General features: G+C 58.1%; 43 protein-coding genes and 1 other RNA gene (1 of these 44 running past the window's edge). 16 read left to right on the top strand and 28 right to left on the bottom strand.

Annotation, left to right across the window (positions count from 1 at the left end):
• The 6 genes from VEH04_00750 to der all read right to left on the bottom strand — a co-directional run.
• Positions 1 to 386 carry the 5' end (the start) of a DegQ family serine endoprotease gene (locus VEH04_00750; protein HYG21279.1) on the bottom strand. The gene continues 1,177 nt to the left of window position 1, outside the view, so 386 of the gene's 1,563 nt are visible here — the first part of the coding sequence; the start codon lies at positions 384 to 386; its stop codon lies off the left edge, out of view.
• A gap of 321 nt (positions 387 to 707) precedes the next feature.
• On the bottom strand, positions 708 to 2,399 hold the full coding sequence (locus VEH04_00745; protein ID HYG21278.1) for an ATP-binding protein: 1,692 nt from the start codon (positions 2,397 to 2,399) through the stop codon (positions 708 to 710).
• Positions 2,400 to 2,403: 4 nt separating this feature from the next.
• Positions 2,404 to 8,811 carry a HAMP domain-containing protein gene (locus VEH04_00740; GenBank protein ID HYG21277.1) on the bottom strand — a complete coding sequence of 2,136 codons (6,408 nt, stop codon included), beginning with the start codon at positions 8,809 to 8,811 and terminating at the stop codon, positions 2,404 to 2,406.
• A 195-nt stretch (positions 8,812 to 9,006) separates the two neighbouring features.
• Complete coding sequence (locus VEH04_00735; protein ID HYG21276.1) at positions 9,007 to 10,104, bottom strand: HRDC domain-containing protein; 1,098 nt, start codon at positions 10,102 to 10,104, stop codon at positions 9,007 to 9,009.
• A 484-nt stretch (positions 10,105 to 10,588) separates the two neighbouring features.
• Complete coding sequence (locus VEH04_00730; protein HYG21275.1) at positions 10,589 to 13,681, bottom strand: vitamin B12-dependent ribonucleotide reductase; 3,093 nt, start codon at positions 13,679 to 13,681, stop codon at positions 10,589 to 10,591.
• Positions 13,682 to 14,017: 336 nt separating this feature from the next.
• Complete coding sequence (der, locus tag VEH04_00725; GenBank protein ID HYG21274.1) at positions 14,018 to 15,601, bottom strand: ribosome biogenesis GTPase Der; 1,584 nt, start codon at positions 15,599 to 15,601, stop codon at positions 14,018 to 14,020.
• Positions 15,602 to 15,770: 169 nt separating this feature from the next.
• On the opposite strand from der, the gene VEH04_00720 reads away from it, so the two are divergent.
• Positions 15,771 to 17,384, top strand: coding sequence for an FAD-dependent oxidoreductase (locus VEH04_00720; GenBank protein HYG21273.1), 1,614 nt, complete (start codon positions 15,771 to 15,773; stop codon positions 17,382 to 17,384).
• 27 nt (positions 17,385 to 17,411) lie between these two features.
• Here VEH04_00720 and VEH04_00715 read toward each other — a convergent pair whose 3' ends face one another.
• The 6 genes from VEH04_00715 to VEH04_00690 form a co-directional block, all read right to left on the bottom strand.
• Positions 17,412 to 17,726 (bottom strand): DUF2249 domain-containing protein, encoded by a 315-nt coding sequence (locus VEH04_00715; GenBank protein ID HYG21272.1) that lies wholly within the window; start codon positions 17,724 to 17,726, stop codon positions 17,412 to 17,414.
• 16 nt (positions 17,727 to 17,742) lie between these two features.
• The gene (locus tag VEH04_00710) at positions 17,743 to 18,060 is read right to left on the bottom strand and encodes a metal-sulfur cluster assembly factor (GenBank protein ID HYG21271.1); all 318 of its coding nucleotides are present in this window, start codon (positions 18,058 to 18,060) and stop codon (positions 17,743 to 17,745) included.
• Positions 18,057 to 19,475 (bottom strand): hypothetical protein, encoded by a 1,419-nt coding sequence (locus VEH04_00705; protein HYG21270.1) that lies wholly within the window; start codon positions 19,473 to 19,475, stop codon positions 18,057 to 18,059. Before VEH04_00705 ends, VEH04_00710 begins: the two co-directional genes overlap by 4 nt.
• Positions 19,441 to 19,944 (bottom strand): DUF2249 domain-containing protein, encoded by a 504-nt coding sequence (locus VEH04_00700; GenBank protein ID HYG21269.1) that lies wholly within the window; start codon positions 19,942 to 19,944, stop codon positions 19,441 to 19,443. The genes VEH04_00705 and VEH04_00700 overlap by 35 nt, the downstream gene beginning before the upstream one ends.
• Positions 19,941 to 20,333: a cupin domain-containing protein gene (locus tag VEH04_00695; GenBank protein ID HYG21268.1), complete on the bottom strand. Its 393-nt coding sequence runs from the start codon at positions 20,331 to 20,333 to the stop codon at positions 19,941 to 19,943. Before VEH04_00695 ends, VEH04_00700 begins: the two co-directional genes overlap by 4 nt.
• A 112-nt stretch (positions 20,334 to 20,445) precedes the next feature.
• Positions 20,446 to 22,500: a UvrD-helicase domain-containing protein gene (locus tag VEH04_00690; GenBank protein HYG21267.1), complete on the bottom strand. Its 2,055-nt coding sequence runs from the start codon at positions 22,498 to 22,500 to the stop codon at positions 20,446 to 20,448.
• A 324-nt stretch (positions 22,501 to 22,824) separates the two neighbouring features.
• Between VEH04_00690 and VEH04_00685 the strand changes: the two genes are divergently transcribed.
• Complete coding sequence (locus tag VEH04_00685) at positions 22,825 to 23,124, top strand: HPr family phosphocarrier protein (protein ID HYG21266.1); 300 nt, start codon at positions 22,825 to 22,827, stop codon at positions 23,122 to 23,124.
• Positions 23,125 to 23,225: 101 nt separating this feature from the next.
• On the opposite strand, the gene VEH04_00680 is transcribed toward VEH04_00685, so the two are convergent.
• The 4 genes from VEH04_00680 to VEH04_00665 form a co-directional block, all read right to left on the bottom strand.
• Positions 23,226 to 24,842: a methyl-accepting chemotaxis protein gene (locus VEH04_00680; GenBank protein ID HYG21265.1), complete on the bottom strand. Its 1,617-nt coding sequence runs from the start codon at positions 24,840 to 24,842 to the stop codon at positions 23,226 to 23,228.
• Positions 24,843 to 24,880: 38 nt separating this feature from the next.
• On the bottom strand, positions 24,881 to 25,351 hold the full coding sequence (locus VEH04_00675; protein ID HYG21264.1) for a chemotaxis protein CheW: 471 nt from the start codon (positions 25,349 to 25,351) through the stop codon (positions 24,881 to 24,883).
• A 182-nt stretch (positions 25,352 to 25,533) separates the two neighbouring features.
• Positions 25,534 to 26,322, bottom strand: a complete 789-nt coding sequence (locus VEH04_00670; GenBank protein ID HYG21263.1) for a response regulator — start codon at positions 26,320 to 26,322, stop codon at positions 25,534 to 25,536.
• Between the two features lie 2 nt (positions 26,323 to 26,324).
• Positions 26,325 to 29,042 carry a PAS domain S-box protein gene (locus tag VEH04_00665; GenBank protein ID HYG21262.1) on the bottom strand — a complete coding sequence of 906 codons (2,718 nt, stop codon included), beginning with the start codon at positions 29,040 to 29,042 and terminating at the stop codon, positions 26,325 to 26,327.
• Positions 29,043 to 29,227: 185 nt separating this feature from the next.
• Between VEH04_00665 and VEH04_00660 the strand changes: the two genes are divergently transcribed.
• Positions 29,228 to 29,524: a hypothetical protein gene (locus VEH04_00660; GenBank protein HYG21261.1), complete on the top strand. Its 297-nt coding sequence runs from the start codon at positions 29,228 to 29,230 to the stop codon at positions 29,522 to 29,524.
• Between the two features lie 2 nt (positions 29,525 to 29,526).
• Here VEH04_00660 and fusA read toward each other — a convergent pair whose 3' ends face one another.
• Complete coding sequence (gene fusA / locus VEH04_00655; protein HYG21260.1) at positions 29,527 to 31,623, bottom strand: elongation factor G; 2,097 nt, start codon at positions 31,621 to 31,623, stop codon at positions 29,527 to 29,529.
• Between the two features lie 286 nt (positions 31,624 to 31,909).
• Between fusA and VEH04_00650 the strand changes: the two genes are divergently transcribed.
• From VEH04_00650 to VEH04_00640, 3 genes are all read left to right on the top strand, one after another.
• Positions 31,910 to 33,085, top strand: a complete 1,176-nt coding sequence (locus VEH04_00650) for a pyridoxal phosphate-dependent aminotransferase (GenBank protein ID HYG21259.1) — start codon at positions 31,910 to 31,912, stop codon at positions 33,083 to 33,085.
• Positions 33,086 to 33,144: 59 nt separating this feature from the next.
• On the top strand, positions 33,145 to 34,134 hold the full coding sequence (locus VEH04_00645; GenBank protein HYG21258.1) for a TlpA disulfide reductase family protein: 990 nt from the start codon (positions 33,145 to 33,147) through the stop codon (positions 34,132 to 34,134).
• A 310-nt stretch (positions 34,135 to 34,444) separates the two neighbouring features.
• A complete protein-coding gene (locus VEH04_00640; protein ID HYG21257.1) occupies positions 34,445 to 34,750 on the top strand; it encodes a hypothetical protein in 306 nt (101 codons plus the stop codon).
• Here the strand turns inward: VEH04_00640 and VEH04_00635 are convergent.
• Entirely contained in the window at positions 34,747 to 35,709 is a 963-nt protein-coding gene (locus tag VEH04_00635; GenBank protein ID HYG21256.1) for a 2-dehydropantoate 2-reductase, read from the bottom strand. The two genes, VEH04_00640 and VEH04_00635, sit on opposite strands and share 4 nt — an antisense overlap.
• An 82-nt stretch (positions 35,710 to 35,791) precedes the next feature.
• On the bottom strand, positions 35,792 to 36,079 hold the full coding sequence (locus tag VEH04_00630) for an HU family DNA-binding protein (GenBank protein HYG21255.1): 288 nt from the start codon (positions 36,077 to 36,079) through the stop codon (positions 35,792 to 35,794).
• 194 nt (positions 36,080 to 36,273) lie between these two features.
• Here VEH04_00630 and VEH04_00625 point away from each other — a divergent pair, with 194 nt between their 5' ends.
• The 4 genes from VEH04_00625 (at position 36,274) to VEH04_00610 (ending at position 40,748) form a co-directional block, all read left to right on the top strand.
• The gene (locus VEH04_00625; protein HYG21254.1) at positions 36,274 to 37,278 is read left to right on the top strand and encodes a serine/threonine-protein kinase; all 1,005 of its coding nucleotides are present in this window, start codon (positions 36,274 to 36,276) and stop codon (positions 37,276 to 37,278) included.
• Between the two features lies 1 nt (position 37,279).
• Positions 37,280 to 38,182, top strand: a complete 903-nt coding sequence (locus VEH04_00620) for a carbon-nitrogen hydrolase (protein HYG21253.1) — start codon at positions 37,280 to 37,282, stop codon at positions 38,180 to 38,182.
• The gene (locus tag VEH04_00615) at positions 38,175 to 39,047 is read left to right on the top strand and encodes an SDR family oxidoreductase (GenBank protein HYG21252.1); all 873 of its coding nucleotides are present in this window, start codon (positions 38,175 to 38,177) and stop codon (positions 39,045 to 39,047) included. Before VEH04_00620 ends, VEH04_00615 begins: the two co-directional genes overlap by 8 nt.
• Positions 39,048 to 39,359: 312 nt before the next feature.
• Positions 39,360 to 40,748, top strand: coding sequence for a LysM peptidoglycan-binding domain-containing protein (locus VEH04_00610; protein HYG21251.1), 1,389 nt, complete (start codon positions 39,360 to 39,362; stop codon positions 40,746 to 40,748).
• Between the two features lie 12 nt (positions 40,749 to 40,760).
• On the opposite strand, the gene VEH04_00605 is transcribed toward VEH04_00610, so the two are convergent.
• The 4 genes from VEH04_00605 to VEH04_00590 form a co-directional block, all read right to left on the bottom strand.
• Positions 40,761 to 41,513 (bottom strand): nucleoside monophosphate kinase, encoded by a 753-nt coding sequence (locus VEH04_00605; GenBank protein HYG21250.1) that lies wholly within the window; start codon positions 41,511 to 41,513, stop codon positions 40,761 to 40,763.
• A 209-nt stretch (positions 41,514 to 41,722) separates the two neighbouring features.
• A complete protein-coding gene (locus VEH04_00600; protein ID HYG21249.1) occupies positions 41,723 to 42,505 on the bottom strand; it encodes a DUF4142 domain-containing protein in 783 nt (260 codons plus the stop codon).
• A gap of 165 nt (positions 42,506 to 42,670) precedes the next feature.
• Positions 42,671 to 43,099, bottom strand: an RNA gene (gene rnpB / locus VEH04_00595) — RNase P RNA component class A.
• Between the two features lie 64 nt (positions 43,100 to 43,163).
• The gene (locus tag VEH04_00590; GenBank protein HYG21248.1) at positions 43,164 to 43,925 is read right to left on the bottom strand and encodes a C4-type zinc ribbon domain-containing protein; all 762 of its coding nucleotides are present in this window, start codon (positions 43,923 to 43,925) and stop codon (positions 43,164 to 43,166) included.
• 441 nt (positions 43,926 to 44,366) lie between these two features.
• On the opposite strand from VEH04_00590, the gene VEH04_00585 reads away from it, so the two are divergent.
• Genes VEH04_00585 through VEH04_00560 form a run of 6 tightly spaced genes read left to right on the top strand, consistent with a single transcriptional unit; the run spans position 44,367 to position 49,525 of the window.
• Positions 44,367 to 45,146: an ABC transporter permease gene (locus VEH04_00585; GenBank protein ID HYG21247.1), complete on the top strand. Its 780-nt coding sequence runs from the start codon at positions 44,367 to 44,369 to the stop codon at positions 45,144 to 45,146.
• Positions 45,143 to 45,889 (top strand): ABC transporter ATP-binding protein, encoded by a 747-nt coding sequence (locus tag VEH04_00580; GenBank protein HYG21246.1) that lies wholly within the window; start codon positions 45,143 to 45,145, stop codon positions 45,887 to 45,889. The genes VEH04_00585 and VEH04_00580 overlap by 4 nt, the downstream gene beginning before the upstream one ends.
• Position 45,890: 1 nt before the next feature.
• Positions 45,891 to 46,886, top strand: a complete 996-nt coding sequence (locus VEH04_00575; GenBank protein HYG21245.1) for an MlaD family protein — start codon at positions 45,891 to 45,893, stop codon at positions 46,884 to 46,886.
• On the top strand, positions 46,883 to 47,911 hold the full coding sequence (locus VEH04_00570) for a PIN domain-containing protein (GenBank protein HYG21244.1): 1,029 nt from the start codon (positions 46,883 to 46,885) through the stop codon (positions 47,909 to 47,911). Before VEH04_00575 ends, VEH04_00570 begins: the two co-directional genes overlap by 4 nt.
• 10 nt (positions 47,912 to 47,921) lie before the next feature.
• Positions 47,922 to 48,149, top strand: a complete 228-nt coding sequence (locus tag VEH04_00565) for a DUF2007 domain-containing protein (protein HYG21243.1) — start codon at positions 47,922 to 47,924, stop codon at positions 48,147 to 48,149.
• A complete protein-coding gene (locus VEH04_00560) occupies positions 48,146 to 49,525 on the top strand; it encodes an FAD-linked oxidase C-terminal domain-containing protein (GenBank protein ID HYG21242.1) in 1,380 nt (459 codons plus the stop codon). Before VEH04_00565 ends, VEH04_00560 begins: the two co-directional genes overlap by 4 nt.
• Positions 49,526 to 49,548: 23 nt before the next feature.
• Here the strand turns inward: VEH04_00560 and VEH04_00555 are convergent, their stop codons facing one another.
• The 5 genes from VEH04_00555 to VEH04_00535 all read right to left on the bottom strand — a co-directional run.
• Complete coding sequence (locus VEH04_00555; GenBank protein HYG21241.1) at positions 49,549 to 50,376, bottom strand: PRC-barrel domain-containing protein; 828 nt, start codon at positions 50,374 to 50,376, stop codon at positions 49,549 to 49,551.
• Positions 50,377 to 50,441: 65 nt separating this feature from the next.
• Positions 50,442 to 51,779 (bottom strand): PrsW family glutamic-type intramembrane protease, encoded by a 1,338-nt coding sequence (locus VEH04_00550; GenBank protein HYG21240.1) that lies wholly within the window; start codon positions 51,777 to 51,779, stop codon positions 50,442 to 50,444.
• A 129-nt stretch (positions 51,780 to 51,908) separates the two neighbouring features.
• Positions 51,909 to 53,993 carry a TIM-barrel domain-containing protein gene (locus tag VEH04_00545; GenBank protein ID HYG21239.1) on the bottom strand — a complete coding sequence of 695 codons (2,085 nt, stop codon included), beginning with the start codon at positions 53,991 to 53,993 and terminating at the stop codon, positions 51,909 to 51,911.
• A gap of 110 nt (positions 53,994 to 54,103) precedes the next feature.
• Positions 54,104 to 57,460, bottom strand: coding sequence for a discoidin domain-containing protein (locus VEH04_00540; GenBank protein HYG21238.1), 3,357 nt, complete (start codon positions 57,458 to 57,460; stop codon positions 54,104 to 54,106).
• 84 nt (positions 57,461 to 57,544) lie between these two features.
• On the bottom strand, positions 57,545 to 57,671 hold a 127-nt coding region (locus VEH04_00535; protein ID HYG21237.1), incomplete at its 5' end, for a transposase.

The raw sequence follows: 57,671 nt of genomic DNA, 5'->3' as shown, positions 1-57,671 counted from the left end.
CCTTCTGGCGAGACAATGACGCCTGACCCGAGGCTTTGCTCCTGGCGCGGAATGCCCTGCTCACTTGGACGGCCGCGACGGCGCGAATCCGGCACGGGTCCCCATTCTTCTTCGCCGAACGGAAAAAACGGAAATGGCATTCCACGCATCCGCGGCACGCGAACGGTCCGGGTGGAATAAATATTCACGACGCTCGGCGCGGCGCGCTTGATGACCGGGGAATAGCTGGAAACGGCCCCCGATTCACGATTGAGTGGCGCGTCCTGGACAGTTATCCGCGCGGGCACATTATTGGTTTCGCGGCCATTGAGTTGAAGAACCCCAAGCACCACCACCCCGCCCGTTATCGCAGAGATCAATCCAACCATCGGTCTGGAAAATTTCATAAACGAATGTGTTCAGGCCGGATACATGCCGGCTCGTCATCTGTTTTTCTATTGAACCATCCTTCCGCCGCGACTGTTCAAAAAAAAATCCGCCATGCCACGGGGAGGGTTGATGTTCCAAGCTGGCACGCAACCTCCCGTTGTCAAAGGAGGTTATGGCGTGTGTGTTGGGGAATTCCCCGCGTATCCAATGGCGGGATGTGGGGCGCTCTGCGCGTCGGCATATCCGCGCGAACAAACGGATTCCCCGCTCGCGCGGGCGCTCAAGCCGGCGTCGCCTGCGTGACGCGAACGTCGCGGCGCGATGTCCTTAGCCGCCAATCACAGGGAACTCACGGCGACCTTGTTCATCTCGGATGCAAAGTCCAATTGTTCATCGGATCCTTCCTCGGACGCGCGCAGCATGAACCAGAAACGGCTGCCCTTCCCTGTCTCGGATTCCACGCCGAACCGGCCAGCCATGCGTTCCACGCCTTTCTGCACCATGGCGAGCCCGACACCCGTTCCTGGATAGGCGTTGTGCGAATGCAATCGTTGAAACAAGCCGAAGATCTTCTTGTGAAACTGCGGTGGAATTCCGATCCCATTGTCCTGGACGACCACGCGCAAATACCCATCAGTCGAATCCGATCGCACTTCAATTCGCGGCTTCTGCGTGGGTGCCGTGAACTTCAAGGCGTTTGCGACGAGGTTGAACAGAATCTGGCGGATGGTTGCCGGGTGGCCAATCACAAACCCGAGAGGCCGCACCACCTCCACTTCAGCCTGTCTGGCGCGAATTTCCTGGTCGATTGAAAACAGGACGTCGCTGACGGCGCTCTCAAGGCTGACAGGCCCAAGGGTGATTTCAGAACGGCTGAGACGGCTGTAATCCAGCAGGTCCATCAGCAGCTTGTCCATGTATTTGGCCGCGTTCTCAACGCGCATCAGGTAATCCTGCGCCTCCGCCGGCAACACATTGTCGTACTGGGCCAATACCACCTGCGTGAAGCTCGCAATCGAACGCAGCGGAGCCCGCAGGTCATGGGAAATCGAGTAGTTAAAGCTTTCCAGTTCCTTGTTGACCTCGGTGAGATCCCGGATCCTGCGGTTGAGTTCGCGGTTCAATCCCTTGATCTCCTCCTCCGCCGCTTTGCGAGCCGTGATGTCGCGGGCAAAGATGTAGATCAACTGCTCTGACGCAAACGGCGCCGCCGTCCAGGCCAGCCAGCAATAGGAACCATCACGACAAAGATAGCGCCCTTCAAAATAAATCGGTGAATTATCGCGCTTGAGCTTCTCGAAATGAAAAGCCATCGCCTCGCGATCATCAGGATGCGCAAACTCCAGGCCTGACTTCGACTTCAACTCCTCCTCAGAGTAGCCGAGCACCTTCTCCCACGAGGGATTGATCTGCAGAAAGTAGCCGTTGAAATCTGCGATGCCCAGCAGATCGATCGCGAGCGTGAAGAAACGATTCCGCTTCGTCTCCGCCTCCAGGCGATCCGTCGCTTCGGCAAGGGCCCGTTCATGACGGGCCTGTTCGACGCAGCGCAATTGCTCCGACTGCTTGCGAATCAATTCCGTTTTGCGATGCAACTCCACGAACACCGAAACCTTGGAGCGCAGGACTTCAGGAGTGATAGGCGTGATGATGTAATCCACCGCGCCGAGTGAATATCCCTGGACGATGTTGTTCTCCGAATTGCTGATCGACGTGACAAAGATGATCGGGGTGTGCTCCGAGCGCGGCCGCTTCCGGATCAATGACGCGGTCTCAAAACCGTCCATCCCAGGCATTGCCACGTCCAGCAGGATCACCGCGAAATCCTGGCGCAACAGGTGCCGCAACGCCTCCTTCCCGGAACGCGCCTTCACGAGGTTCTGTCCCAGCGGCGCCAGGATCGCCTCCACCGCCAGCATTTTATCAGCCCGATCGTCCACCAGCAGGATGTTCGCCGGGCTGACGGCTGCCTCGATGGCATTACCGTTTGTGGACTGAATGGATGCGGCCTCGTTGAGCGTTGTGTTCATGGCGTCAGCGATGCAACCAAAGGTGCAGCGTCGATCGGAGTTGTTCCGAATCAACGGGCTTGCACAGGTAATCCGAAGCCCCGGCGGCAATGCATTTCTCGCGGTCCCCCTTCATCGCCTTTGCTGTCACTGCAATGATCGGCAGCTCCTTGAATTCCGGCAGCTCGCGGATGGAACGGATCGTTGTATAGCCGTCCATCGTCGGCAGCATGATATCCATGAGAACCACGTCAAAATTGCGATGCTCATTCAGCAGGTCGATGGCGTCCCTGCCGTTCTCCGCAGAAACCACGTCCATCTTGAACCGTTCCAGCACGCTGGTCATCGCGAAGATATTCCGGATGTCGTCGTCCACGACCAGGACCTTCTTGCCTTCGAGGACCCGCTGATGCAGTGACTCCAGCATTCGGCGCTGCTTCTCTGGAAGCTTGGATACGTCGCGATGCAGCCACATTGCGGTTTCATCGAGCAACCGCTCGGGAGAACGCGCGTCCTTGACCACGATCGACTCTGCCAGTTCCTTCAAGTGATCGGATTCGTCGCGGGGCAACTCGCGCGCCGTATGAACGATCACGGGAATTGCAGCGGTGCTGCTTTCCTTGCGAATTTGTTCCAGCAACTCCGCTCCCGACATGTCGGGCAATCCCAGGTCCATGACCACGCAATCGAACTTGTCCGTGTGGATGGCATCAAGCGCCTCGCGGCCGGACCCGACAATCGTTGTCTTCACGTCGCCATTCCCGACCAGTTCGCGAAGATGCATGCTCTGAATCTCGTCGTCTTCAACGACCAGGAGATTCTTGACCGGGCGATCCGTGAATTCCTTCAATTCGTCGAATGCCTTCTCCAGCGAATCCTTCGATTCCGATTTCGTCAGGAACCCGAACGCACCTGCCAGGCGGCTCGAGGTTTCGTCGAGGTCCACGGCAATCACGTGAATCGGTATATGCCGAGTGGCGAGGTCGATCTTCAAACGGTCGAGCACCTTCCAACCGTTCACATCAGGCAGCCGGATGTCGAGCGTGACTGCAGCTGGCTTGAACTCCCGGGCCATCGCCAACGCTGTGGCGCCAGAATGGGCAATGATGCCTTTGAAGCCTTTGTCATGTGCCATTTCGAGAAGGATCCGCGCGTAGTTGGGATCATCTTCCACGATCAACAGCACCTTGTCGGTTGGTAAGATTTTCCCGCGATCATCCTCCACTGATGTGTCGAACGGCCCGGAATCCTGGCCATCGGAAACGTCCTGCGAAAGCAGCGGCGTGGTGATCAGGCGGCCATCCTCGGTCTGCTGCAGCGTGCTTTCCTTGCGCACCGAGCGCATTGGCACGTGGGTCTGCGGCAGGTAGAGCGTAAAGGTGCTTCCCTGGCCGAGAGCGCTCGCCAGCCGGATCTCCCCGCCCAGCAGACGCGCAATTTCGCGGCTGATCGCCAGGCCCAGCCCCGTCCCGCCGTACTTGCGGCTCGTGCTGCCATCCGCCTGCTGGAAGGCTTCAAAGATGATCTGCTGCTTCTCCGGCGCAATCCCAATGCCGGTGTCTGTCACCGAGAACGCTATGACGGAGCGCGCATGGTACAACACCTCGTTCTCCGGATTCCAGCCTTCGGTAACGGCAGCAACCTTCATCAGCACCTGCCCTTTCTCGGTGAACTTGAATGCGTTTGAAAGGAGATTGCGAATCACCTGCTCCAGCCGCTGGGTGTCGGTGAACATGCTCGCCGGCAGCTCCGAATCCACTTCGATTTCGAAGTCCACTCCCTTGGCTTCGGCGACATGACGGAATGTGCGGTCCACATAATCGCGGAGGTCGGAGAAGCGCAGCGCGGCGATGTCCACGGTGACCGTGCCCGATTCGATCTTCGACAGGTCGAGAATGTCATTGATGAGGCTGAGCAGGTCGTTGCCTGAGGCATGGATCGTTCTGGCGAATTCCACCTGCTTGGCCGTGAGGTTGCCCTCGATGTTTTGCGCCAGCTGGTCGGCAAGAATGAGCAGGCTGTTAAGCGGCGTGCGCAATTCGTGCGACATGTTCGCAAGAAACTCGGATTTGTATTTGGACGTAAGCGCGAGCTGCTCCGCCTTTTCTTCGAGTGCCTGGCGCGCCTGCTCGACTTCGCGATTCTTGCGTTCGACTTCCGCGTTCTGCTCGGCCAGCAACTTGGCCTTGTCCTGCAGCTCCTCGTTCGTGTTCTGCAATTCCTCCTGCCGGCTTTGCAGTTCCTTCGCGAGAGATTGTGACTGCTTCAGCAGATCCTCGGTTCGCGTGTTGGCCTCGATCGTGTTCAACACGATGCCGATCGATTCGACCAATTGATCCAGGAAGGCCTGGTGAATGGCACTGAACTTTTCAAAGGAGGAAAGTTCCATTACCGCCTTGACCTGCCCTTCAAACAGGACAGGCAGCACGATGATGTTGGTCGGCGGCGCCTGGCCAAGGCCCGACGTGATCTCCACGTAATCGTCGGGAGCGCTGGTGATCAGGATGCGTTCGCGTTCCAGCGCGGCCTGGCCGACAAGCCCTTCGCCGAGCATGAAGCGATTTCCCATGTTCTTGCGATTCCTGAAAGCGTAACTCGCCAGCAGCTTCAAATACGGTTCGTTGTGTTCCGGCGTTTCGGCGCCTTCGTCCTTGGGCGTCTCCATCACATAGAACACGCCGTGCTGGGCCGAGACCACGGGCGCGAGCTCGGAAAGGATCAGCTTGCCGACCGTGAGCATGTCCTTCTGACCCTGCAACATCCGCGTGAACTTCGTCAGGTTGGTCTTGAGCCAGTCCTGCTCGTTGTTCTTGATGGTTGTGTCCTTCAGGTTGCGGATCATCTCGTTGATGTTGTCCTTCAGCGCGGCCACTTCGCCGCGGGCATCCACCTGAATGAAGCGAGTCAGGTCGCCTTTGGTCACCGCAGTTGCAACGTCCGCAATCGCGCGCACCTGTGTGCTCAGATTGGCCGCGAGTTGATTCACGTTTTCGGTCAGATCCTTCCACGTGCCCGCCGCGCCCGGCACGCTCGCCTGGCCCCCCAGCTTGCCCTCAACACCGACTTCGCGCGCGACCGTCGTGACCTGGTCTGCAAACGTCGCGAGCGTGTCAATCATGCTGTTGATGGTATCAGCCAGCTCGGCAATTTCGCCCTTCGCCTCAACCAGCAGTTTGCGCTTGAGATCGCCATTCGCGACCGCCGTCACAACCTTCGCAATGCCTCGCACCTGATTCGTCAGGTTTGATGCCATGAAATTCACATTGTCTGTGAGATCCTTCCATGTGCCCGACACGCCCTTTACCTGCGCCTGCCCGCCCAGTTTGCCTTCCGTTCCCACTTCGCGGGCGACACGCGTCACTTCGTCGGCGAACGATGACAGCTGGTCCACCATCGTGTTCACCGTGTTCTTCAACTCAAGGATTTCGCCTTTGACATCGACGGTGATTTTCTTTGTGAGATCGCCATTGGCCACGGCCGTGGTCACGGCTGCGATGTTGCGGACCTGCGTCGTGAGGTTCGACGCCATGAAGTTCACATTGTCGGTCAGATCCTTCCATACACCCGCAAGGCCTCGCACGTCCGCCTGCCCGCCCAGCTTGCCTTCCGAGCCCACTTCACGTGCGACACGCGTCACCTCCGATGCGAACGAACGCAACTGATCAACCATCGTGTTGATCGTGTCCTTGAGCTCCAGAATCTCACCTTTGACATCCACCGTGATTTTCTTGGAAAGATCGCCGTTCGCAACCGCCGTGGTCACAGCGGCGATGTTGCGGACCTGCGCAGTCAGATTGCCTGCCATGGAATTCACGGAATCCGTAAGATCCTTCCAGGTGCCCGCGACACCTTTGACTTCAGCCTGTCCGCCCAGTTTGCCTTCCGTTCCCACTTCGCGAGCCACACGCGTGACTTCGGCGGCGAATGACGATAGCTGATCCACCATCGTGTTGATCGTGTTCTTCAGCTCGAGAATTTCGCCTTTGACGTCGACTGTGATTTTCTTGGTCAGGTCGCCGTTTGCAACCGCAGTCGTAACCGCCGCAATGTTGCGGACCTGCGCAGTCAGGTTCGACGCCATGGAATTCACGGAATCCGTGAGATCCTTCCACGTTCCTGCCACGCCCTTCACGTCTGCCTGGCCGCCCAGCTTGCCTTCCGTTCCCACTTCACGCGCCACGCGCGTCACTTCCGCCGCAAACGAACGCAACTGATCCACCATCGTGTTGATGGTGTTCTTCAATTCAAGAATTTCACCTTTGACGTCGACGGTGATCTTCTTGGACAGATCTCCATTGGCCACGGCGGTCGTCACTTCAGCGATATTACGCACCTGTGCAGTCAGGTTGCCCGCCATGGAATTGACGGAATCCGTGAGGTCCTTCCACGTTCCTGCCACCCCTTTAACATCCGCCTGTCCGCCCAGTTTGCCTTCCGTTCCCACTTCACGAGCCACGCGCGTCACCTCCGCGGCGAACGATGAAAGCTGATCGACCATTGTGTTGATCGTGTTTTTCAGCTCGAGGATTTCGCCTTTGACGTCGACCGTGATCTTCTTCGAGAGATCGCCGTTCGCCACAGCAGTTGTCACCGTTGCAATATTGCGAACCTGCGCCGTGAGGTTCGATGCCATGGAATTGACGGAATCCGTGAGATCCTTCCACGTCCCCGCCACGCCTTTCACATCCGCCTGTCCGCCGAGTTTGCCTTCCGTTCCGACTTCGCGCGCGACACGCGTCACTTCCGCAGCAAACGAACGCAACTGATCGACCATCGTGTTGATGGTGTTCTTCAGCTCCAGGATCTCACCTTTGACGTCGACAGTAATTTTCTTCGAGAGATCGCCATTGGCGACAGCGGTGGTTACGGCAGCAATATTACGCACCTGCGCAGTGAGATTTGCGGCCATCAGATTGACGGAATCCGTGAGATCCTTCCACGTTCCCGACACGCCTTTCACCTCCGCCTGGCCGCCAAGCTTGCCTTCCGTTCCCACTTCGCGCGCGACACGCGTCACTTCCGCCGCAAAGGAACGAAGCTGGTCCACCATTGTATTGATGGTGTCTTTGAGCTGCAGGATTTCGCCTTTGACGTCGACGGTGATCTTCTTTGAAAGGTCGCCATTGGCAACCGCCGTCGTGACCTCAGCGATGTTACGCACCTGGGCAGTCAGGTTGCCCGCCATTGAATTGACTGAATCCGTGAGATCTTTCCATGTGCCCGCCACGCCGCGCACCTGCGCCTGGCCGCCGAGCTTGCCTTCAGTTCCGACTTCGCGCGCCACGCGTGTGACTTCCGCAGCAAACGAGGAGAGCTGATCCACCATCGTGTTGATGGTGTTCTTCAACTCGAGGATTTCGCCTTTGACATCGACCGTGATCTTCTTTGAAAGGTCGCCATTGGCAACCGCCGTGGTCACCGCGGCAATATTGCGCACCTGCGCCGTCAGATTGCCTGCCATCGAATTCACCGAATCGGTAAGGTCCTTCCACGTTCCCGAGACACCCTCAACCTTCGCCTGGCCGCCCAGCTTTCCTTCCGTTCCCACTTCGCGCGCCACGCGGGTCACTTCCGATGCAAATGAGCGCAATTGGTCCACCATCGTGTTGATCGTGTCCTTCAGTTCGAGAAATTCGCCGCGGACGTCCACCGTGATCTTCTTGGTAAGGTCGCCATTCGCCACCGCCGTGGTGACTGTCGCGATGTTACGCACCTGAGACGTCAGGTTCGAAGCCATCAGGTTCACGTTATCGGTAAGGTCCTTCCACGTGCCTGCGACGCCCTTGACCTTCGCCTGGCCGCCAAGTTTTCCTTCGGTTCCCACTTCGCGCGCCACGCGGTTTACCTCAGATGCGAACGCGCCGAGCTGGTTGACCATCGTGTTGACCGTTTTTGCGGTTCGAAGAAATTCGCCCTCGAGGCGGTGTCCATCGATTTCCAGCGCCATCGTTTGCGAGAGATCGCCTTTGGCCACAGCGCCGATGACGCGGGCGGTTTCGCTGACGGGATGCGCGAGGCAATCAATGAGCGTATTGACGGAGTGCACGCGTTCAGCCCAGGCGCCCGTGACCAATCCGAGCGAAAGACGTTCCTGGATCTTGCCTTCCTTGCCCACGACGCGGCTGACCCGGCTCAATTCGCTCGTCGAATGTGACATCAATTCCGCCACTTCGTTGAAGCAATCGGCGACTTTGCCACCGACCCCGGTCCACGAGAGGGGCAATCGAACGGTAAAGTCCCCATTCTTGATGGCGACCAGCGCGGAAAGCAGTTCCACCGAGTTCACCTGCCCAGGTTCGCCGCCGTTGCGTGCGTTCGCTTTGCCACTAGCAGTGGTCTTGAGCTTCGGGGTTTTAGGCGTGGATACCCGTGGGAGCGACGCAGGCGTCGGCCTGGCCGTGGTAGTCGTTCTCGAAAGTGGTTTCGTCTTCATATCAACACATGTACTGGACAACACTGCGGCAGACTCAAAAACGAGAACTGTCGCGTTCTAGCGAATCCAGGAACAGGCAGAACCTAGGGAGGTGTTTTAAACGCTCACATGGGGTATTGGCCCCATTTCGGAAAGCTTGCACCCGTAAGCAGCCATCGGGGTCCGTAGAAATTTTTTTTTGACCTCCCGCGGTCGTTAATTCATTCCCATCAATGCGCGTTGCCAGCCCATCAAATCGGCCGCGTGCGCCTTTTCGTCACGTGCCAGATCACTAAGGGTAGCGCGGCTGGCGATCAGTGTGGGATCGATTCCGAGCTCGGTGGCGCGCTGATCCCGCCGCGTTTGCAATTCCAGAAAACGCCGGCGTTCGGCCTCGGTTGGCCGATGGCTCCGATGAACGAGGAGCCGCGGCAGCTTTTCAGAAGTGACGGCCCTGCCCCGCGAGATCGCTTGGAGGATTCCCGAGCGGCGGCGGTCCGAAATGTTCCGGGGCAACAATGTGTGAACCGAATGCTTCAGTCCGCCGGCGTTTGCGAGCGCGACCATGGTCTCGTGGCTCAGCACGAAGAACGGCGGCCGGTTTGCGAGAGTCGCCTCCTCCTCGCGCCACTTCCAAAGCTCCCGCAACACGGCGAGCGCGGGACGGTCCAGCGCATGACTTCCCTTGATGCGCCAGATCGATTCCTCGTCCACCGGCCGGGGCGTGGTGCATTCCTGGATCAGCCGCACGCAGGATTCCTGATGCCATCCCAGACGGCCTTTCGCCTCGAGTTCCGCCCGCAATTTGTCTTCCAGGCTGCGGAGATAGTGGGTGTCGTTCCTCGCATATTTCTCCATTCGCTCGGTTAGTGGCCGTATTGCCCAATTTGCCTTTTGCGGCCCCTTCTCGAGCTTCACCTGCAGGTATCGTTCAACCAGGCTGCTATAGCCGAACTGCCGTTCCCCGAGGAGCCGCGCCGCGAGCATGGTATCGAAAATGGCGGTTGGAACAAATTCGTGGTGCTTCAGCAGAAGTCGCAGATCGTAATCCGCGCCATGCATGATCAGTTCGTGTCCGTTCAACGCCTCGAGGAGCGGATCCAGGCGCATGTCAGCCAGCGGATCCACCAGGAAGTCGCCGTCAGCCGTGCTGATTTGAATAAGGCACACCTTTTCGGGGTAGGCGTGCAGGCTGTCAGCCTCGGTATCGACAGCAATCCACGTCGCGCTTTCCAGCACCTTGAGGAAATCCGCGAGCTTCTGTTCCGTATCAATCACCCGGGGAATATATGTGCCGGCGCGGCAACGTGCCAAGCGTGAGGTGCTTCCCGCAGTGTGCCAATGATACTGACGAATACGGATCAGCAGGAGAAGCGTACAACCACGAATCACCCGAACCAGGCGAAATAAGCAGAAAGTTCCCGAGAATTACCGGAATTCGCGTCAACCCGTTCGGCCGTTCTCGGATTTCGTGTGATTCGCATCCGTGGTTAAACTTCTCTTGAATTCGCGAAAATTCGCGTAATTCGCGTAAACCCGTTTTTTCCCTTTCGCGTTTTGGTTGCGGCTCTGCCGCCGTGTGTGTTTCGTGGTTTTCCGATTCTTCTACTGATTCGTCAGCAACTGGACTTTTGACAGTAGGGCGCAGAGATCGCGGAGAAAAAGGAGAGGGCAAATCTTTTTAAACACGGATTTTCGAGTGTTCCTGTGGCCGGGACGGCCACTCTCCGTTGGCCCAAAAAAAATCGGAGGGTTTGAGGCCCTCCGATTTCGAATGTTGTTGCGCCTCGCCGGGGGACTAACTGCAGCCCAGGCTTTCGCCGCAGTTCAGGCACTTGTAGCAGGCGCCGTTGCGGACGGCGACGTGGCCACAGTTCGGACAGGTCGGCGCATCCTGCTGGAAGTGCGCGACGGAATCGCTCAGCGATCGTACCACACGATCCTTTTGGCCGTTGCCGCTGCTCGTCTTGACGTTCAGAACTTCTGAGTCCTCAGCGATCGCAAGGTCAGGCACCGGGCGATTCACTTTTTTTTTCAGCTCTTCAAGTAATCCAGGCATTGCCAGCTCAGGCTGCTGGCGCACGGCGGAATTCGTTTCGCGATATCCAGGAATGAACTGCAGCGCCATCCAGCGGAACACGTAATCCGTAATCGATGATGCATTGCGGATTTCCGGGTTCTTGGTGAAGCCGGAAGGCTCGAAGCGTTGATGCGCGAATTTCTTGACCAAGGCGTCCAGCGGAACGCCGTATTGAAGCGCCATGCTGGTCAAGGTGCCGATGCCGTCCATCAAGCCGCCGATCGTCGAACCTTCCTTCGCCATCGTGATGAAGAGTTCGCCGGGATTTCCATCCTCGAACAATCCAACCGTGAGGTAACCCTCGTGGCCCGCGATGTCGAATTTGTGGGTGATGGCTGGCCGTGTTTCGGCGAGGCGGCGGCGCAACGGCTTGCCGGAAGCCTCGCGATACTTCGCCACTTCGAGATCGAGTTCCTTGATCCGGCCTTCGAGCGATGCCGTCTCAACAGAGCCGGTGGAAACCTTTTCGCCACCTTCGTTGGTTTTGCGGGTGTTAAGCGGTTGCGAACGCTTGGAGCCGTCGCGATAGATCGCCACGCACTTCAATCCCATCTTCCAGGCTTGAATGTAAGCATCGCGAACGTCGGCGGCCGTGCATTCGGTCGGCATGTTCACGGTCTTGGAAATCGCGCCGCTGATGAACGGCTGCGCCGCGCCCATCATTTTCAGGTGGGCCATGTAATTGATGCTGCGCTTGCCACGATACGCCTTGAACGCGCAATCGAACACCGCGAGATGCTCGGGCTTGAGCCCGCTGCGCACAGTCGCGCCGTTGTCCTCGACATCTTCGATCGTGTCGAACTTCTCCACGTGCGCAATGATCGCCTGGATTTCCGTCTTGTTGTAGCCAAGGCGGTGCAATGCCTGGTCGACGGTGCGGTTCACAATTTTCAACATCCCGCCGCCTGCCAGCAGCTTATATTTCACGAGAGCAATGTCAGGCTCAACACCGGTCGTGTCGCAATCCATCAGGAACGCGATCGTTCCCGTCGGCGCGAGCACCGTCACCTGCGCGTTGCGGTAACCGGCCTTCTGCCCGCGATCAAGAGCACCGTCCCAGCAACGCCGCGCTTCATCCTTCAAGTAACCAAAGTCCTCGCTCGGGTGAATCTCTTCGACGGCATCGCGGTGCAGCTTGATGACATTGAGCATGGATTCGACATTATCCTTCGCGAGCGGCTTGGAAATGTGGGCGCAACGCGCATCGCGATAACCCGGAAAGGCTCCAATGGCGCTCGCAATCTCGGCACTCTGCTCGTAGGCATGGCCCGTCATGATCGCAGTCAAGGCCCCTGCAAGGGCGCGGCCTTCGTTGGAATCGTAGGGCAAACCGTAGCTCATGATGAGCGATCCCAAATTGGCGTAACCGAGGCCCAGCGTGCGGAAGATATGGGAATTCTCCGCAATGTCCTTGGTGGGATAGCTTGCGTTGTCGACGAGGATTTCCTGCGCAGTGATATAAATACGAACCGCCGCCTTGTAGCGATCGACGTCAAATTTTCCATCCTCACGCTTGAACTTCATCAGGTTCAACGACGCCAGGTTGCAGGCGGTGTTGTTGATGAAAACGTATTCAGAGCAGGGATTCGTTGAATGAATTGGCTCCGTGCCCTTGCACGTATGCCATTTCTGAATCGGGCCGTCATACTGCATTCCGGGATCTCCGCAAACCCAGGTGCCTTCAGCGATCTTGTTGAGCAGCGTGTTGGCGTCCTTCTTCTGGAGCGGTTTGCCGCTGCAAACGGAACGGGTCCACCACTCACGGCCTTCCAATGCCGACTGCATGAATTCATCGCTGGCGCGAACGGAGAGATTCTCGTTCTGGTACATCACGCTGCCATAAGCATCGCCATTGTACGAGCCGTCGTAACCCTGCTCGATCAACGCCCATGCCTTCTTCTCTTCCCTCTGCTTGGCGTCGATGAATTCCTCGATGTCACCATGCCAGTCGCGCAGCGTGTTCATCTTTGCAGCGCGGCGGGTCTTGCCGCCGGACTTCACGACATTCGCGACCTGGTCGTACACTTTCAGGAACGACATGGGACCGCTCGGCCGTCCGCCGCCGCTCAGCTTCTCCTTGCTCGAACGAATCGGGGAAAGGTCAGTGCCCGTGCCCGAACCGAACTTGAAAAGCATCGCCTCGCTATAGGCCAGGCGCATGATCGATTCCATGTTGTCGTCGACCGATTGGATGAAGCACGCGCTGGTCTGCGGATATTCGTATTGGGTGAAGGCGCGTTCCGCCTCGCCTGTCTTGCGATTGTAGACCCAGTTGCCCTTGCCCGAATTCTTGCCGACGCCGTATTGATGGAACAGGCCGACGTTGAACCAAACGGGAGAATTGAATGCGCCATATTGGTTGACGCAGAGCCATGTCAGTTCGTCATAAAACACTTCGCCATCCGCCTTGCTGAAATAGCCGTCCTTGATACCCCAATCGGCGATCGTGCGACAGATGCGATGGATGAGCTGGCGAACCGACGTTTCCCGCTCCGGCGTGTTCTGTTCGCCGTAGAAATATTTGGAGACGACGACCTTCGTCGCGAGCACGGACCATGACTTCGGGACCTCGACGCCTTCCTGCTTGAAAATGACCTTGCCCGCGTCGTCCGTAATTTCGGCGATGCGCTTTTCCCACTCGAGTTGATCGAACGGCTTTACTTTGGCGTCACTGAAAGTCCGCGCCACCTTCAACATGCGCCGGCCAGAGCCGTTCGCGGACTTGGGATTGCGCGTGCCAGCGACCTTGGCTGGACGACGGCGATGCTGCCGGGCGGCAGACGGCAAGACTTCCTCGCGAGCGTCGATCATGGTTCGATTTTCCTTTCCTGTTCTTGTCTTCGAGGCGCTCAAAGAAAGAACTGCGGTTTTCAAGCAGATTTTTGGCAAATTCGTTCCTCCGGGGTTCTCTTCCGAGGCCGGAGACACCCCAATTAGTTGGGGAGCGCCGCAACTCTATCACTACACGTGGTGCCGCCAAGCAAATTCTCAAAAAAATTGTTCAAGGCTTGTTCGCTCAAAAAATCGTTAAAATTTGAGCTGAAAAATTGAGGTTTTCCACAGGTTATTCTCAGTGGTGAATAAGTTTTAAAAGCAATAACGCCAAAGGACCTTATCACCCTCCCCTTTCCTGCACAAATGCGGCAGTCAGCGCCCGCGGCGGCGCCCTGGCTGGCGGCGGCCCCTGCCACGATCGGGACGTGCTGCCCGGGTGCCGCGCTCCTCGGAAGAGCTGCGGCTGGCCTTCTTGAACTTCCGAACAGGCTCGATGGTTCGCGGCCGCGCTTTGGGAACCAAGATGAGCGGACAGCCTTCGTACCCGAACGCCACGCGCACTTGGTCTGCCAGATACTTCTTATATTGGTCGGAAAAAAGTTCGTCCCGGTTCACAAACAACAGGAACGTTGGTGGGGCCTGGCGGACCTGGGTGGCATAGAAGAATTTCAAACGATGCCCCGCGGAGCTCACCGGCTGCCGGCGCTCAACCGCGGCCTGCAGCGTGCGATTCAAAATGGCCGTCGGGATCTTTTGCTGCAACTGGGCCGCGACATACCGCACAGCTTCCAGCAGCCGCTCCAATTGGAAACCTGACTTGGCGGACGTAAAAATCACAGGCGCGTAATCCAGGAAAAACAATTTCTCCTGAACCCACTCGCCGAAGTCAGAGAGCGTCGTCATCAATTCCCGCGCGTGATGATCCTTCCGGCGGCGCCGCTCAATCTCCTCCTCACGCGCCTTGCGGACGGGTTCCTCGACGAGATCCCATTTGTTGACCACGACAATGCACGCCTTGCGTTCCTCAACGATGCGGTCGGCCACCTTCTTGTCCTGCTCCAGGATTCCGCTCTCCGCATCGAGCACAAGAATGGCAATATCGCAGCGCGCGATGGAATCTTCGGATCGCTTGACGCTGAAGAACTCGATCGAATCGTTGATGCTGCGGGTTTTGCGAATGCCTGCGGTATCGATGAGGATATATTTCTGACGCTTGCCTTCGGTTTCGATTTCCAGCGGAACATCAACGGCATCACGGGTCGTGCCTGGAATCGGGCTGACGATGACGCGTTCGGACTGTGTGAGCGCGTTGATGATGGACGACTTTCCGACGTTGGGACGGCCAACGATCGCGAGCTTGAGCGGTTCAGTGCGGATGCGGGCTTCGTCGGGGCTGACAGGAATTTCCTCGCCTTCGACAGCTTCAACAGCAGGCGCGACGGCTTCGGGGGGATGCAGGAGTCCCAGCGCTTCAGTCATTACAGCGTCAATTCCCATTCCATGAATGGCGCTGACCGGAAAGATCTTGTCAAAGCCGAGCGCGGAAAATTCATCCGCATTGGCTTCCGCACGGAACTCATCGACCTTGTTGACCATGACGAGCACGGGCTTGTTGCTGCGGCGCAGGTGCTGGGCGACCTCGCGATCGAGCGGCACAATGCCTTCCTGAACATTGACCACGAGCAGGATGACGTTCGCGGCTTCGATCGCGAGATTCACCTGGTCGAGGGCGGCGCGCGTGATGACGTCGGTCGATTTTTCGCGTCGGAGCAGCCCGATGCCGCCAGTATCGATGAGCGTGAACGGGGTGCCTGCCCATTCGACTTCTGCGCTGACGCGGTCGCGGGTAACGCCGGGCTGGTCGTGAACGATGGCGATGCGGCGTCCTGCGATCCGGTTAAACAGCGCAGACTTCCCGACGTTCGGACGTCCGACGATGGCGATCAAATTTGGCACGGGCGTAAGATGAGCCAGTTGTGAATGTGGCGAAAGAGGAAAAAGCCTGACGCCGCGAGCCTGCCGCAAGGAACGCCTGCCTTGAAGGCACGCGATCCGAACCGCAGCGTTCACACCACTTCCGCGTTTCGGCTTTTCGCCTTCGAGGTTTGTTGCTAGATCGAACCGCATGACCCGCAACAACAACGCACGCACTCCTCTCTTCCGTTCGCTTCAACAGCTCTTTGGTGTCGCACGACTCGCCAACCGGCGGAATAGTCCCGCAGCGTCGGAACTGATCGAAATGCCAATTCGCCCCGCAGTCAGCCGCCGCAATTTTCTTAAGACAAGCGCTCTCGCTGCGGCAGCCGTCGGATCGGGATCATGGTTGACCGGCTGTTCCACTCCAAACCCGCGGCACAACACACCAAGGATCGCCATCGTTGGCGGCGGCATTGCCGGGTTGAACGCTGCCTACAAACTCCGAAAACGCGGCCTCGCCGCGGATATCTACGAAGCGAGCCGCCGCACGGGCGGACGGATGTACAGCGCGACAGGATTGCTGAATCCCGGGATCACAACTGAACTCGGCGGCGAGTTTGTGGATTCCAACCACGCCGAGATGTTCGCGCTTGCGCGGGAATTCGACCTCAAATGGCTCGATGTCCAGGGACGCGGCGAAGAATCGCTGAATGCCGAGGCATTTTATTTCGGCAACACACACTACACCGCGGCGCAGGTCGTTGAGGCTTTCCGCCCAGTTGCAACGCTCATTGCGGAGGATTTCGACCGTATGGAGGATGTTGTGGACTTCGAGCATGAAGGCGGCGCGCGCGAATTGGATCGCACGTCCCTCGCCGATTATTTCGACCGCATTGGCGCACGCGGATGGTTGCGGCAGTTGTTGGACGTCGCGTTTGTCACCGAATACGGACTGGAGGCGAACGAGCAATCTGCGTTGAACATGATCTTCATGATTTCAACCGACCTTTCAGCCGGGCGTGTGGAACTATTTGGCGACAGCGATGAACGGTTCAAGGTCATCGGCGGGAACCAGAGGATTGTGGATGAACTCGCGCGCCGGGTGCAGGACCGCATTCAGCTGGAACAGCGGCTGGTCGCAGTGGAATCGCGCGGCGGCGGCTATCGCCTCGTCTTCGACCAGGATGGCACAACACGCGAGGTCGATGCCGACATCGTCCTGCTGACACTGCCGTTTACGATGCTGCGGCAGGTGGAATTGAAGGTGGAACTTCCTGAATGGAAGCGTCGCGCCATTCATGAATTGGGTTATGGCATGAACGCGAAGTTGATGATGGGCACGAACTCTCGCGTATGGCGCACGCGCGGGGAATCGGGAAATGTCTTTTCAGACGAACCATTCCAACTCGCGTGGGACAGTTCGCGCAGGCAGCCGGGAACTGTGGGAAGCCTCAGTTGCTATTCAGGCGGCAAGGCGACGGATGAATTGGGGCGCGGCACTGCGGTCGACCAGGCAAAGCGAATGCTACCATCGCTCGACAAAGTGTTCCCTGGCGTCGCCGCCCAGTTCAACGGACGCGTTGAGCGTTTCCATTGGCCTACGCATCCATTCACCCGGGCCAGCTATGCGTGTTATCGTCCCGGCCAATGGACAACCCTTGGCAACTCAGAGGGGCGCGCCGTTGGCAACCTGTTCTTTGCGGGCGAACACTGCAGCTACGATTACCAGGGATTCATGAATGGCGGCGCAGAGACTGGCAAAGCCGCTGCGCTCGCCATTGCGAAAGCCGTCCAGCAACGTCGCGCGTTTGCGTCAGTCTAGGGACGCGCGGATTGCTGCGGATCAGGCTCAGGGGGTTGCGGACGGGCACGATTTGAGATTCTCGCCGACGCCGGCCAGTGCGGCTGTCTTCGTGATTTTCACGTGAACCTCTTCGGCCAGTTTGAGGAGATGCTGCCACTTGAACGTTCCCGGCCATTCGGCTGAGAACTGATAGTAAAGCGGCACAGGGTCATGGCCGTTCACCAGGATGAAATATTCGCCGACAGCCAGGTCGCGAAAGGTCTGCAGGATCAGGCCATGCTTGATCGAACACGGGATTGCCCGAACGTCGAGCACGCGATCGGCGCCAAGTGCTGGAGCAATTGATGTAGTGTTTTTCATGATTTTTTAGTGTGAGTTAAAAATTAGAAGCGCCAGTCGCCTGGCGGCCGGCGGGAGTCATCATCGATGGATGCCATGGCGGATCCCATACGAGTTCGACCTCCACATCGAGCACGCCTGGCAGGCTCATCAGGACGTTTTTCACGCCCCAACAAATCGTTTCGTGCATTGGGCATCCGGGTGTCGTCAGCGTCATCACCACCGTGACGACGCCATCGCTCATCGCGACGCTATAGACCAGGCCGAGATCCACGATGTTGCAGTTGATCTCAGGATCGATGACCTGTCGGAGATTCTCGAGGATCACGTCGGCGTTGACTTCAATGGTGTTCATGAGGGTTTTACGACAGTGGTGATGCGGAGCGGCGTGAGTTGCGGTCTCAGGAAGTGCCGCAGCATGGCGAGGAAATTGAGGATCAGTGTGAGGACCGCGCCTCCAATCAAAGCGGATCCAAGCCGAACGCACGATGCATGCTCGAGCAACGTTGCAACGCACGTGAGCAACACGCCGGAAAGAAATAGACCGTAGCCGGCGGCCTGCAGCCGGGTTGAATAGAGATCACCCAGCGCAGGAACCTTTGCCTTTCCAATGTGACGGCTGTAGGTGCCGAACCAGACGAGGAAGGGAACAATTTTGTAGAGCATGCCGGCGATCGCAAACGTCACCACTCCGATTAACCCCAGGAAGCCATAAACGTTTTCCAATTGGCCCGTCAATGCGTTGAGCGGCAACTTCGGCCACGCAAGAACAACTCCGACGATCGACAGCGGCGCAAGGAGAACCACTGCCGTGACAAAGTAACGAACTCCCCAATCGATCGGACCGCGTTTCCGCGCGCGTAAAATCGCACTCAGTTCGACTCCGTAAAGCGCCAGGGCCGACACAATCAGCAGTGCGAACCCGAATTTTGCGGGGCTGGATGTGAGGACGGACACAAAGCTTCCAAGCAGGCCCGCATTCAGAAGAATCACAGAGGTCAACGCGCGCCGCGTGTTCTGCACTTCGCTCAACGTGAACATCGGGATCAGCTTGTAAGACACACCCACGATCAGCATCACGAAGAATCCGATCGCGCCGAGGTGCGCATGCGCGTGCATCGCGCTCAGGGGATTGAACTGCCGCACAGTTGCAGCGACGGGTTCGAGCAGGCGGCTCCAAATCGAAAGCGATTGAACTTCAGGATCGAACGGCAGCTTGGCTGTGGCCAGCGAGAGTCCCGCGAGAATGGTGAGGCCGATCCAGAAAATGGCTGACGCGATTGAGATCGCGACAACGTTCCAGCGAGAAACCTTCAAGAGCGTCCGGGCAATGTTGTAGATGAACAGCAGCACTCCAAATGCAAGGATTGCGCCGAAATGCCCGACCTGTTTCATGTTCCAGGCGCGCAGCATCCAAACCATTCCGGCGAAGCCCACCACGTGGAACACGAATTGAACTTTCGCGAGGCGTTCGCTGTGGAGTTGCGTTTCCAGGGCGACTGGAACTAGTTGATACATGGCGCCCATGACAACCGAACAAATCCAGCCCAGCACGAAGAGATGTGTCACCGCGATCACATGCTGGTTGTAATGGTAGGTGGCGAGCACGGACGGCTGGAGGATCAGCCACGCCGTTCCCGCGCTCAACGCCAGAATTCCCGCGAACATGAAACGCAGGGGCAGCGTGATCGACGCCACTGCCGGAAGCGCGGGAGCTTTGGCCGCCGTGCCCAGCCTAGCGGCGGCAGATATGGGTAATGAAGCTTCCATCAGGTTGTTCATGGGTAACGCCAGAAAATCCCCGTTCTTCCAGCTGCGGATAAAGATGCATGGGGCGCCGATCAGTTCGCGCACGCAATTCGGTCGCGTGCGGCAGATCGGTGACAGCTTCGAGGATTTTAACCAGGGGCTCAGGTGGCTGGAGACCGCGCGCGTCGATTTCAACCCAGCTTGTTGCCGGTTCTGAAGCGACCGCGCTTTTCGCCGCAGGTGTTTCGGCCTGCGCCCCGTTCGCTGCGTTGCGCACGAAACGGATCTCCCACTCCCCCGCGTCATTGGCAACGCTGGTATGTGTGAATCCCAGGCGGCCAAGGACTGAATACAATGGCGCGGGCTCAAAGGGCGCGATGAGGACGAGCGAGCCGCCAATTCCGAGGTCTCCTGCAGCGGCCATGATCCGGTCAAACGGAGCACCGCCGCGGCGCAGTTCTTCGCGCAAATCCAGGACCGTGGTGCTCATGAAACCTTTGCAAAGGAATTGAGCGCGAGCGGCGAGGTGGCTTCAACAGGCGCCGGCTTTGACAGCGTGAGCAGCATTGAAAACTGCTGGGTGGCGCGTACGGCATGCGGCAAACCGGGCGGCATGTAGAGCATGTCGCCCGCTTTTAAATTGTGAATTTTTCCAGCGAGCGAAAACTCGCATTCGCCCGAGGCAATTTGGATGACTGCATGCTGGGTTGACGTGTGCTCCGTCAGTTCCTGGCCTTCTGCGAATCCAAACAGCACAATCCGGCTGAAGGGAGTTCGCAACAAGGTGCGGCTGACAATTCCGTTGGGAGCGAAGCGTGTTTCCTGCTCCAATGAGATAACTTTTTCGATTGCTGCATCAATCACCGGCTTTTCGTTCATGCACGCACTGTGACACGAACCTGCGCCATGTGTTTTGACTCAGATCAAGTCGTGAGAAGATCGCGGTTTTCGCTGGGGGGATTCCTGGACGCTTGAATCCCGGGGGCGCGGGTCAATACCGCCGCAGGTTCCATTCATCCAGGAGTTCACGCGGGATCTCATGGAGGAATCGCGAAGCCTGCTGCATCATGTCGCCCGATCCGCCAGCAATTGCGCGGACCAGCGGATAGCTCAGGTACAGTTCATTGCGGGCGCGCGTGACGGATACGTAGAACAAGCGGCGCTCCTCCTCCTCGCCTTCGATGTTTTCCAACGATCGCCCCGACGGGAACAAGCCGTCGCAGAGCATGATCACAAACACGACATCGAACTCGAGGCCTTTTGCCTGGTGAATCGTCGAAAGCCGGATCTGCTCGTCATCGCGCGACGCGGGCCGATCGTCGCCGGCCTCGACATTGGTGAGCAGCGCCAATTGAGTGAGGAAGTCGCTCACAGTCTGAAACTGCCGTGCAAACACCGACAACTGTTCGAGATCGTCAACACGCGTCTCATGGTTCGTGTAGTTCTCCGCCAGGTAATCCTCGTAACCCGCTTCAATCACGAGTTGAATCATCTTTGAAGCGTTGCTTCGAACGCCGGGTGCCTCGAGTTGTGCGAACGTGGTTGCGAATTGCGCCCACGCGACCTCCGCCTTCCTCGGAACGAGCGCAGCGCAGCGCTGCAAGGTTGCGGCAAGTTTTGGAGGTTCGCCTGTGGCATCTTTCGATTCCTCTGGCTGCGCATTCTGGACCCCGCCGGCAACAGCGTCCCACTCCGCTGAAAAACGTTTCCAGAGTTTGTCCGCTCCCTTCCCTCCGATGCCCGGCAGCAACTGAGCCAGCCGCTTGAAGGAAAGCTCGTCGCGCGGATTCAACACCAGTTTGAGATACGCGGCGACGTCCTTGATATGAGCCTGCTCGAAGAAGCGAATGCCGCTTGTGATGCTGAATGGGATGTTGCGCCGCGTCAGCTCCAGCTGCAATTCGAGCGCGTGGAAATGTGATCGATACAGGACGGCCATGCTGTTGAGGTTTGTCCCTTCGTCACGCAATTCCAGGACGCGTTGCGTCACAAAGCCCGCCTGCTCCGAGGCATCAGTGCACGTCACGAGCACGGGCTTGCATCCTGATTTCCGAGCTGCCGCGAGTTCCTTCGAAAACTGATTGATGTTCCCGCGAATGGCTGCGTTGGCAACGGCGAGAATTTCAGGCGTGCTGCGGTAATTCGTTTCGATCTTGTAAATGTGCGCGCCCGGGTAGCGGTCGGGGAACTTCAGGATGTTCTGGAAGTTCGCGCCGCGCCACGCGTAAATGCTCTGCGCGTCGTCACCCACCACCATCACATTCCGGCTGCGCTCCGCAATGAGATCAATCAGGTCGCTCTGCAGGCGGTTTGTGTCCTGGTATTCGTCCACAAGCAGAAATTGGAATCGTCGCTGGTAATGCTCCCTCACATCCGCATGCTCGCGCAGCAGCTTGAGCCAGAGCGCCAGGAGGTCATCAAAATCCATCGCGTTCGCCGTCCGCTTCCGCTCGACATAGTGTTGCTGCACCTTTTCAACCTGGGCGGCAAGATCCTCGAAATGTTCATACTGGTGCTGCAGAAGTTCTGGAATGGCCTGCTGCATGTTGAGCGCCATCGAAAAGATGTCTCCCAGGACTTCCGCCTTGGGAAAGCGCGTTGCCTTGATATCAATCTCCGCCTCCGCGATGCACGTTGTGATCAAATGCTTGGAATCCTCGCGGTCCATGATTGTGAAATCGCGCTGATATCCGAGCAGCGGAGCGTGCAGGCGCAGCACGCGATTGCCAACGGAATGAAACGTTCCTCCCCACAACTCTGACAATTCCTGCCCCAGCAAGTCGCTGACGCGCCGCATCATTTCCCGAGCGGCCTTGTTCGTGAACGTGAGGAGCAGGATGCGATCGGGCGGAATTCCCTGCTCGAGAAGATACGCAACGCGGTAGGTGAGCGTTCGTGTCTTGCCTGAACCCGCGCCGGCGATCACGAGCGAGGGGCCGGGAGGCGCTGTCACAGCTGCGCACTGCTGTTCGTTCAGCTCGTTCGCGTAATCGATTTCCAGATGAATGGCCGGCCGGAACGGCTGCAGCACGTAATCCCGTGACATCGGGAAAAACCGTACCGGCGTGGCGCGTGAAAGTCGAGACGGGGGAAGAAACCCTCCCTGCTGTTCGAACGAACCGCAGTTGGATCGTTTGAAAGAGTCGAAACGGCGTTTACGCGAATTTCGCTAATTTTCGCGAATCCTGGCTCCGGAAAGTGCCCTCCCGGGCCCAGCAAAGTGTTCTATGAATTTCGACAGGACATTGAACGGGAGCAAGCAGAGTAGCAAAGAGCCGTGTTAATCCGTGCCCCTCCGCGGTTAATGTTCCTCTCTTCAATTTTCGTTGGCGCAACCGTTCCGCGTCAGCTAATTATACGGGTAATCGAAATGAGTTCCAAAAAGCTGTCCGACGAAACCGCCGCGCAAGTCAAAGAGATGCAGGTTGTCAATAAACTTGGCATCCACGCCCGCCCCGCTGCGCTGTTCGTAAAGACTGCGAACCGTTTCACCTGCGACATCTTCGTCGAGAAGGACGGCGAGAAGGTGAACGGCAAGAGCATCATGGGTCTGATGATGCTGGCCGCTGGCCCGGGCAGCAAACTCATGGTGACCGCCGACGGTCCGGATGCCCCCAAGGCGCTGGCCGAGATCGAAAGTCTCATCAAGCGCAAGTTTGATGAGGAATAGCTGACCTTCCTCTGTTGCGTGACTTTTCAACAGGTGGGATCAAATTCATAAACGAAAAAACCCTCTCCCGCGTGCGGAAGAGGGTTTTGATTTGTGTTCGATCACATGTCCCGGAAATCGCCCTCAAGCGGCAACATGTCTCGCTTCACATCTGTCGACAGCGCGGGTGCCAGGTTGTTGCGGACGGACGCGGTTCCGCGTCCATTTGTATGCGCCCCGTTTCGGTGAATGGCAACAAGCGGTGCGGTGCCATGGGCGGGGGACCGATGTTTCGTTCCCGAAGCCGCGACTTTGGCTCTGCCGCCAACGAGCCCGAGAAGTTCAACGACTGCTTCCTTCAAGGATTGGGCCTGGGCATTCAGTTCCTCGGCAGCGCTGGCGCTCTCCTCGGCCGTCGCCGCGTTGCTTTGGGTCACCTTGTCCATCTGTCCAACGGCTGTGTTGACCTGCGAAACGCCCTGGCTTTGTTCGCGCGATGCACTGGTGACTTCGCTGACAAGTTCGTCCACCTGACGGGCCTTTGTGACGATTTCCTGCAGCCCATGCGTCACCTTGGTGCTGATTTCCACCCCCTGTGCCGATTTCGTGATCGCGCCTTCGATTTTCGTCGAAGTTTCCTTCGCTGATTGAGCGCAGCGTTGCGCGAGATTTCGGACTTCATCGGCAACCACGGCAAATCCCATTCCGGCCTCGCCAGCCCGCGCTGCTTCCACTGCGGCATTCAGCGCGAGGATATTGGTCTGGAACGCGATCTCATCAATAGTCTTGATGATCTTTGCAATGTCGTCGCTCGAGGTCTTGATGGCCTCCATGGCGGCATTCATCGACTGCATATCTTCGGCTCCCTGGTCGGCGGCGGTGCGCGCCTGCCGTGCAAGGGCATTTGCCTTCTCGGCATTTTCCGAATTGCGACGGGTCATGCTTGCCATCTCCTCCAGTGAGGAACTCGTCTCCTCCAGCGAAGCGGCCTGCTCGCTCGCGCCCTCCGCCAGTGTCTGACTGGCTGAGGAAACCTGCCCGGCTGCTGCAGCGACCTGATCGGATCCCTCGTCCAGCGCGCTCGCAATTCGGCTCAACACTTGTGCCACGCTGCGCGCAATCATTACTGAAAGGGCAATTCCTACAGCGAGGCCGAGAATGACTGCGATCCACGTCGCCTTTTGCGCCGTCGCCAGGGACGAGTTCGCTGCTGCTGTAGCTTCAGCCGCCCACTTGATGTTGATGTCACGGCAATCCATCACCGTTTTGTTGCAGGCAGCGAATATTGCTCCGACCATGGGAATCATGTCAGCGGCTTCGCCTGATTTCCCAGCGAGGCTCAGCCCTCGCTGGATTTTCGCCTTTTCCCGATACGCGCTAAATGCCGGGCCGATGCGCTCGACCAGCGGTTTCTCTTCGGAACGCGTCACTGTCTTGCGGTAGGCCTCGAGCGTTTCGAGGATTTGCTCGGCTTTATCGTCAGCCAACTTGTCGATTGAGACCATTTCGGCATGGTTCGTTGAAATGATGTGCTGGAGCGTGAGCACCCGGTATTCCAGTGTTTCCTGGAGCAGCTGGCCGGTATAGCGAACGCCCGGCAAACTGTCGGTCGTAAGGATATTTACCGAGCCTGTTACGTTTCGGTTCTGCCACCCCACGAGAGCGGCAAATCCCAGAAAGACCGCGAGCAATGTTGCGAAGCCTGCGGTGATGCGTTTTGCAATGGTCCAATTTTTCATCGAATGTTCCTTGGTATGTTGAGGATTAAGAAAAAGGGTTAGGCGGTGCGTGCCAGGACGGAGTCGAGGTCGAGAAGCGTGATTACTTTGCCTTTGATCTTGGCCATTCCCAGCAATGAATGGATATCCTGCTGCACGCCAAAGTCGGGGGTATCCTCGACATCCGCCTGCGTGACGTTGAGCACCTCTTCGACCGCGTCTACAATCAGTCCCATCTGACTGTTGTTCATGATTGCGCCTGAGAGCTGCACAACGACGATGCAACTCCGCTCGGTTATGTCTTCGGGAGCCAGGCCGAACTTCACGCGCATGTCGGTCACCGGAATGATCTTTCCCCGAAGGTTGATGACTCCTTTCACGAACGCAGGCATCTGTGGAACAGCGGTGATCGTTGTAAAGCGAATGATTTCGCGGATGCGCAGAACCGGGATGCCGTAGCATTCCGAGCCAAGATTGAAGGTAAGGTATTTGCCGGCAAGATTCCGGCGTTCGATCGTCGCAGTTTCCATGATGTTTGTATTTTGAGTTGCTCCCGAAAATGCAAAAGGCACGTTCGAACCTGCGCCTCCTCGTGGAGACCTTGATTCGAACGTGCCTTCGCTTACAGGCCCATACGTCCTGTCCGGGAAAGCCAACCCGCAACTCATTTCGCGGGCTCGCTGGGAGAACTATCGGGCGCGGTATGCGTTACTTAAGGAGCTTTTGGAAAAACTGACGGGGATTCTTCTGGCGTGGCATCCTGGGGAACCTGGCGGGATGGAACGAGGGATTCCAACCTGCGGCGCAGATCCCCGAGTTCCTTGCTGCGAAACTGCCGGCGCGTTCTTTCCAGGACATCAATCGTGTGGCGGACCGCGTTTGCGAAGTCAAGTTCCTGAAATGCAGGCGTGACGGCCTCGCGAGTCCGGCAGATTTCGAGCAATCTCGTCAGATCGGCGAGCTGCAACATGAGGTTTCCCAGCGTCACCCGAAAATAATCGTGCGTCACCTGCTCTGTGGCTGAATCCGAGCGCCGCAACCGGGCTTCCAATGCTGCAAGATCCTCCGTCCACTTTCCCAGATGATCTCGTGCGGCAGCCATGCTGCGCAAGCGGCGGTAGCGGGGAACGGCTTCCGCAATCAACGACAGTAATTCCCGCAAATCCGGTGGTTTAACAAGATAACCAATGACGGGTAGCCGGACCGACAGGGCAGCCGATTCAACACTGGGCCGTCCGGTCATCAAAATCGTGGGCACGCCTTCGCAAACCACAGCCGCTTCCCTGACGAGCGCAAGGTCCGCGTTTCCCGGCATGTGGATATCCGCGAGGAGAAGGTCCACAGGTTCATTCCTGAGCACCTCGAGTGCAGCCGCCGAGTCGGCCGTGCAGCGGCAATGGTACCCATGGCGTCGAAGCAACTCGGCGTACGATTCGCGAAACGCCGAGTCATCATCGGCAAAGAGGATTCGAATCTCTGTCTCGTCCGGGGATGCATGCATGGCTACCCGCTATTTACTCCTTTGCGGCCAGTATTCAACCGCCGGTCGAAAACGTTCCTCACGATCGACGCGAGGGTTTCGGCAGATACGGGCTTCATGATAAAATCCCGGACACCACACTGTTCCAGTAGTTCGCGGCTCGCAGGGGTGCTGTACCCCGTGCTGACAATCACTTTGACCTCTGGCTTGCACCGCAGCACCGCAGCCGCGACATCCGCTCCTGTCATTCCAGGCATCGTTAAATCCGTCATCACCATTGCGAACTTCTCCGGAGCCTGGCAAAACCGTGCGATTGCCCTGCCAGGGTCCAGTTCCACCGTGACGCTATATCCGAGCCGCTCCAGGATCCGACGTCCCGAGTCGGCGAGAGAAAACTCGTCATCGATCAGCAGGATCGATTCACCCTTTCCGCGCGGCAACTCGCGAGGGATATCTGCCTGCAAATCCTGGTTCTGATCCGACGCCGGAAAATAGAGATCAAAACGGGCGCCCTCGCCGGGCGTGCTTGAGACGAGCACAACCCCACCGTGATCCTGAACAATCCCATGAACTACGGCGAGGCCGAGCCCTGTTCCTTCCCAGGGGGATTTGGTGGTGAAGAAGGGTTCAAAGATTCGAGGCAAGTGTTCCGGCCTTATCCCGGGACCGTTGTCTGCGACTGTGAGACGCACGAAGACTCCACTGGTCAAGCGAGGGTCGGGACCTGGCCGGCCCTCCGCAAAAGATTCGCACGCGAGGCGCACCTCCAGTCTGGCGCCCGCGGACATTCCGAGCGCGTGTCCGGCATTCGTGCAAAGATTCATGAGCACCTGATGAATCTGGGTGGCGTCTGCCACGACGGGCGGAGCTTCGGAATCGACCGACGTGACGCATTCGATCGTGGCTGGCAGTGCAGCTCGCAGGAGCTGTAAGGTTTCGTTCACGACGGTGTGCAGCCGCAATGGCCTGCGTACTAGAGCGTGCTTCCGGCTGAATGTAAGGATCTGCGCCACCAATTGCTTCGCGCGATCCGCAGCCTGCAAAACCCGGTCCAGATTGTCTCTGATCTCCTTTCGATCGGCCGCATCCATTCGCGCCAGTTGTGTGTACCCCATGATGCCGCCGAGGATGTTATTGAAATCATGCGCAATGCCGCCTGCCAGCGTGCCGATAGCCTCAAGCTTCTGCGCCTGCTGGAGCTGCTGCTCGATGTGACGCCGCTCGGTCACGTCGCGCAAAATGGTCTGCACGGCAGGCATGGACTTGAACGTAAACGGGATCGACATCACTTCCGCCCGGAACTGCGCGCCGTTGAGCTTTCTGACGTTCAATTCCAAAAGCGGGCTAACCTTGCCCGCGCGCGTGTTGAGAATTCGCTCTTCCACCAGCATCCTGGTTTCCGGAACCGCGAAATCAAAGACGCTGCGGCCGACGATGTCATTCGCATCCACCGCGCCGACCAGTTGCACGGCAGCAGGATTGGCAAAGACAATCCGTCCGTCCACATGCACGATCACTGCATCGGGAAGACGCTCGATCAACGATCGGTAATTGGCTTCGCTCTCACTCAACGCCTCCCGAGTGCCGATGCGTTCGACAGCTGGTCCGCAATGATCTGCCAGCAAGGCCAGCCGTTCGCGTTCTTCGTCCGTGAAATCAGCCGGCTTTTGGCGGCGCACGGATATCGATCCGAGCACCTTGCCGGCGTTTCGAATGGGAATCACGAGAGGTGGGCTGAAGCGCTCCTGATGTTCCAGGGATGCCTCGAGGCCGGGTGTCATGGGGATTAGCTTGCCCTCGAACGTGGTGTCGGAGAACAGGCGGCGAGCGGAAGATCCCTGCGCATCGTTTAGATCGATTGAACAAGCATCTGCTTCGATGAGCTTGTGCGTTGCAGTCGCAATCACGGTGGCCGCGGAGCGAAGGTCCAGCACGGTATTTAGTTGCTCGCTCAATTGCGCCAATATCCCGCGGCGCATCTCCGTTGTCTTTCGCTCACGAATATCGCGAGCAATCCCCAGAACGCAGACCTGTCCCTGGACTTCGACAGGATAGGTGCGGATTTCTACCGGAACGAGATGGCCGCTTTTGTGTTTCAGGGCCAGGTCCAGCGGACCGACAGGACGGCCAAGACGGCTTTGCTCCAGCCATTCAGGCGCGCACCCAAGGAATTCTGCGGGAAGCAACTCCACCTCGGAAAACTTCTTGCCGATCAACTCGGCGCGCGTGTAGCCGATCATCGCTTCCGCGCCTTTGTTGCCATCCAGAAAAACTCCCTCCAGGTCGTGGAGGTAATAAGCGTCGGGTGCGTGCTCGAACAGCAGTCGAAAACGTTCGTCCGATCGCGCGAGCGCTTGCTTGGCGGCGTTCTGATGGGTGACGTCCTCCTTCATGGCCACAAACCATCGGCGGCCCTCCGCGTCCGTGACTGGGGTGATCGTATTTCGCTCGTGGTAAAGCGTTCCATCCTTGCGGCGGTTGATCAATTCGCCCACGTAAACGTTCCCGCCGAGCACCGTGTTCCACAACTCGGCGTAACAACTTGGATCCTGTTTTCCAGATTTGAAAATGCGCGTATGCTGGCCCGCCACTTCTTCAGCCGAATAGCCGCATATCCGCGTGAATGCGTCGTTCACCCAGGCAATGCGCCCGGAATCATCGCAGATTGTAATCCCCACGTGGACCGCCCCGAGGGCGTGCGCCAGCAAACCCGCATCCGGCTCTCTTAAGTTCACGTTCATGGACACCCAATTCAGGGGTTGATGGCGAATTGCATTCGTACGAAAGCTACAGTCCCGCTCTTTCGCTGCTCTGCTGCCCTTGTCCAAATGTAACCGCTTCTTGGTTCCGGTATAGGGCCGGCATCACGATCTGCGGTAGGGACATCCCGAATTGTCGGTCGCCAGAAGGTGCTTACAGTTGCCCAATGCAGCGAGATTGGCCCGGTAAGCAGGATGATGTCCGGATTGGCGCGCTGGTGTTTCATGAACCGACGCAGAGTCTTGGTGTACTCGTCAGCGAAAAGCTCTCCCCGATATTTCGCGAGCCCAAAGCCGTCCTGCAACTAGCCGACGGATCAACCGTGGAAGTGGACAGAGTGCTGGTAAAACCCGCCAATGAGGAACAACACACGTCGTTCTTCAGCAACCCGGAAGCACACCATATCCACATTCCGGAAAATCCTTCATCGAATCCGGCTGAACGCAAACCCGGCACGCATTAATCCTAATGCCCGTTTGGCTGGTGATTTTGACGATGCTTTTTCGCTTCCTCGACAATCCGCTGTTCCACGTCGCGCGGACATTCCTCGTAGTGACTGAATTCCTCCGTATGCACACCACGGCCGCCTGTCAGTGAACGCAAGGTGCTCGAATAACGGTATAATTCGTCGGCCGGCACCTGCGCCTTGATGACCTGGAAGCTGCCGTCCGTGTCGATGCCCTGGATGCGTCCGCGCCGGCTCGAGAGATCGCCCATGACCTTGCCCATGCAATCTTCCGGAATCTGAATTTCAACGGTGTTGATCGGTTCGAGGAGGCAGGGCTTTGCGCTGCTGAACGCTTCCTTGAACGCAAAGTATCCTGCAATCTGGAACGCGATGTCCTTGGAATCGACGGGATGCATTTTGCCGTCGTAGAAATCCACCTTCACGTCGACGACCCGATAGCCCGCGAGCACGCCTTCTTCGCAAACCTTTTGAACACCTTTTTCCACGGACGGAACAAAGACGCGATCGACGTTCTGCCCGACGAGTGATTGCTTGAATTCCACTCCCTTATCGCGCGGGGTGGGTTCGACGCGCATCCACACTTCGGCGAACTGCCCTGCCCCGCCCGTCTGCTTCTTGTGGCGGTACTTGGATTCGCCGTGACCCTTGATTGTTTCGCGATAACGCACGCGGGGCTCGTGCAATTCCACATGCACTCCATAACGGCGTCGCAGTCGGTCAGCAATCACCTCCAGGTGCAACTCGCCCTGCGCGGACAGGATCGTCTCGTGCAATTCAGGGTCGACATGATGCAGAAACGTCGGGTCCTCGTGGTGCAGGGCGGCGAGGCCGGCCGCGATCTTGTCCTCCTCACCCTTGCTCGTGCTCTTGAGCGAGGCGTGAATGTTGGGGCGCGGGTAGCTGACCTTGGGGAGCGTGACAGGATGCTTGCCGCTGCAGAGCGTGTTGCCCGTGTGCGTATCCTTCAGCTTGACCACGGCGCCAATGTCGCCCGCGTTCAACAATGGCACGTTCTCGCGGGTTTTTCCGTTTAACAGATAAATCTGCCCGATCTTCTCCGAGATGCGCCGGTCGCTGTTGAACACTTCCGAACCGACCTTTACCTGGCCCGAATAAACGCGGAAAAACGAGAGTTCGCCGAACTGCGCTTCGCTCATCGTCTTGAACACATAGCACACGGGATCGGGATCATTCAGCTTGACGGCCAGTTCCTTGCCATCAGGGCCCAGCGCCGCGACTTTGGCGCGGTCCACAGGCGATGATCCATACTTCGCAATGAAATCCATGAGGCGGGCAACGCCGATGTTCTTCTCCGCGGACGCAACAAAGAGCGGCACAAACACCTGGTTCTGAATGGCGCGATGGATTCCAGCCCGCCATTCCTCTTCCGAAAGGCCGCCCTGCTCGAAAAACTTTTCCATCAACGCGTCATCCGATTCGGCAACATGTTCAATTAATTCCTTGTGAAGCGCATCGACCTTTTCCTTCCACTCGCCGGCAGCTGCGGACTCCGTGAACTTCCCACTGCGATCGGTTGCGTACGTGACGATTTCATCGCGCGGCACATCGAGCACCTGGTTGAAGTCAGGACCCGGGTTCACGGGAAGGGTCAGAGGAAACACTGTCGCACCGAAATGCTCCCGCACCTGGGCAAGGATTAAATCAAAGTTCAACTCCTCCTTGTCGAAGGCATTCACCACGATCATTTTCGGAATTCCATATTGCGTCGCATAGCGCCACACGGCATCGGTGCCGACACCCACGCCGTGTGCGGCATTGATGACGATGAGCGCGAAATCGCCGACCCTCAGGGCGCCGAGTCCTTCGCTGATGAAATCCGCGTAACCCGGGCAGTCCAGGATGTTGAACTTCTTTCCGAGCCATTCCAGGTGCATGAGCGACGCCGAAACGGAAATCTGGCGAGCCTTTTCGCTTTCGTGGTAATCCGACACCGTGGTTCCTGCGGCGATGCTGCCCATGCGGTTGATGACCCCGGCGCTGGCGAGCATGGCCTCGCACAGCATGGTTTTTCCTGAAGAAGCATGGCCAACCACGGCAAAGTTGCGAATGTCAGCAGGTAAGAATTCTTTCATAGGAAGGAAGGTCCTTGTGGAACAGCTTGGTTGCAGGCCTCGCGCTCACGGGGTGACTGTAGAACGTTCCGGCCGTTTTCGCCAAGGGAGAAAAACTGTGCACGGACCGCAGGTTCAGCCTGCTTCACCGTGGCACATGCGCAACTCGTTGAACTTGCCCACACACCCGTCAGTCCAACGCCCGAACACCGTGAACGCCGCGCCCGATCGAGCTGCTCGCGAGCCCGTGGCGGCACGATGTTAAATGTTGCAGTCCATTGCTTCACTCGTAAGCTTTTCGCCATTTATGAACTACCGAATCTCTCAACGAGCCGCCTCGTTGAGCCCTTCCCTCACACTCGCCATCGATTCCAAAGCCAAACAGATGAAGGCAGAGGGCCTCGACGTCGTGGGTTTTGGCGCGGGCGAACCGGACTTCGACACGCCGCAGCATATCAAGGACGCCTGTGCGAAGGCGCTGGCAGATGGTTTCACAAAATACACTCCCGCCAGCGGAATACCCGAGCTGCGCCAGGCGATTGCGGACAAGTTCAAGCGGGAAAACAATCTCACGTACAAGGCGTCCCAGGTGATTGTCTCCTGTGGCGGGAAACATTCGTGTTACAACGTCATTCTTGCCACGTGCCAGGAAGGCGACGAAGTGATCATCCCAGCGCCATACTGGCTGAGCTATCCCGAGATGGTGAAGCTCGCCGGCGCGCAGCCCGTCATTCTAGAAACCAGCGACAAAACCGAATTCAAGGTCACGCCCGAGCAACTTCGCGCGGCGATCACCCCCCGCACGCGTCTGTTCGTCCTCAATTCTCCCAGCAACCCGACCGGCACGGTTTACACGCCCGAAGAAATACGCGCGCTCGGTGATATTTGCGTGGAAAAGGGCGTGCTGGTCATGAGCGATGAAATTTACGAGCACCTGCTTTACGATGGCGCGCGCCATGTGAGCGTTGCGGGTTTTTCACCTGCGCATTACGACCACACCATCGTTGTCCATGGCTTTGCCAAGGCGTGGAGCATGACAGGATGGCGGCTTGGATTTCTCGCGGCACCCGAACCGATCGCCCGCGCGATCGACGCAATCCAGAGCCACAGCACGAGCAATCCTACAAGCTTCGCGCAGAAGGGTGCCGTGGCAGCGCTGAACGGACCGCAGGATCACCTGCCGAAGTGGCTCGGCGAATTCTCACGGCGCCGGCAATTCGCCTGGCAGAAGCTCAACGGTATTCCCGGCATCTCGTGCGTGAATGCACGCGGCGCTTTTTATCTGTTCCCGAACATTTCCAAGACCGGCCTCAAGTCCGCTGAATTTTGCGCAAGGCTGCTTGAGCAGGAAAAGGTTGCCGCGGTCCCGGGAATCGCCTTTGGCGCCGACGACTACATACGCCTGAGCTATGCCACGAGCATGGCAAATCTCGAGAAGGGCCTTGATCGCATCGAAAAATTCGCGCGCGGACTGAACCGCTGATAGGTTGGTCGCGCCGCCCTGAATGTGAACGTGAAGCATCAGGGCGTCTCCATAGCGAAATGAAGCCAAACGCAATTCTGTCCTGCATCGCCGTCACGGCTGGAATGTGCTGCCTGCTCGGGCTCGCAACCTCGTGCAAGCGCGAGGTGCCCAAAGGCTATTCAGCCGCCCCCGTGGCCCCCACGAACGTCACGGGCGGTTCCAACGTTTTCACTTCAGTTCCGGGGCCGCCGCCTGGAACCACACTGCAGCAGGAGCTGGATGTTTTGAGCCAGGGACTGAATGCCAAGCTCGCCGCCGGTACGTTGACGCAATCCGATGTTCAACACGTAATCGCCCAGGTGGAACGCCTGCGTCAGAATTTTAAACCGGCCACCGACGAGGACAGGGCATCGCTGCTAATGATCAAGGCGATGATCTACGTGCGGTTCCTGAACGACCCTGCGGGTGCGACTGAAGCATTGCGGCAGGTGCAGAAGGAATATCCCGCGACCCAAACCGCGGGCAGCGCCCAGCAGGCTGAGCAGAGCCTGGAACGGGATGTCGCGGTGCAAAAAATCAGGGAGCAACTTCGGCCCGGCCTGCCTTTTCCCGATTTCGAAGGACAGGATCTGGAAGGCAATCCGCTTTCAATCGCCACGTTCAAAGGAAAGGTGGTGCTGGTGGATTTCTGGGCAACCTGGTGCCCGCCATGCGTGGCCGAGATGCCCAACATTCAGCGCGTCTACCAAAAACACAAGGCGCGCGGCTTTGAGGTTCTCGGCATCAACCTCGATGAAGATCGCAAGGCTCTCGATACGTTCCTTCGGCGCAATGAGATTCCATGGCCGCAACATTGGGATGGGAAACGCTGGGAAAGCCCGGTGGCGCAGAAGTATGCAATCAACGCCCTGCCCACCTCCTTCCTCCTCGATCGCAACGGCAGAATCCTGGCGCTCAACCTGCACGGCCCGATTTTGGAATCAGCAGTCGAAATGGCCTTGGCGGCAACGGAACGCTCGAACCCAACCGAGAACGTCCCGGTGGAAACCCGGGATCCAATTCCGTAACCGCCGGATTTGCCCCAACATAGCGGCTGGGGCATTCTAGCAGCGTTGTTTTACCTTCCTGCCTGGACGCAGGGTACAAAGTGAAGCGGCTCAGCCCGGGAGGCTGCGCCGCTTCAGCTTTTTTAGCGGGCCAACCTTAAAGAGCCGGGCACAATTCTTCGTGTCAGTCCGTCCCCGATCGCATTCCCCCTGGCGTTTCATGAACACGGGATCTTCCCCGATACAGTCCTGGAAGGTCAGCTTGAAAGATGCGTCAGGGACCGGGAACGGGTTCTGCTTTTCACTCTGCAGAACCAAAAATAAAGTTCCTATGACCTATCCTGCCTCTCAGATTGTCCTGGCTCCCCTTCTCGGCTGGCTCACGCTTCTCGCGCTTGTGGTGGTCGGTTACCTGGTTCGACTACAGTTTATCGAACTACGCAAAAATCGCCGCATGCAGGAAAAACGTGCCGCCCGCGATCTTCAGCCGGCGCCGCCCGTGGCACATCGGCCCCTGGCCATGCGGCAGGCCTCCACGACCTTCGCATTCCATGTGGAGTGTCCCGTCGCTGGACGCACAATCCACAAACTGGGCAGGCATAACGCGTTCAGTGTTCGTTCGCCCGAATTGAACTAACGCCCCCGCGTCAGGGCCAGGAGGATCTCAAACAAACGCTCGAGACGCGGCGTCGCAATCCCGGCTCCCTTCGCCTGCCGCAACGGTTCTCCAAACAGGCTTTCCAGCTCCAGCGGCTGGTTGCGTTCGAAATCCACCAACGTCGACGCCTGATACGCTCCCATCGTCCGCGTCCGCTCAATTTGTTTCTCCGCGAGGTTTTCCGGAATGGCATGCCCCAGCGCATTGGCCGCTCGGATCACCTCGAGCATCAGCTCCCGAACGAGCCCTTCCCATTGCCGATCCCGCAGCAATTTGTCCGTGGTGAGGCATTCACCCTGCGCCCGCACGTCCACACTGTTTTCTGAGAACGCTTCGAAGCCCGCCGCGCTTGCCACTCCCAGGCCATTGAACGGGATGTTCCATACGAGCTTCTCCCAATGCGCCTGCGCGAGATTATCCGTGACGCGGCACGTAAGGCCCGCCCGCTTAAACAATTCGGCAATCGCGTGCGTGCGTGGCTCAGGCCATCGCTGAAATTCCCCAAGCACCACGGTCCCGTGATCCAGATGACGGATGACGCCGGGTTCCACTCGATTTAAACAGACAAAGCAGAGCCCTCCGAGAATCTGTGACGGCGGAATCAAACGCGCGAGTTGCTCCTCGTTTCCCAAGCCATTCTGCAACGTGAGAACCGCTGTTTCCGGGCCGGCGAGAGGTGGCAACAGGACTGGAAACTGGGCGTTTGCAGTTGTCTTCAAACCAATGAGCACAAGGTCACTCACGCCAATCTCCTCCGGCCTTCGGGCGCAGCGAACACGAACGTTGAAGTCGCCTTCAGGGCTGCGAATGAAAACTCCGCGCCGCCGAACCACGTCATAATCGGAGCGCAGGAGAAAGTGGACATCCTGTCCGGCACGCGCGAGTTTTGCGCCGTAATAACTGCCAAGCGCCCCGCAACCAACCACTGCAATTTTCATGAAGGCATCGACGTTCCCAGCCTGTGGATGGAAACAAAAAAGGCGCTCCGAAATTCAGAGCGCCTGTGAAAAGAGCCTTGGCTTACTTCGCGCCGAGAATGGCATCCTTGGCCGCTTTCGCGACCTGGAACTTCACCACGCGCTTGGCGGGAATTTGAATTGCCTGGCCCGTCGCAGGATTGCGGCCAGTTCGTGCTGCGCGGTTTTTAAGTTTCAGTTTCCCGAGGCCAGGAAGCGTAAATGTATTTTTCGCATTCTTATATGCAAGCGTCGCGAGTTCTTCGAGGTAGAGCACGGACTGCTTCTTGGTAATTCCAACCTTCTCTGACAGCGTTGAAGCAATCTGTGATTTGGAGAGTGATTTAGCCATATTACAGGGGGTTTTTGCGTTTTGTTTAAGTTCCGGTTGCGCTGAAAGTCGTTCGACTTGGCTCGTATTAAAACCCGCGACCAAACACGTGCAAGCAGAAAATGGGAGAATTCCCGCGGAAAAATGCGGCCCTCTCGCGCCCGTTTCGGAAGCCGGGGCTTGACTTGAAAGGGCGTTTCGCAAACATCGCAAACGTGGCCCTCTTCACGATTCAAAACGAGTTTCGTTACGACATAGTCCGAAAGATTTTCGAAGGCGGAATGGGCGTCGTATACGAAGCAGAGCAGAATGGAACGCGCGAATTCATCAAGCGAATCGCGATCAAGGTGATCCGCCAGAATTACGCGAGCCAGAAACAATTCATCGATAATTTTATCGGCGAAGCAAAGCTCGTCGCAGATCTCATCCACACAAATATCGTCCAGACGTATCATCTCGGTGAATCACGCGGCGTATATTTTATCGCCATGGAACTGATCCGCGGCGTCAACCTTGAGCAGTTCGCACAACAACTCCAGGACAAGAAACGCCAGCTGCCGCGCGAGCTCGCGATCTTCATCGTCAGCCGCGTCGCCCGCGGGCTCGCCTACGCGCATTCCAAAACCGATCGCGACAGCAAGCCGCTGGGCATTGTCCATCGCGACGTCAGCTTCAAGAACATCATGATTGCCTTTGAGGGCGACGTGAAGCTGACGGACTTCGGAATTGCAAAGGCCAAGGGATTCTTGTCCGACCAGGAAGGTGAAGTGGTCGCCGGCAAGGCCGATTACATGAGCCCGGAGCAGGCCAATTTCCAGATCACGGACAAACGTTCCGACCTGTTTTCAGCGGGTGTTGTGCTCGCGCATCTGCTGCTTGGGAAAAACATTTTCAAAAGCGGCACTGCCGAGGAGTCGCGCCAGCGGATCATGAACATGGCGATCCCGGATTTCCGCACGCTGGATTCGCGCATTGATGACCGGCTCAACGACATTCTCCACAAGGCGCTGGCGCGCGACCTTGACAAACGCTACGCGACAGCGGACGAGCTCTTGTATGATCTTGAGCATTACATTTATCACACGGGTTACGGCCCCACAAACGAAACGCTGGGCAAATACATCCGCGAACTCTTCGGGCAGTTCGTTCCGTCTGGCAACAACGTGAAGAGCAAAACACTGCCGACAGAAGACACCGTCCGCATCCGCACACAGCCCTGAAATGAAGCGTCCCGTTTCCTCGTCCGTCGTGAGGCTCGGCCTCATCCAAACCGCGTGCTCACCCAGTCCCGCTGTAAACCTGAAGCGGACGCTTGCCGCTGCGGAAGCCGCCGCAAAAAAGGGGGCCCAGATCATTTGCACACAAGAGTTGTTCCGGTCCCAATATTTCTGCCAGTCCGAGGATCACCGATGTTTCGAGCTCGCGGAAACCATTCCCGGGCCGAGCACTGCTGCATTCCAGAAGATCGCGAAGAAGCATTCTGTCGTCATCATCGCCTCGCTCTTTGAAAAACGCGCGGCAGGTTTGTATCACAACACCGCGGCAGTCATCGATGCGGATGGTTCGCTTCTGGGTGTGTATCGCAAGATGCACATTCCCGATGACCCTTTGTTCTACGAGAAGTTCTATTTCACGCCGGGCGACCTTGGTTTTCGAGCCTGGCAGACGAGGTACGCCAAAATCGGTGTCCTGGTTTGTTGGGATCAATGGTATCCCGAAGGCGCCCGCCTCACTGCGCTGCAGGGTGCGGAGATTCTGTTTTATCCGACCGCAATCGGGTGGCACCCGGCTGAGAAGGCCGAGTACGGCGCGCGTCAGCACTCTGCCTGGGAAACCATCCAGCGGAGCCACGCGGTCGCCAACGGCTGTTACGTGGCGGTGCCCAACCGCATTGGCCATGAGGTTCTCAAGGACGTCGGCGGCGACGGCATTCAGTTCTGGGGACAAAGCTTCGTCGCCGGGACCTACGGCGAGATCATCGCAAAGGCCGCTGTTGATCAGGAGGAAACGATGATCGTGCCTGTCGATCTCAAGGAAGTCGACACGACGCGCACGCACTGGCCATTTCTGCGGGACCGGCGCATTGATGCATACGGGAATCTCACCCGGCGCCTGATTGATTGAAATTCGCACCAACCACGCCGCATGGGTGACAGGTGCCGCCGGATTGATCGGCAGTTACCTCGTTCGTCATGCGGCTCATCACGCGACAGGGTTTTCGGTTCGCGGACTCGCGCGCGGGGATTTGGACCTGCTTGACTCGGCGGCCGTTCGCGAACGCTTCCACCGCGAACGCCCCCGCCTGGTCGTCCACTGTGCCGCGTTGAGCCAGAGTCCCGCATGCGAGCAAGATCCTGAACTTGCGTGGAAACTCAACTTCGAGGTCACGCGCCTGCTGGCCGATCTCTGTTCGAACATTCCCCTGCTCTTCTTTTCCACGGACCTCGTATTTGACGGCACGCGAGGCGGTTACCAAGAGAATGACAGCGTCAATCCGCTAAGCGTATATGGCGCCACCAAGGTTGCGGCCGAACGGGCGGTGCTCGCGAATCCGCTGCATCTGGTTGTGCGCACGTCCTTGAACGGCGGAATTTCAAAGGCGGGCAATCGCGGATTCAACGAACAACTGCGCCGCGGATTCGAGGCTGGGCGGACGGCAACGCTGTTTGTGGATGAATTTCGCAGTCCGATAGCAGCCGAAGAAACTGCGCGCGCGGCGTGGGAACTCATTGTGCAGCGCCGCAGCGGCATATTCCACGTTGCCGGTGCGGAGCGATTGTCACGCTGGGAGATTGGGCGGCTGCTTGCGAGGTGCTGGCCCAACCTGGACGCGCGCATAGAGGCCGCCTCGCTGTCGACCTACAAAGGCGCACCACGGGCTCCCGATACATCCCTCGATTGCTCCAAAGCCAGCGCTGTCCTGAGCCGCCCGTTGCCAGCGTTCAGCGAATGGCTGAAGAACCACGCGCACGATTGGCTCGACAGGTAATGGCGTGCGCTTGCCCGCCCGAGCGCCGACTTGCTGCGGCCTTGCAATGATCAAGAAACCGATCGTCCACAAATGAGAGTCGCGGGGTAATCGGCCTGAGAACTCGATTCCTGGCTGCGACAATGCCCGAATGCACAATGCGGAGGCGCGCGGCGTTCGCGCCGCTTGCGCGTGGGCAAACCCGCAGGGCAATCATTTCACACGATTCAGTGAGATCATCGAAGCGACGCTCTGGAGCGCCCATGTAGCTGGCTCCGCGTTTTGCACGTTGCTTTTTTGAATTCACTGTGGCACCGATTGCTTCAGAACACTATGCGCTGGCGTGCCCTATTCTTCGTTTCGCTCGCCCTCAATCTGCTGATTGCTGGCGCATGGATTGGAACGCGAACCCACACGCCGCCCGCTGGCGGCCCGCTCGTCCAGGAGAGTCCCACGATCAAAACCAACGTCCTCGTGCGACGTCAGTTCTTCTCGTGGTCCCAGGTCGAGTCGCCTGACTACCCGACTTACATTGCAAACTTGCGCAGCATCAATTGCCCCGAGCAAACCATCCGCGACATCATCATTGCCGATGTTAACACTCTCTACGCGCAACGGCTGGCGACGGAACTTGTCACACCCGACCAGCAATGGTGGCGCAGCCGGCCGGACACCAACGTGGCGCGGCTCGCAGCCCAGAAAACGCGGCAGGCTGACGAAGAGCGGCGCGCCTTGCTCACGCGCTTGCTGGGGCCCAAATGGGAAGCTGGCGACCTCGTCAGCCTGCCCCGCCCGTCCACACCGGGTGTCGCGCTGGATGGCCCGGTCCTCGGTGTGCTGCCGATGGAAGTGAAACAAACAGTTCAGGACATCACGGCCCGGTCGCAGGAGAAGCTGCAGTCAATGCTGACGGCAACTGCAAGCCTGGATCCTGCTCAACGCGCCGCAGAGCTGGCACGCTTGCGACGAGAAACCCGCGACGACCTTGCGAGGGTTTTGTCACCGCAACAGCTTGAAGAATATCTCCTGCGCTATTCTCAGAACGCAAACAATCTTCGCTCGGAGCTCGGCACGCTGGGGCACTTCAACAGCAGCCCTGAGGAATTCCGCGCGCTGTTTCGCGCGACAGATCTTGTAGACCGGCAGTTGCTCGCGCTGGAGGGACGTAATGATCCCAACGCAATCCTGGAACGCAACAATCTCCTGCAGCAGCGTGAGTCTGCGTTGAGGACGGCCCTCGGCGCGGAACGGTATCAGCAGCTGGTTTCGCTTCGGGATCCGCTTTATCGTGAATCCGTCAGCACAGCGCAAAATAACGATAGTCCGGCCTCCGCCCCTACGATCTATCAGATTAATCAGGCGACCGCCCAGGAACTGGAAGCCATTCGGTCGAACACGAACCTTACCGCGATGCAGCGGGCGATTGCCGTGAAGGAAACAGAATTGCGACAACTCACCGCAAATGCCCTGGCGCTTGGGCAGGAAGTTTCAGAACCTGCGGCCGAGGAGCCGCCGTTGACACCGCCGCTGCCAATCGATATCGCCGAGTTGTCCAATGTTCGCCGCCATTCCTACAGGTTCGAAGTCGGCGACACCGTCGGCAGCATTGCACAACGATACGGGGTTTCCCTCCAGGATCTGCAGTCCGCAAATCCGACCCTGAACATCCGCGGCTTGAAGGCAGGCGACACCTTGAACATCCCGGACAAGGCGCAGCAATGAAGTCGGCCCGATTCAGTGAATCCGCGCTTCGAAGGCGCGCATCGTGCGCTCGTAGATCTCCTCAGGCGTTCCTTCCGCATTGATGGAAATGAGACTCCCTTTGCTGCGATAAAACTCGACCAGGGGTGAAGTGCTTGTCTCGTAGGCAGCCATGCGAACGCGAATGGATTCAGGCCGATCGTCCTCCCTCTGGAACAGTGGAGCACCACAATGATCGCAAATGCTGCTGATCCGCGATGGACGCGTCACCGTGTGGAACACAGCCTTGCAGACGGAACACGTCTGGCGGCCGCTCAGGCGAGCAACGATTTTCTCAACCGGCATGACGTAGCTCAGCACGGTTTCGAGCGTTACTCCCTGTTCCGCGAGAACCTTGTCGAGCGCCTGCGCCTGCGCAACTGTGCGAGGAAATCCGTCGAGCAGAAAACCACCGCGGCACCGCAGGCATCCCGCCCGTTCCGCGACCAACGCAAGCACGGTTTCATCGGAAACCAGTTCGCCGCGCCGCATGGCGTCGAGCGCGCGATCCATTGTCGGACTGCGTTCGCAAGCATCAAGTGTCTTGGCCGCGCGGAAGATATCTCCAGTGGAAAGGTGGCACGCGCCCATTCGTTCAGACAGAAGTTCAGCCTGAGTTCCCTTTCCGACGCCAGGCGCGCCAAGCAATACGAGGCGGCGCGGATGAGAAGCGAGCCTTGGGCCGGTTTTACATCTGGATTCTCCTCCTTTGAGCCATGCGGTGCGGTCGGGCTTGGTATGCATCATAACGTTTTCGCTTGCTGCTGCGCCTCGGTGGAATCCTGGAGTTTTCAATGCCCCCGGGCCCCAGATTTGTGACGACTATCCAACGGCGCTTCCCGCTCCGACACACGCGGATTGCGCTTTTCTCATCCTTTTTTGGAGCAACATTGGTACAGAAAAAAGGCGGTTCCCGCAGGAACCGCCGTGTCTGTTATTCCCCTGTTTATTCGAACCTATTGCTGATTCGTTGACTTCGAGCCCGTGCTGTGGCTGCCGGCTTTTTCCTCGTGCTCAGCCGTTCCACCCATCGCGTCAGTATCCTTGATCAGCGATGAGAGGGTCGCCTGATCAACGCCCGCAGCCTGGGCAGCGTGCTGCGCATGCTGGAGGTGCTGGCGGAGTTTCGGCAATGTGGCCTGCACATACTGCTGGACCTCGGTGTCCGTGATATTGCGACTGGCGTGCTCGTACTTCGCAATCGTCTTTTGATGCTCCTTGAGCATTGCCGTCGAATACTCACGATCAAACTCCGCGCCGTTCAGCGCCTGAAGCTTGTCCATTTTCTTCTGATGCTTCGCTTCCAACGGCTGGTTGACTGACAGGCCATGCTTTTGCGCGAGCGGTTGCAATTGCTGGTTCGCCTGCGCATGGTCGGTGCGAATCATCTCTGCGAACTGCTTCACCTGCGCGTTCTGCGCCTTGCGCTCCGCCACCTGGGCTAATGCTACTTCGGCCGCATTTCCTTCCACCGCGTCGCGCACAAAGGACTTGGCGTCCTTCGGCATGCTTGCACTGGCACTGCCGCTCATGCCGCCGCTGGTTGTCGTGGTCGTGGGCTGAATGCCACCCGAGGTCACGCTGTCCGGATTGCCGGAGAGGTTCGAGGCGCCCGCGCCCTTGACGGTGGGTGTCTTTGCAGGGCTGTCTGCTGATTGCGCAACGCCGGCTGCCAAAACTGCGCAGGCAGCGATTCCGCCAATAAACTTTCGATGTCTCAGTTGAATCAATGATTTCATACAAGTCCTTTCTTCGTGCACCATCGATCTGCCTGGGTGGACGTCACAACTGGGGAAACCACCTTCCATAGGGAGTGACCGCGTTTGCCGTTGAGCGGCAGTGGTTTTTGAAAATTCCGGCGCCGGGAAGGACGGCGTTGGCTCACGCTCGCCGGGAGGAAGAATGGTTTTGGAAGGGCTGTAAGCCGAATTTTGTCTGCACCCTTGCGGGTGGAGAGAATCATTTGTCTTAGCAGCCAGTACCCGGAACCCGGCCCGCTTTCGCGAGCACTGGAGCGAGCCGCTCCGAGGTTCCCTATTTGGCCTTGCACCCGATGGGGTTTTCCGTGCCTCCGTGCTTGCGCCTGGAGCGGTGGTCTCTTACACCACCTTTTCACCCTTACCCAACGGACCCCAACGAATTGAGATCCAATCAGGCGGTTTGTTTTCTGTGGCACTTTCCGTCGAGACGCCTCGCGGCGCCGTCCCCCGCGTGTATCCCCGCCTGCAATGCCGAAGCATCGCGGCCAGGTTACGCGGCATCGCGCCCTGCGGTGTTCGGACTTTCCTCCTCGCCTGGATTGCTCCAGGAAAAGCGATCCTCCGCCCTTCCAAAACCGCGATGAAATTACCCCACCGCTCGCAACGAAACAAGCGTATGAAGTCTGAAGCGATTAAATCAGTCAGCAACCGCCAGGTCCATGTCACGCGTGTAGTAGAGAATCCTCCCGCAGTTGGTGCACGTGACCAACTCCTGCTGCCCCTGGCAGCTCACGATAATCTGGGTGGGCAGGCGCATGTGGCAACCACCGCACACTCCGTGTTGCACGCCTACGACGACATTGCCGCCCTTGCTTTTCATGAGCCGCTCGTAACGTCCGCGGGCCCCGTCGTCAACCGCCCCGGCCAATTCCTGCCGGCTGGCCTCCATCGCGGCAAGTTCCTGCTGGAGCTTCTCCTCGCGCGCGCCTAGCTGCGCCACCTGGTCGTCCATCAGCTTTTTAGCTTCCGCCGCCACTTGCGTCGCGGCAGCCACGGCTTTCTGGGCGGCTTCGCCCAGCTCCATCAGCGCGATTTCGCGGTCCTCAAGTTTGACGATAGCCTCCTTGCACCCGTCGATCTCATGCGCCAGCGCGCGATATTCCTCATTCTTGCGGGTTTGCAGCTGCTGGTTGGCGTACTTCTCGATCAACGCCCGCTTGGCCTGAGCCTCGAGTTCGAGATCCTTGCGTTGCGACTCCAGCTCCTTGACGCGCAGCTTGGCGGCGTCGAGTGCAGCCTGTGCTCCCGATGACCTCGTCTTGAGCGACTGCCGCTCCGGCCCGATGTGTTCCAACTCCGACCGCAAGCGGGCGATCTTTTTGTCACGGTCCTGGAGGATCAGCAATTTTTCAATCATCTCAAGCATGGTCGCCTTCGCTACATTTTCGAATGGATACAAAACTTATCGATCGGGTTTCTACAAGTCAATCCAAGGGCCGGAATTGCCGCAAATCGAAGATCGCGAAGTTGCGCGGGAAGGCAAACGAGAATCTCCATTTGTATATCCCGGATCCTCGATTGCACACTGATTCAGACAGGCACACGGGTTTGCGCGAATTTGACGAATTTGCGCCAATTGGAATTCCAGCACAGGACCGAATATCCCCACGCGGAGGCCGCGGAGGCCGCGAAGAAAAGAGACGTCGAACGGATTTCAGTTTTTGGCTTTTTGATTGGACGTTCGTGGAAATATTGAGACACCCAGTTTCGCACCTTGCGGCACACTCCACCCCAAAAGCGGATCACACGAGTCATCGGACGGTTCTACTTCTGCTACCTCGGCACTGGGCAGGATTGCGCTCTGGTCAACCCGAATACCCTTTGTTACTTTCGCGCGACTATGAATTTCCTGGCCAATTCGCGCGCGGCTGTCTGGCTCGTAGGGCTTGGCCGGATTTCGTTGCTGGCCCGGGAGGCCGTCCTGTCGCTCATCCGCCTTCGCATCAGCTGGCGCGACCTCGTCTACCAAATCTACTTCATGGGCGTGAAATCCCAGTCGGTTGTCCTCATCACCGGCGCTTTCACAGGCATGGTGCTCGGCGCCCAAACCTACTTTCAGTTTCATAAAGTCAAAATGGACACCGCCACGCTCGCCGTGGTCAGCGTTTCAATGTGCAGCGAACTCGGACCCGTCCTCACTGGCCTGATGGTCGCCGGTCGCGTCGGAGCCGCCATTGCTGCCGAACTCGGCACGATGCGTGTCACGGAACAGATTGACGCACTCCGCACCCTCGCAACGCATCCTGTCGACTACCTCGTCGTGCCGCGACTCGTCGCAGCGCACATCGTACTCCCGTTGCTGACGGTTGAAGCCATCGCTGTCGGCATCGGGGCGGGTTATCTTGTCGGCGTTTACCTGCTGGGCATCGATCCCACCTACTCCTGGTACAACATGGTCAAATACACTGGCGCGACCGACGTGGTGAATGGCTTGATCAAGTCGTTCATCTTCGGCGGGATTGTTGCGCTTGTGGGCTGTTACAAGGGAATGTTTTGCGGCGAAGGCGCCGAAGGGGTCGGGCGGGCCACCACGGAATCCGTTGTCTATTCGTCCATCACGATTCTTATCACCAACTTTTTCCTGACAATGTCGCTCGGCAAGCTGCTGGATCTCCTATGATCGAAGTGCGCGACCTCACCAAAAGCTTCGGTCCGCACACAATTCTTGACGGGGTGAGCTTTCGGATTGAGAAGGGTGAATCGGTGGTGATTATCGGCCGCAGCGGCGGCGGCAAGAGCGTGTTGCTCAAGCATCTCATCGGACTCCTGCAACCCGATTCGGGCGAGGTGTTCATCGATGACGAACCGATTGTCGGCATGGAAGAGCGGGAGTTGCTGCGCGTCCGAAGCAAGTTCGGGATGGTTTTCCAGGGAGCAGCATTGTTTGATTCGATGACCGTGGATGAAAACGTTGCGTTTCCGCTCCGCCGCTACAAGAAGTTCAGCAACGATGAGATCGCCGAAAAGGTTTCTGACGTCCTGGAGATGGTCGGCCTCAAGGGCGCTGGGCCCAAGAAGCCGTCGGAGTTGTCGGGCGGAATGCGCAAGCGCGTGGGGCTGGCGCGGGCGATTGTGTATCAACCCGAGATTGTGATTTACGATGAACCCACCACGGGACTAGACCCGATTATGGCCGATAGCATTGACCAGTTGATCCTGCGCGTGCGGGATCGTTTGCATTCGACTTCAGTGGTGGTCACTCACGACATGCGGAGCGCGCGGCGTGTCGGGCACAGGATTTTGATGCTGCACAACGGAAAGATTTACGCGCAGGGAACTCCTGACGAAATTTTCGGTTCGGAAGATCCGCTGGTGCGGCGTTTCATAGACGGCATCTCGGATCCACAACAGGACCTTTTTTGATATGAGCAAATCCAGATTCGAACTGAAGGTGGGACTGTTCGTTGTCATTGCGCTGGCGATTCTTGCAGCGCTGCTGCTGCAGTTCAGCAAGGGTGGCTCGCTCTTCCGAAAATCGTACACACTCTACGTGACGGCTTCCGACATTGGCGGCCTCAAGACGCAGGCTTCTGTGTTGATGTCGGGCGTCCAGGTCGGTTATGTGGAGAAGATTGCGCTCAACCCGAGCGGCACGAACGTGACGATCACGCTCTCGATTTACCGCGAGTTCGTGATTCGCGATGACGCGCTTTTCCAGATCAAGCAGTCGGGTTTCCTGGGCGACAATTTCGTCTCGATCAATCCCGGCCGAAACCAGGGTGCGGAACTTCCAGACCAGGGGCACGCGCGGGCGGAGGAGCCGTTCAACCTGCAGGAAGTGGCGCGTTCGGCGGCTGGATTTGTGCAACGTGTGGACGAGGCCGCGACCCGGCTGAACGAAGCGATTGCCGACGTGCGGCGCCATGCCCTGAACGAACAAACGCTGACCAATCTGGCGGCGACTGTGGAGAACCTGCGAACGGCTTCGGAGCGGGCGATGGTTACGGTGGACGAAATCAACTCGTTGTTCGTGACAAATGGCCCGGCGCTGTCGCTTTCCGCCAGCAACCTGGCCCAGGCCTCGAGCGAATTGCTGACCTTTGCCGATTCAGTAAACGGCATAGTGGAGGAGAATCGCGGAAGCATTTCGTCATCGGTTCGGAACGTGGAGAACTCGACACTGACGCTGAAAGCGATCCTGGATGACACGCGTTCAGGCAAGGGGCTGGCGGGCGCGTTATTGCAGGACGATGCGATTGCTGGCAACGTGGCGAACATCGTGGAAAATCTTTCAATCACGAGCAGCAACCTGAATCGCCTTGGCCTTTGGGGAATTCTGTGGAGCAAGAAACCGCCGCGGGAATCGGCTGAGTCCTCGGGCGAACGCCTGCGCCTGCCGCGGGAAGGTTCACGGCGATGATCAACCTGTGGACCATACGCGTTCTCTTTCTCGCGCTGTGCACGACCGCGGGTTACGCCATCAGCCAGGTGCGTCCCGAACTGCTCCACTATGGATGGGCGGGGGCGCTGGTGGGATTTGGCTTCGGCTGGCTGCTGATCGCGATCGATGAAATGCTGAAAGGGTTTTCCCTGCGGGCGTTTTCTTCGATCACATTCGGCCTGCTGCTGGGCAACGTGGTCGCGCTGTTGATCGATCGTTCAGGATTGTTCGATAATTCCGAGGATACCACCCGCTGGCTGATCCGGCTCTGCCTGTTTCTCGGGTTCAGTTACATCGGCATGATCCTGGCGATGCGCAGCAACAAGGAGGATTTTTCGCTCATCATTCCCTACGTTCGCTTCGCGCCGCAGAACAAACCCGACAACCTGCTGTTGCTCGACACGAGTGTGATCATTGATGGACGGATTGCAGATCTCGTGGAGGCTAATTTTCTCGAAGGAACGCTGGTGGTGCCGAGGTTTGTGCTGCGGGAATTGCAGCAGATCGCCGATTCCCCCGACCCTGTGAAACGGGCCCGCGGCCGCCGCGGGCTGGAGATGTTGAACCGCCTGCAGCAGAACAAACGGAACGAATTGAAAATCCACGAGAGCGATTTTCCCGAGGAGAAGGAAGTGGATGCGAAACTTGTCCGGCTGGCGCGCAACTTGAAGGCGAAGTTGTTCACGAATGATTTTAATCTCGGCAAGATCGCGGAGCTGCAGTCGGTGAATTATGTGAACCTGCATGAGATGAGCAAATCGCTGCGCGTGACACTCCTGCCGGGCGAGGTGCTGAGCATTCGGATCGTGCGCGAGGGCCGCGACAAAGGCCAGGGCGTGGGTTATCTTCCAGACGGCACGATGGTAGTGGTGAATCACGCGTCGGAGCTCGTTGGACAGCAGGTCGATGCCCAGGTGCAGAGCAGCCTGCAAACGGGCGCCGGCGTCATCGTGTTCGCCGAAATCCGCCATGCGCCTGCAGCAACCGGCACGACGACAACCTAATAAAAAGCATATGTCACTCGTCACCATTACCCGATTGTTCAATCCCAGCGATGCCCAACTCGTTCGCAGCCGCCTCGAAGCTGCGGGCTTCCATGCGATCGTCATGGGCGAGCTTTCTGCTTTGACGACCGGAGGGTATTCCCAGGCAACAGGAGGCATTCAGGTGCAGGTTCCTGAATCCGAAGCGGCGGAGGCGGAGGAGTTTCTCGAGGCGCCTGATGTTCCGGCAAGCGAATGACAGCGCTGCAATCGAAGCGACTGGCCGAACTGAAACGCAGTCTTGGCCCTGGCGAACTTTTGACGGAGGAGACGATTCGCGCGCGATACGCTGGGGACAAGTGGTTTGCAGCCCACACGCCGGACGCGGTTGCAATTCCGCAAGATGCAGAATCGGTTTCCCGGGTCCTCAGATTTGCGAATAAGCACGGCATCCCTGTGACGCCCCGCGGCGCGGGTTATGGTTACGTGGGCGGTTGCGTTCCCGTGCGCGGTGGCATTGTGCTTTCGGTCGAACGACTGAACCGGATTGTCGAGATCAATCCGGCGGACTTCGTGGTCGTCACCCAACCCGCCGTAACCACAAGCGCCCTGCAATCCGCGGTGGAAAAAAAGGGATTGTATTACCCGCCTGATCCAGCGAGCCGCAAGGATAGTTCCATCGGAGGCAACATCGCGACGAACGCGGGGGGACCGCGCTGCCTGAAATACGGTGTGACCCGGGATTACGTTCTGGGACTTGAAGTGGTGCTTGCCGATGGAACCGTTGTGCGTGTCGGCGGTCGAACGCACAAGAACAAGACCGGGTTTGAGTTCGCGCGCTTTTTTCCCGGTTCGGAAGGCATGCTCGGAATCATCACGGAGGCGACGCTCAAGCTTATTCCGCTTCCTCCGTATCGCGCGTGCCTTGCGGTTGGTTTCGGGTCAATGCGCAGCGCGATTCGGACGCTGCACGCGATTTTCAAGTCAGGGTTCCTGCCATGCGCACTCGAGGTTGCAGATGAGTTCACCTTGAGCGCCGCATACAAGCGGACAGGCAGCGAACGCCTTCGCGGCTGTCGCGCCCACCTCATCGTCGAACTCGACGGCCAGATGAGATCGGTGCGGGGTGAGATTCGTGACCTGGAAATGATTGTTCGCAAGCAGCAACCGTTGTTTGTCGAGCGCGGGCTCGGAAATCGCGAATGCGAGGAAGTATGGCAGATTCGGCGCGAGTTCTCCTACGCGTTGCGCGACACGGGGTTGACGAAGCTGAATGAGGACATCGTGGTGCCGCGCGGCCGGCTTGAAGACTTGTTTCGATTTGCCGCGGGCCTGCAGGCGCGGCACCAATTCCCGATCGCGTGTTTCGGTCATGCCGGCGACGGGAACATTCACACGAACGTCATGGTGGATTACACGCAGCCTGAAGCGAAGGAACGCGCCGAAGCGGCATTGGACGAATTATTTCAGCAGGTGATTGCATGGGGCGGATCGATCACGGGTGAGCATGGAATTGGCCTGGCCAAGGCGCGCTGGTGGCCGCTCGCTGCGTCGCCCGAGTTGCGCGATTTGCATCATCGGGTGAAGAACGCCTTGGATCCGAAAGGCATCCTGAATCCGGGGAAATTTCTTTGAGCATCGCGAAAGCGGCTGCTCATTTAATTCGTCCGAGGATATTGCAGAATCTCATTCTTTCGCACCCCGCCGGTTCGCCACACGGTGGGATCGAAATGGCGGGCCGACGAGAGTTGAGCGGGCTCCGCGTCGAGCTGCAATCGCCCGGATTCGTCGATCGCGATTCGGCCCAGCGGAATTGCGTAGGCGTGTTCATTCGACTTGAAACGCTTTCCAGGTGACAGCAGCAGGAAACACGATTTTTCCCCATCGAGCGCTGCAAGAACATCGATCACCTCGCCGAGCTTGTTCTGATCGGTTCCGTAGACCGATTCACCAATGAGATCTGTTACGAGCATCAGCCTGCCCTGGGGCGGGCTTTTTGCAGGGCGCCCCGTGGCCGCCAGCGTTTGCATTGCCGGCTGGCTTCCTTCCGAAGGCTTGGAAATGGCATCGAAACGTCGCGGCAAATCAGCGAGGGTGGCCGCGGTTGCAGGGGTGTTCAGGGCGCTTGCGTTGATCACGGGCGCGCTGTTCCAATCGCGCGGCATGATATTCAACCCTGCCACACCGCGCTTGGCGGTAGATGTGGAAATCAGATGCGGCGGAACGGGACGCACTTTTCGGCCCTTAAGCAAACCGTCGGGCCCGACGAGAACGCAGCCGACAATTCCGCGATCGACATCCAGAACAATGTTTCTGACGCTGCCAACGTTCTGACCGTCGCGGGTTTCCACGGACATGCGGAGGACGGAATTCAGCCGCTGTAACGGAGGGAGATTGGTCGAGGAAGTGGTTTCACCCGCAACCGACTGGTGCAGGCTGAAGCAGAGGCACACGACCCACCACGTTTTCCGAACGATCACCAGCATTCTCGCCCATTATCCCCCGGCCGGCCTGCAAATGCATTGGGGTGTTTCCGGGAGTCCTCCGTCAACTAGGGCAATGCGGCCTGGGGAATCTGGGTTTTTGTTGTGTCGCCGCTGGCAGCTTCGGCTTGCGCTGTGCGTATCTGGCGCAATCCACTTTGAATGAATGCGACAAGAGCGATCCAGATCACAAACCCGAGAATGACGTATTTGATATAGAGTGGCAGTTGAAGAGGAGAGTTCCAGATCATGTGCAGCCCGGCAGCGACGGCGTATGCCCGCAGGAACTTCGGCTCGGTCAACATCGACCATTCGAACGCGCGGGTCCCGCGAACGCGCCAGAGCGCCGCTCCGACCAGCGCGGTCCAGAGGACGTGACCGCCGAAAATACTCAGGATGCCTCGCGTGGTGATGTTGCTCAGCATGGCGCTGCGGCCGTATTCGCCTCCAATCAGGTATGCATAGCCCGCCGATTCAAACGCGGCAAATCCCGTTCCGACTGCAGCCCCAAAAAGCATCCCGTTCAATGTCCAGCGGTATTTGGGTTTGTTGATCACGAGCAGCAGCGCCGCGGCCTTGCCAGCTTCTTCGACGAGTCCCGCACTCATGGCGCCCAACCAGCTGTCGAGGCGCGTCCATTCGAACAAAAACAACGACAGGATGACCGATAACACACCACCGAGCATCATGAGCTTCAGCAGCTGGTACAAGGGCACGTTGCGGACGGCATTGATCTCGAAAAAGAAGATCAGCAGCGAAAATGGAATCACGAATGCGCCAAACGTCAGGAGTCCCGGAAGGACGATGGCATTTCCGAAATGCCGGTAGATGAAAAGAAAACCCAGATAAACGGTTGCCGCGAGCAGGAACGTTTTCAGGAACAGCCAGGGCTTTGGCCAGCCCGTGTTCACCTCTGCCAGCGGAGGCGTGGTTGAAGGCGTGCCCACGGCAAAATATTGCTCCATCTCTTCATCCGTGCGCTTGCGCAATGCCTCCGAAAACATCTCGGCAGGACGAAAACCTTCAATGCGTTCCACGCCCGCGATATCCGTGATGCGGTCGCCGAAGTCGCCAATCAACGTGCTGAATTGCGCGGTGGGAGCCGATTCCATCTGCCACAGCGAACGCCCCACGCGAAGTTGCTGCCGCGGTTCGAGCAATCCCTGCTGCCTGGATTGGCCATCCAGAAAAACAGCGCATCCAGCGATCGCGGCAAAGGCGGGCTTGCCGGCTTCTTCGTGAAGAGTCACATGCCGCTCGGCGACATCGGGATCGTCACTGGCGAGTTCACATGCGGCGGCCCGGCCGACGACTGCGGGTTTGGACGTGATGGCAAGCCTCTTTCCGGAATCGGGGCCGGAGACACAAACAACCAACAGGTTGACGGTTCCTGTCTCGGGTGTCATGGCCGCATAGTGCCAGCCCGGAACCGCGCGTCAATGCCTGCTTATGAAACCCAGACCGAGCTTCTTACAGTGTCAGCCAATCGCGAAGAGGCTCTCGTCGGCTCGGTCCGAAGAGAGAGATTACGAGCCTCAATTCGACTGGGAATATGTGCGTTCGTACCACGCGCGCAATTGGGCATCCAATTTCTTCAGGTCAGGGCGCGTGCTGGCAACCGCCTCAGCATCGCGCCATTCTTGATGCAGGTCGCCCAGATCCACTTTTGACCCAGCACGGGTGAAGATCGGAATCTGATGCAATTCAGCCGGCACCGTAATCGTTTGCCCGCCATCGTAAGCTTTGCCGGGGTTCCACGCGTCCTGCCATTTCTGTCCGGCAGGCAGGTAAACCTCCACTGCACGCTGTCCTTTTTGCCAGATTGCGGACACAAGGATGTCGGGGCCGTATTGAAAGGTCCACCAATTGGCCCACGCCTCCGGCGCCTGCGGATCCACGAGAAACAAGGGGCGGACAATTGGCATTCCGGTTTTCGTGGCTTCCTTCGCCGCGGCATATCCGTAGTCGATCAGGCGCGTATGCAGGCGCGCATACAGACGCCAGATTGCGATAAGCTCGGCGTCGTAACGCGGAGGATTGTGAAAGTTCCAAAAGGCGCGATTGCGGGTCGGGCCAACTTCCATGATCGGATTGAAACAGCTGAACGCAAGCCAGCGGCCGCACACCTCGGTCTCCATCAACTGCTGATTGTATCCGCATGTGTCGGCGCCCCAATTCGGATATCCCATGACGGCAGAGCGTTGCATTGCGATGATCGAAGCCCGCAACCCTTCCTGCGTTCCGCCGACATCGCCGCCCCAGAACACACCGTATCGCGAACTTCCCGTGTAAGCCGCTCGCGGCATGCAAAGGAAATCGTTGCCACCTCGATGTTTCTTCGCGATTTCGTACGTGGCCTTCACATACATCGCGGGATACGCATTCCGATTTTCACGAATCGATCGTCCATCAAAGACCTTGAATGGTCCCGATTCCGGAATGTCTTCCTCAGCCCGGTCCAATTTAAATCCGGCAACTCCCATCTCGAGCAGGTTCGCCACGCCCTCCTGCCAGTATTTCTTAGCGCGTGGATTTGTGAAATCGACCATCGGGTAATTGTTCCGATGCGGCCGCTGGCCTGCGAGGTTATAGCCAAGCTTGAGCGCGTTGGTTTCCATGTCGCCCTGGAAAAACGGCCCGATCCAGAGCATTGATTTCGTGTTCCTGCCTTCGAGCCATTTCACCTGGCGTTCAAAGTTCGGCAACCGCTTTTCATCAATTTCGAAATCGTCGTAACCGAGCCGCCCGGGCCCCCAGGGACGATCGACCCAATACACGCCGCAAGGGATCCCATAAGCTTCCATGAGCAGCACGTCCTCCATGATTTCAGAATTAAAGGGACCCGTGACGGGCGTGCCATCGTAATATTGGTCGCGGTGCACATGCTCATCGCGCCAGCGCCAGGCCGTGAACATCCACTTTGGCGGAAGAAACGGCGGCCCGGCGTCCAGCGCGTGGGCCTTGACCAGTTCGGCTGGCGTCTTCGCTGTGTAAACTTTCATAGCAAATGACGGCCCTTCCCATGTGAGCTTCACGCGTTTGCTGTCTGAGGCGCAGAAGTCGTAACGCCCTGGCCAGCTGCCCTGCACGAATGTCGCGTAGCCGCGCGACGAGATGTAATACGGCGCATAGACCGAAGTGGTCGGCTTGAGAATCATGTCGATCTTCTGCCCGCGAAGGTCCATTGCTTCCTTGATTCCGGGCGCCCACGACGCCGCCTGCGGACCATCGACAACCCGTTCCATCAGGCCCGTGAAGTATTCTGCCGGATCGGCGGCAATCGAAAGACCCCACTTCAGAATCCCTCCACTCGGCCGGGCATTCAACTCGATCATGAATGCGTCACGCTGGCGATCAACGGTGAGTCGCACCTCGCGGCCGTCCGAAGTCTTCACGCGGCGATTGGCGCCACGCCGCAGTTCGCCAAGTTGAATTGGTATTTCAACGCGGCCGTTCTCTGTCTCGAAGAACAACTGGTCGATGGCAATCGTGCCCGCCCCGGTGGCGAGCGATTGAGATTGGAGGACGAAGCCCGAGCCGCTGGTGTCTTCGGCTGCATGGAGACGCGAACCCGGCGTGAGCAACAGGATGAGAACGACAGAAACAAACAGATTTTTCATTTAATCAAAGCGCGGGGACGATAGCCGACGCTGCGTCAACGGAACATGGAAAAACGCCGCGAACTCCATCCATCGTTTTGGGGATGGTTTGTTCCTCGTTTCGTTGTCACTCAATTTCCTTCATCCACGTCCGTGCTCGTGCTCCGGGAACGGCGGAACTCCATGTTGCCGGCATCGTCTGCAAACCGTTCGCCCTCGCGCAGGATCGCAAATTCGCCCAGCGCAGCACTGGGATCGGACCCGTATCCGCTCACCGCCACAAACCTCAAACGCCGCGCGCTCACAGCACGATCCCACTCGATCCGATGCGGTTCCCACGTGGACGGCAATGCGCCACGATGCAACTCAGTCCATTGCTGGCCATCGTCGCTTGTCTCCAGCCGGAATTCACGGACGTCGCCAAGGTGATCCCGATCGTTTTGCCGGGGCATGATGACGAAGCCGGCCATGGAGACGACTTCTGGGAACTCGATTGTCAGAGTGTGCGGATGCCGGTTGGTGGCAGCGTTTCTCCCGGTTCCGCCAATCACCCATGCCGTGTTCGGATCGCCATCAATCGCCTGGTTCACATTCCCAGCGCCTGATGCGCTTGCGCCCACCTGCCGCATGATTCGCGTGTTGAACAACGTTCCGCGAAAGGCGGCAGCGGACACGGACACCTTGGGGTTGAATTCATCGGTCCCCATGTAATCGAGCAACGAACGGCACAACTGCCGCGCGACAGGACGATTCGGAAGGTCATGGGTGAGATCGAAGGCGGAAACCATCAAGCGGCCCGAACCGACCCTGCATTCAAAGATGGCGCCGAGTTTCCAGTTGCGATTCCAATCATCGATCGCTTGAACGATCGGTTTCAAGTCGCGCGGAAGCTTTGCGAGACTAACGGGCCGAACGCCGCGCATGATTTGCGTCCACTGCCAGTCGCAATGCGAATCGGTCGGAAATCGCGCGAGCGCGGGATGATTCGTGTTGCACCAAATTCCCAGCATTCGGCTCCAGCCGGGATTCATCAGGCGATTCCAAAAAATGGGGACGTCATCGAGCGGTGGGCTTGACCAATCCAGGTCGGTGTTGCGGGGCAGGAACAGCACCTTGCCACCGGCCTCGAGCTTCTTTTCCGCCTCGGCCCAGGACGACGTCGCGAGAACATCGCGAGGAACAGGATTGTGATCCTGTGTGGGGTAGAGCCAGAGATTCCAGCCATTCTCCGCATCGGCAACTGTGTGGTTTTGCGTCCGTGCACCGGGCAGAGTGACCGACAGTTGGTATGCAGCGGGTGCGGGGAAGTTGGATAGCCCAACGGAAATTCGGCCTAGCAAGCTGCGGCCAATCGGGAACGTTTTCGTATCGAGCCGTCCCGAGGCCACGGGTTTGCCGGTGTGATCGCGAATGCTCCAGTTCACATCCTGGTTCGTCAAGGCGTTGGCACCGAAGTGCGCGAGTTCAAGTTCGGCCTGCAAGTTTTCCGCGCTTGTGAAGACGCGCTTGTGCAAACGGGCGAGCGGAACTGTTTCGCTGCAGAACCGTCGAAATTCCTGAGCAGTGGCGTATCCTTTGGGCTCCCAGAATGGATCCAGCAAGCCGACCAGCGCCGTGCCCTGCCCCACGTAATCATGCAGGTCGAGCAATTGGAAACCAGAGAGTCCGCGAGTGCGGAGGTTGGCTTCAATCTCCTCCTTGTAACACGCCAGCTGAAAACGGCCTGATGCGTGCGCAAATTGGCGGTTCATTTCCACCACGCCGTTTGCCGCGGCGGAATCGCGAAAGATTTCAAAGTTGCCCGGCCGCATGTAACCCGTGAACTTCTCGATCACGCGGAAATCCGGGTACGCGCACCATTGTCCGTTTTCATGCACGATGACAGGCACATTCACGCCCCGCAGCGAGCCTGAATAATCGCGCCCAAACCATCCGCTTTCGCGACGCACCTGGCGCGGCCCGAAGCGCTGGGTGGTCGTAAAATCCACCATCTCCATCGGTCCTGGCGCGTCGGCATCAGTGAACCCCGTGCCTGTCGTGTAGAGGCGGCGTGCGTCGTTCGTCCGAAAATGAGCCGCCCATTGCGGCAGGACCTGCCTCCAGCGGCCCTTGGGTTCGTTGCTGGCAGCGAACATGACAAAGGACGGATGATTTCCATACGCCTTCAGCATTCTTTCCGTTTCCAGGTAGAGCATGCGTTCCATGGGCGAGTTGGGATCGATCGTGTTCCACATTCCCGGCTCGGGTTGCAGATAAAAACCAAGTTCATCCGCAGCCTCAAACGCAGCCTTCGGGGGACAGAAGGAATGAAATCGCATGTGATTTTGGCCCCACTCCTGGCACGTGCGAATGAGTTTCCGCCAATATTCAATGTCTGTCGGCGGATACCCGGTGAGCGGAAAATCGCCGCCGTGATGTGTGCCGCGCAAATGTGTTTCGCGCCCGTTCACCACGATGCGCGCGCCGTCCCGCTTGAATTCGCGAAATCCGAATTTCACGCGGCGGGCATGGAACAATCGCGAAGCGCTCGCGTTTGTTTCGGCCTTCCTGATCGACGCTGTGAACTCGAATAACGCGGGATCGAATTCATCCCAAAGCTTCAGCGGATACGCGTTCTGGACCTGCGCTTCCAAGGTTGTGATGCCAGGTTCGCACGCCATTTCGCGCAGCGTCGCTTTGCCGCCGCTTGAAGCCATTGCTGGAATGAAGTTCAGCGAGACGAAAACTTTCTCCGTATTGGTTGTGGCATTGCCAATCTGCACGCGCACGCGCACGGTTCCCGTCGCGGCATCGGGAAACAATTGGAGATCGTCGATCCATACCGAAGGGGTGCTTTGCAGTTCCATCGTGCCCACGATTCCGTTCCACGTGCTGTTCAACGAATCGGAAACCGCATGAGCATCGGGCCGATACGGAAGCAGCATGCGGTTATCGACGCGCACAGTCAGAATGTTCCTTCCCGTTTGCACGAGGCTGTGGGGCGCGTTCACCACTCCGAGGACGAACTCATGCGGCGCGCAAAGGGAATTATTCGTGCCCGCGATCTGTCCATTGATCCACACACGGGATTCCCAGCGGGGACGTTCCAGGTGCAGCATCAGGCGGCGTCCCTGCCAATCGGCGGGGATTTCAATTTCACGTTGATACCAGGCGGCGCCGACATAGTGCCGTGGCGGCTGACAAACGAATGGGACCTTTACGCTGCCCGCATTTGTGTGCGCCCAATAATCTTTGCGGAGGTACCAGAGGCGATCGTAAAGGGAGAGGATCCAAGGCGTTTGAATGTTGATTTCATCACCGAAACCCTGGGCCTGAAGCACTCCCGGAAGTTGAATCCGCTCCGGCAGCGCCCGGTTGAACCAGCGTTCTGAAAGGCCGCGATCGTTTTGATCGAGTTCAAAACGCCACTCTCCCTGGAGCGCCAGCGACTCCGCGGCGGTGCAGGCGGCAAGGCTGGCTGACAAAATGAACAGCGCAAGGATCTTCATGAATTCGTGCGCGCGATTTAAGCTGAAACATTCCGGGCAGGAAGCTGAAATAAATGGGGACAAGCGAAGCTCGGGCTTATATATTTAGCAAACGCAGGAAACCTGGCGGTAGGTGAGCCGTTTGTTTTCGATCAACTGGCCAAACCCTTTCAGGCGGGTGCCATCGGTTTGATGGCGGGTGTTCCAGCGGAAAGCGAATTCATTGGCGTAT

It is taken from the genome of Verrucomicrobiia bacterium, from assembly GCA_035629175.1.
GTDB lineage: Bacteria > Verrucomicrobiota > Verrucomicrobiia > Limisphaerales > DASXHY01 > DASXHY01.
The sequence above is the reverse complement of the archived record's forward strand: the minus strand, read 5'-3'. Positions and strand labels throughout refer to the sequence as shown.

What these genes read in the sequence shown, in the direction of transcription:
- VEH04_00745 (HYG21278.1), bottom strand. Translation starts at nt 2,399, where the DNA reads ATGAACACAACGCTCAACGAGGCCGCATCCATTCAGTCCACAAACGGT.
- VEH04_00740 (HYG21277.1), bottom strand. Translation starts at nt 8,811, where the DNA reads ATGAAGACGAAACCACTTTCGAGAACGACTACCACGGCCAGGCCGACG.
- VEH04_00730 (HYG21275.1), bottom strand. Translation starts at nt 13,681, where the DNA reads ATGATCGACGCTCGCGAGGAAGTCTTGCCGTCTGCCGCCCGGCAGCAT.
- VEH04_00720 (HYG21273.1), top strand. Translation starts at nt 15,771, where the DNA reads ATGACCCGCAACAACAACGCACGCACTCCTCTCTTCCGTTCGCTTCAA.
- VEH04_00715 (HYG21272.1), bottom strand. Translation starts at nt 17,726, where the DNA reads ATGAAAAACACTACATCAATTGCTCCAGCACTTGGCGCCGATCGCGTG.
- VEH04_00710 (HYG21271.1), bottom strand. Translation starts at nt 18,060, where the DNA reads ATGAACACCATTGAAGTCAACGCCGACGTGATCCTCGAGAATCTCCGA.
- VEH04_00705 (HYG21270.1), bottom strand. Translation starts at nt 19,475, where the DNA reads ATGGAAGCTTCATTACCCATATCTGCCGCCGCTAGGCTGGGCACGGCG.
- VEH04_00700 (HYG21269.1), bottom strand. Translation starts at nt 19,944, where the DNA reads ATGAGCACCACGGTCCTGGATTTGCGCGAAGAACTGCGCCGCGGCGGT.
- VEH04_00695 (HYG21268.1), bottom strand. Translation starts at nt 20,333, where the DNA reads ATGAACGAAAAGCCGGTGATTGATGCAGCAATCGAAAAAGTTATCTCA.
- VEH04_00690 (HYG21267.1), bottom strand. Translation starts at nt 22,500, where the DNA reads ATGTCACGGGATTACGTGCTGCAGCCGTTCCGGCCGGCCATTCATCTG.
- VEH04_00685 (HYG21266.1), top strand. Translation starts at nt 22,825, where the DNA reads ATGAGTTCCAAAAAGCTGTCCGACGAAACCGCCGCGCAAGTCAAAGAG.
- VEH04_00680 (HYG21265.1), bottom strand. Translation starts at nt 24,842, where the DNA reads ATGAAAAATTGGACCATTGCAAAACGCATCACCGCAGGCTTCGCAACA.
- VEH04_00675 (HYG21264.1), bottom strand. Translation starts at nt 25,351, where the DNA reads ATGGAAACTGCGACGATCGAACGCCGGAATCTTGCCGGCAAATACCTT.
- VEH04_00670 (HYG21263.1), bottom strand. Translation starts at nt 26,322, where the DNA reads ATGCATGCATCCCCGGACGAGACAGAGATTCGAATCCTCTTTGCCGAT.
- VEH04_00665 (HYG21262.1), bottom strand. Translation starts at nt 29,042, where the DNA reads ATGAACGTGAACTTAAGAGAGCCGGATGCGGGTTTGCTGGCGCACGCC.
- VEH04_00660 (HYG21261.1), top strand. Translation starts at nt 29,228, where the DNA reads ATGCAGCGAGATTGGCCCGGTAAGCAGGATGATGTCCGGATTGGCGCG.
- fusA (HYG21260.1), bottom strand. Translation starts at nt 31,623, where the DNA reads ATGAAAGAATTCTTACCTGCTGACATTCGCAACTTTGCCGTGGTTGGC.
- VEH04_00650 (HYG21259.1), top strand. Translation starts at nt 31,910, where the DNA reads ATGAACTACCGAATCTCTCAACGAGCCGCCTCGTTGAGCCCTTCCCTC.
- VEH04_00645 (HYG21258.1), top strand. Translation starts at nt 33,145, where the DNA reads ATGAAGCCAAACGCAATTCTGTCCTGCATCGCCGTCACGGCTGGAATG.
- VEH04_00640 (HYG21257.1), top strand. Translation starts at nt 34,445, where the DNA reads ATGACCTATCCTGCCTCTCAGATTGTCCTGGCTCCCCTTCTCGGCTGG.
- VEH04_00635 (HYG21256.1), bottom strand. Translation starts at nt 35,709, where the DNA reads ATGAAAATTGCAGTGGTTGGTTGCGGGGCGCTTGGCAGTTATTACGGC.
- VEH04_00630 (HYG21255.1), bottom strand. Translation starts at nt 36,079, where the DNA reads ATGGCTAAATCACTCTCCAAATCACAGATTGCTTCAACGCTGTCAGAG.
- VEH04_00620 (HYG21253.1), top strand. Translation starts at nt 37,280, where the DNA reads ATGAAGCGTCCCGTTTCCTCGTCCGTCGTGAGGCTCGGCCTCATCCAA.
- VEH04_00610 (HYG21251.1), top strand. Translation starts at nt 39,360, where the DNA reads ATGCGCTGGCGTGCCCTATTCTTCGTTTCGCTCGCCCTCAATCTGCTG.
- VEH04_00605 (HYG21250.1), bottom strand. Translation starts at nt 41,513, where the DNA reads ATGATGCATACCAAGCCCGACCGCACCGCATGGCTCAAAGGAGGAGAA.
- VEH04_00600 (HYG21249.1), bottom strand. Translation starts at nt 42,505, where the DNA reads ATGAAATCATTGATTCAACTGAGACATCGAAAGTTTATTGGCGGAATC.
- VEH04_00585 (HYG21247.1), top strand. Translation starts at nt 44,367, where the DNA reads ATGAATTTCCTGGCCAATTCGCGCGCGGCTGTCTGGCTCGTAGGGCTT.
- VEH04_00580 (HYG21246.1), top strand. Translation starts at nt 45,143, where the DNA reads ATGATCGAAGTGCGCGACCTCACCAAAAGCTTCGGTCCGCACACAATT.
- VEH04_00575 (HYG21245.1), top strand. Translation starts at nt 45,891, where the DNA reads ATGAGCAAATCCAGATTCGAACTGAAGGTGGGACTGTTCGTTGTCATT.
- VEH04_00570 (HYG21244.1), top strand. Translation starts at nt 46,883, where the DNA reads ATGATCAACCTGTGGACCATACGCGTTCTCTTTCTCGCGCTGTGCACG.
- VEH04_00565 (HYG21243.1), top strand. Translation starts at nt 47,922, where the DNA reads ATGTCACTCGTCACCATTACCCGATTGTTCAATCCCAGCGATGCCCAA.
- VEH04_00560 (HYG21242.1), top strand. Translation starts at nt 48,146, where the DNA reads ATGACAGCGCTGCAATCGAAGCGACTGGCCGAACTGAAACGCAGTCTT.
- VEH04_00555 (HYG21241.1), bottom strand. Translation starts at nt 50,376, where the DNA reads ATGCTGGTGATCGTTCGGAAAACGTGGTGGGTCGTGTGCCTCTGCTTC.
- VEH04_00550 (HYG21240.1), bottom strand. Translation starts at nt 51,779, where the DNA reads ATGACACCCGAGACAGGAACCGTCAACCTGTTGGTTGTTTGTGTCTCC.
- VEH04_00545 (HYG21239.1), bottom strand. Translation starts at nt 53,993, where the DNA reads ATGAAAAATCTGTTTGTTTCTGTCGTTCTCATCCTGTTGCTCACGCCG.
- VEH04_00540 (HYG21238.1), bottom strand. Translation starts at nt 57,460, where the DNA reads ATGAAGATCCTTGCGCTGTTCATTTTGTCAGCCAGCCTTGCCGCCTGC.